Raw genomic sequence first — 57000 nt, 5'->3', positions numbered from 1 at the left:
GACCCGACCTGGCGTGGTACGGACCACACCCGCGAACATGTCCCGGTGATCGCAACCGGTCCGGGACATGAAGGCAGAAGCGTGGGCGGCCGCAAGACCTATGCCGATATCGGCGAAAGTGTTGCCGATCATCTGGGCATTGCGGTGGGGCCGAACGGCACGAGTTTTCTCTGACCGCACCCGCATTCCGGCAAACCGGTGAATCGGGCACAATAGCCGCCGGCCGCTCCTGCGACCTTTCTGCCGAAAGACGGAGGAGTGGCCTGCAACACACTCGAATGAGGACCCGCGGGACATGAGCGACGCCATCACGGTTCCGAAGGCGGAATTGCATTGTCATATCGAAGGCGCTGCGCCGCCAACCCTGGTCAAGCGCCTTGCCGAAAAGCGCGGCGAGGATGTTTCCAGCGTGCTCGACGGCAACGGTAAATATGTCTGGTCCGACTTCACCACCTTCCTGAAGGCCTATGACGTGGCCAGTTCGGTGTTCAGGACACCGGCGGACTACGCCCTCCTGGCGGAAACCTATTTCCGTATGCTGGCGGCGGAGGGAGCAATCTACGGCGAGGTCTTTATCTCGCCCGATCATGCCCAGGCCGCGGGCCTGTCCTACCGGTCCTATGTCGAGGGGCTGGCTGCCGGAATAGAGCGCGCCAAGACCGATACGGCCATCGAAGGCCGCATGATTGCAATCGGCGTGCGCCACTTCGGGTCGGCGTCCGTCGAACGGGTCGTCAAGGAGGTGATCGGCAATCCACATCCCCTGGTGACCGGCTTCGGCCTGGCGGGCGACGAACGCTCCGGCCACCCGGCCAATTTCGCGAAAGCTTTCCGCATGGCGGCAGACGCGGGTCTCGGAACGACAGCCCACGCAGGCGAGTTCGGCGGTCCGGACAGCGTGACCGCGGCCCTTGAGTTCCTGCGCGTGAAACGCCTGGGCCACGGTGTGCGGGCGATTGAAGACAAGGACCTGGTCAAGCGCCTGGTCGACGAGGAGATCGTCCTGGAAGTCTGCCCGGGATCGAATATTGCCCTGGGCGTCTACACCCATCTGCGTTTCCACCCGATCAACATGCTGCGCAAGGAAGGCGTGAAGATCACGCTCAACTCCGACGATCCGCCCTTTTTTGGCACCACGCTCGGCAAGGAGTATTCATCGGTCACCGAAACCTTCGGCTGGAGTTTCGATGATCAGATGGAAGTGACCCGCACGGCCATCGAAGCCGCCTTCTGCGACGAAGCCACGCGCAACAGGCTACTGGTGCGACTGGAGAGCGCAAAGCAGGTGCCGACGGCCTGAGGCTGGTTTCCCGCCCCCCTGCCGGACGCGCGCGCCAGACTTGTTTCAGGAGAGTTCGCTTCGCTCACGCTGATATCTGGTTTCCGGATCGGCGCACAGCTTTGCCGTGCTTGTCCGGAATGACGTCGAGACTAAGTGCAGATGCTTTGAATTGGCTTGATTCAGCAAGAACTTTAGTGCGCCTCCCGCCTCCCGCCCCCTCATCCCCAAAACCTCATCCTGAGGAGCGCGCTTGCGCGCGTCTCGAAGGATGGGCGGCATACTCCGGAACAAACGACCTCCGAAACAAGCAGCCCATCCTTCAAGACGCCGCTGAAGCGGCTCCTCAGGATGAGGGGGGGAAGAGAGACGAATACTGAAGGTAAGGGTGGCGTCGGCCCCCCTCAGATTTCCCCGCCGGTCTCGTCCACTTCCGTACGCGGATCGAGGCTGACCGTTTCCGGTGTCGTGATCTGTGCGGTCGAGACAGCCATGACGAAGTCGGATTTGTCTTCCTGCGGAAGCGAGGCGCGCTGGCGTATGCGCCAGAGGGCAAAGAGCATCATGGAAAGGTGCGCTGCTGCCGTCACCTGGAAGAGCGCCCCGGGATAGGTGAAGGTCATCAATCCGGACGCCAGCAGGGGGCCGACCATTGTGCCGGCGCCGAAGATCAGCAGCAGACCACCGCTGATCCGGAGAAAGTCGCCGGGTTCGGCATGGTCGCTCGCATGGGCGACGATCACCGGATACATGGAATAGACCACGCCGCCGAAGCAGGCGATCAGGATGACTGTGAGGGTCGGATCCGTGCCGCCGAAGAAGGAAAGGCTGGAGCCGAAACTCATGGCAGTCACGGCGAGACCGACCAGCACCATGCGCCGGTCGAGCCTGTCGGACAGCATGCCGACCGGGATCTGCAACACGGCGCCGGCCAGCAGAGCCAAACTCATCATGATGGCAATTTCCGGAACATCCAGCCCGATGCGAAGGCCATAAACAGCCCCCAGTGTGCCGAACGACCCGTTTGAAATGCCGACCATGAAAACAGCGACAACGGCAATCGGCGAATTGCGCCAGAGCTTTTTCGGATCCAGCCGCGCCTGGGTCAAAGGTTGTGGTGATGCTGCGGTGGAAAGCGCCGTCGGCAGCAGCGACAGCGAGTAGATGATCGAACCGAGCACGAAGAAGAAAAAGCCGGTCGGATCGCCAAGTGTCAGCAGCATCTGCCCGGCAGTGGTCGCGCCCAGATTGATCATCGTATAGATGCCGAAGATCCGCCCGCGCGTTTCGCTGGTCGAACGTTCGTTCAGCCAGCTTTCCACGATCATCGCCGCGCCGGAAAAGCAGAAGCCGGTGATTGCCCGCAGCACAATCCAGACGGCGGCATCCATGAACAGGAGGTTCAGGAGAACCGAGATGCCTGCCAGCGAGGCAAGCGCCCCGAAGGCCCGCACATGACCCACACGCTTCACGATGACAGGCACGGCCAGACAGCCGCTGACATATCCGACGGCCCAACCGGTGCCGAGCAGACCGAGCGAGGCATCGGAAAAGCCGTTGGCTAGACCGGCCAGCGGCAGCAGAAGGCCATGCAGGCCGCCGGCGAGCAAAAGCAGTCCGGATCCGACGAGAAGGGCGGCAATTGAGACAACGGCAGACATGAAACTTCCGGTGTGGGGCGGTTGAAAGGCTTGGGTTCAAATCACACAGATGATGACCAATGACGAACCGGTTTGACAAGGTTATGGTGTGCAGATAGGCGAGGGCAGCGTCTTTTCACACAATCCTTTCCAGATCCGGCGATCTCCATGACCGATACTAAATCAGCCTTGTCCCTGTTCCGGCCGCAGCATGTTCGGGAAAAGGCCTATGAGCTTTTGAAGCTCGCCACAGATGGCAAACTCGCACATGTCGAAGCGGTTCCGGACCAGCTCGAGACAGCCCTGGCCACGGTGCTTGAAACAACCCGGGAAAACTATCCGGACTTTCACATTCCACCCTACGGCATCTGGCGGGATTTCGAGGCCGGCGGTATCGACCGATGGGGTGCGCTGGCAAATGCGCGCGGGTTTGAAACCGCGGAAGATATGCTGGCCGCTGCCGCCGATCTTGCGCTTCTCGGCACCTACATGAAGACCCGTCATCCCGAGGGCTGGGTTTTCGAGGACAGGATGACTGAGACCGAGGCGACCGGCCAAGAGGCCTCGGCGCTTGCGGCCTTCCACATGTTTGCGGCCGGATCCTTTTCCGGCGAAATGACCGACCCTTATCGTGTTGACGCGCAACCCCTTGTGCAGATGGACCGGATGGAACTTGCCGAGGGCCTGCAATGGGACGGAAGGGAGGATGACGACCTGCTTGAGGCGATGCAGCGCCATCTGAAACGCTTCGGTGAAGCGCTTGCCCTGCGGCCGGATCTTTTCGGGGAAGGGGACGAGACCCGTCCCGGCCGTCTTGCAGTTCGGATGGCAAAGGAAAGCGATGGTGTGGTTTCGGCAAGGGATCTGCTCGACCGCGTGCTGGAATCCCTGTGTCCGCTCTGGGACGGCGGTGCCAGCGAAGGAAGCATGGTCTATGGCGACAGCTTCGAGCATTACCAGCGGGGTGCGGTTTCCGAGAGAACTGTTGTGCCGTTCCATCTGGCTGCCCAGGAGATGGTCTATTCACTGATCGAACCTCTTGCCTGGGCCGGGTTTGAAGTCTCCGGACTGGAGGCACTGACGCCGCCGGCCGATCCTGCCCACGCGGCGCTGTTCCTCGACGCCGGAGTCCTGAAAATTCTCGAACCGGACACGGCGCTGTCAGCAGAGGCCGAACGCGACCGGATGGTCGAAATTCGGGCGGTGGCGCTTGCGCTCACCGACAGGCTGGCTGAACTGCTGCGACACGAGCTCAAGGTTCATCAGGATCAGTTGCCGCTTACCTGCATCCTGGAAGGCGGAACCGGCCGGGCTGGTAGCCTTTATTTGCAAGGACACCCGCAGGAAGCGAAAAAACTCGGGCACTTCATGAACCCGGGGTCTGTTTTTTGGTTGCCGTTCGGGGCATAGGTCCCGAACATGGAAAATTATGAGACCGGGCCGGTGTTGGCCCCATTGAAAAGAGAGGCAGATATGTCCGGAGCCACTGTCATCAGCCACCCGCTGGTTCAGCACAAACTGAGCATCATGCGCGACAAGGGAACGTCCACCCAGGGGTTCCGGCGGCTCCTGCGCGAAATCTCGACGCTGCTCTGCTACGAGGTCACTCGCGACCTGCCGCTGGTCTACCAGACCATCGAGACCCCGCTTGCCGAAATGCAGGCGCCGACCCTGGCCGGCAAGAAGCTGGTGTTTGCGTCGGTTCTGCGTGCGGGCAACGGACTTCTGGAAGGCATGCTGGATCTGGTTCCTTCCGCACGCGTTGCCCACATCGGGCTCTACCGTGATCCGCAGACGCTGCAGCCGGTCGAATATTACTTCAAGGCTCCGGAAGATCTGAACGAGCGCCTGGTGATCGTGGTCGATCCGATGCTGGCCACTGCCAACTCGGCCATTGCCGCGGTTCAAAAGCTCAAGGAACGCGGCGCCACCAACATCCGCTTCCTCTGCCTGCTTGCGGCACCGGAAGGTGTCAAGAATTTCAACGAGAACCACCCGGACGTGCCGGTTTACACTGCATCCATCGACGAGAAGCTGAACGAAAAAGGCTACATTGTTCCGGGTCTAGGGGACGCGGGCGACCGTATGTACGGCACGAAGTGACTGGCTGAGAGAACGGACGACAGAAAGCGCGGAGGGAAACTTCCGCGCTTTTTTGTTGCGCTTGAGGCCGCGGTGTCTAACCTTTTGGAATAAAAGGGGAGGCGACATGATTACGGTCTTTGGTTCCATCAATCTGGATCTGGTCGTTGCCGTGCCTCGCCTGCCGACCGCCGGTGAAACGGTGAGCGGCCGCGATCATCAGACATTTCCGGGTGGGAAAGGGGCCAACCAGGCACTGGCAGCCCGGCGGGCAGGCGCCGAGGTGCGGTTCATCGGCGCGGTTGGCCAGGACAGTTTTGCGGAATTGGCGCTGCTGAACCTCCGCCAGGCCGGCGTCGACCTTTCCGGTGTTCGCACCATGGCCGGGTCGACGGGCCTCGCCCTGATCGGTATCGACCCTGCAGGGGAAAACCAGATCATCGTCGCCAGTGGCACCAACGCCCGTGTCGAGGCATCCTGGTTGGAAGGCCGTTTCGGGCCCGGCCAGACGTTGCTGGTTCAAGGCGAGGTGCCATTGGCTGAAGTGGTCGAAGCTGCGCGGCTTGCCCGGGAGGCGGGAGGCACGGTCATCTGGAACCCGGCGCCTGTCCCCGAGGGCGACCTGGGTGCCTGCCTTGACGTTGCCGGAACAGTGGTGGTCAACGTGAATGAAGCGGCAGAGATCGGGGATCGTCTCGGCATTGCCGGAGACCCGGAAACATTTGCTGCGAAATTGGCGTCAAGTGGCCGCTCCGTTGTCGTCACGCTTGGTTCAGATGGTGTATTGGCGCGCACGTCAACGGCGCGCTACCGCTTCGGCTCTCCTGTCGTCAAGGCGGTCGATTCCACCGGCGCTGGCGATGCCTTTTGCGGCGCCCTGGCCGCCGCGCTCGACCGCAAGGCGTCATTCGAGCGTGCCTTGAAGGAAGGTGCTGCCGCTGGTGCACTTGCCTGCACGGTGACCGGCGCCCAGTCCAGCGCGCCGCATCTGGACGACATCGCCCGGCTGGCGGATTCAATTGGCTGATCCTGTTTTACAGGCCGCTAAGGAAACAGTGATATCTGTTGGGTTCACGCAACATCGGGACCCGGAATGTCGCGCTTTGTCATCATCTTCCTTGCCTGCATGGCGATCGCGCCGTTGGCGGCCTATCTGCTTGAGAACAGGCTTGCGGTTCTGGTGAGCGGCGGCAATGTTGCCGGTGATCAGGCCGAGGAAGATGACGGGGACACGGGCGAGCGGAGCCACCGCATATCGGCCAACAGACAAGGGCATTTCGTGGCCGATGCCTATTTGAACGGACGCGCCGTCGACATGCTGGTCGACACCGGTGCAACCGTCACGGTTTTGCCTGAATCGCTTGCGGAAAATATAGGCATCTTTGTGAAATCGTCCGACTACAAATATTCGATCCGCACGGCAAATGGCACGGTACATGGGGCTAGGGCGGTCATCGACAATTTGCGTATTGGAAAGATCAGGTTACGCAATATCGACACACTTGTATTGAAAGATCAAAGCCTCGGGGAACCCCTGCTTGGCATGTCCGTTCTCAACCAGCTGAAGCGGTTTGACATCTCCGGTGGCACGCTTGTACTGGTGCAGTGAATTGTCATACCGTTCTTTGGTGTTTACCCAGTTCCGTTCATCTCCATTGCTCTGAGAGGCATTGATGTTTCCGAAACCGCGTCCGACTTTGACTCCCAACACTTTTGAATATGAATCTTTTCCCATGGTGAAGCCCACGGGCTTCCGCGAATATGATGCTCGCTGGCTTTTCGAGAAAGAAATCAACCTGATGGGCATGCAGGCGCTCGGCATGGGCATCGGCACGCTCATTCACGAACGCGGCGTGCGTCCGGACATCGTGGTCGGCCATGATTTCCGGGGCTATTCCTCTTCCATCAAGATGGCGGTGATCAACGGTCTGCTGGCAGCCGGCATCAACGTGCACGACATTGGCCTGGCCCTGTCGCCGATGGCCTATTTCGCACAGTTCGCCCTCGACGTTCCGGCGGTCGCCATGATCACGGCGTCGCACAACGACAACGGCTGGACCGGGGTCAAGATGGGCATCGACCGCCCGCTGACCTTCGGTCCCGATGAAATGGGCCGGCTGAAGGAGATCGTTCTGGAAGCAGCCTTCAATCTGAAGGGTGGCGGCAGCTATCGCTTTGTCGACGGGTTCCCGGATGTTTATTTCAAGGATCTCACCGACCGGGCCAAGCTGAAACGTCCGATCAAGGTTGTCGCGGCATGCGGCAACGGCACGGCCGGTGCCTTCGCGCCGAAGATCCTGGAAGCGATCGGTGCCGAAGTCATCCCGCTCGACGCAGAGCTGGACCACACTTTCCCGCGCTACAATCCGAACCCGGAAGACATGAAGATGCTGCACGCGCTTCGTGACAAGGTTCTGGAAGTGGGAGCGGAAGTCGGCCTCGGGTTCGATGGCGACGGTGACCGCTGCGGTGTCGTCGACAACGAAGGCGAGGAGATCTTCGCCGACAAGGTCGGCGTGATGCTCGCACGCGATATCTCCGCGCTTCATCCCGGTGCCCAGTTTGTGGTCGATGTGAAATCCACCGGGCTCTTCCACACCGATCCGGTGCTGAAGGCCAACGGTGCAAAGACCGACTATTTCAAGACCGGTCACTCCTACATCAAGCGCCGTGTCACCGAGTTGAATGCCATGGTCGGGTTCGAAAAATCCGGCCACTATTTCTTCAACAAGCCCATCGGCCGCGGTTATGACGACGGGCTCGTTTCGGCCATCGCAATCCTCGATATGCTTGACCGTAACCCGGACAAGACCATGGCCGACCTGCGCCGGGATCTTCCCAAGACCTGGGGATCGCCGACCATGGCGCCGAAATGCGACGACGAAATCAAATACGACGTCGTCGACCGGGTTGTCGCCAGGTTCCAGGACATGAAAGCCAAGGGTGAAACGGTTGCCGGACAGTCGATCATCGATCTGATCACCGTCAACGGCGTTCGCGTTGTCAGCGAAGACGGAACCTGGGGGTTGGTGCGTGCCTCCTCCAACAAGCCGGAACTGGTGGTCGTGGTGGAAAGCCCTGTTTCCGAAGACCGCCTCCACGCCATGTTCAAGGCGGTTGACGGCGTCCTGCGCGAAAATTCGGAAGTGGGCGACTACAACCAGACGCTCTGAACCACTTGACCGACAGACGGAAGGCGGCGGATAGTTCCGCCGCCTTTTGTGCATCCTGCCGCCTTCTCGCCGGAGACATTCATGATCAAGGAATTTGGGGCTCTGCCCGACGGGACAGTCGTCCAGGAAATCACGCTGGCAAAAGGTCCCCTGGCGGCCTCGATCCTCACTCTCGGCGCCATCATCCGCGACCTCAAGGTCGACGGTGAGTCAGTTGTGCTCGGCTTTGAGGATTTGCAGAGTTATCTCGATCATTCGCCCTATTTCGGCGTGATTGCCGGACGCTGCGCCAACCGGATCGGCGGCGGTAGTCTGACGATTGACGGTGTCGACTATCAGCTCGACCAAAACGAAGCAGGAAAGAACCACCTTCACGGCGGCTCAGTCGGCTTCTCCCGCCGCGTCTGGCAGGTGGAGCAGCACGACAAGGCAAGCGTTCTGCTGAAACTTGTCTCCGAAGACGGCGACATGGGGTATCCGGGCCGTGTGGAAGTGCTCGCCCGCTACACATTGACCGGCACCGGTTCGCTTCGCCTGAAAATTACCGCGACCACCAACAAGACCACACCGGTCAATCTGACCCAGCATGCCTATTTCAATCTGGATGGCAGCAGCACGATACTCGATCACACCCTCGAAATTGCGGCAGAGACCTATTTGCCCGTGGATGAGGCCCTGATCCCGACCGGCGAGATCCGTAACGTGGCCTGGACACCCTACGATTTCCGGGATGGACGCAAGTTGAGGCGAAAGGCCGGTGAGGAAAACGTGCTCTATGATCACAATTTCTGCCTGGCAGATGCCCCGCGTGAGAACGTCGAATTCGCTGCCGCCCTGGAAGACAGTTCCGGTGACCGGCGCATGGAGGTCTGGACGACCGAACCGGGGCTGCAACTCTACGATGCTCAGAACATGGTAGTGCCGGTTCCAGGTTTGGGCGGCAGGTCCTATGGGTCTCATGCCGGTCTGTGCCTGGAGGCGCAACGCTGGCCGGACAGCGTCAATCATGACGGGTTCACGCCCGTTTTGTTACAGCCCTCAGAGACTTATACTCATGTTACGGAATTCCGTTTTTCCTGAAATGAGTTACATTGACCCAGCGGTGTGAGACAACAGGGGACTTGAGGGCAACTCGTGAAGACGGTTTTTTCAAACACCCAGCTCGCTCATGCACCGGCACAGGAAATTTCCGACGGTGAACTGAAGCCCGCAGTCGAGATCCCGAGCCGGGCGGAGATCGTGCTCAAGACTGTGCGGGAGCGCAATGTGGGCGAAATCGTTGCGCCGGAGGAATTTCCCGTCCGTCCGCTGCACCGGGTTCATGCACCCGAATACGTCTCCTTTCTGGAAAGCTTCTGGGACAGATGGACAGCCGCGGGGCGGTCACGGGAAGCCTTTCCTTTCGTCTGGCCCATCCGCAGCCTGCGTCAGGATGTTGAGGTCGATCACATCGACGGCCTGCTCGGGCGCTATTCCATGGATGCCGGGACGCCGCTTGGCGAACACACCTACAAGGCCGCGCGCGCCTCTGCGGATACCGCGCTGACAGCGGCCCGTCTGCTGCTCGACGGCGAGAAATCTGCCTTCGCCCTGTGCCGGCCTCCGGGACACCACGCCGGTTACGACTTCTTCGGCGGCTATTGTTTCTTCAACAATGCCGGCGTTGCCGCCCAGTATCTGCGGGATTACGGCCTGCATCGCATAGCGATCCTGGATGTCGACTATCATCATGGCAACGGCACTCAGGCTTTGTTCTACGACCGGCCGGACATCTTGTTCCTGTCGATCCACGCCGACCCGAAGCACGAGTATCCCTATTTCCTCGGCTTTGCCGATGAGACCGGCGAACACGCCGGCACCGGGTTCACTCGCAACTGGCCATTGCCGCTTGGCACCGACTGGGACAGCTACACGCCGGCCCTTGAGGAAGCGTGCAGGTGGCTGCTGGTATATAAACCGGAAGCGTTGATCGTCTCGCTTGGCATGGATTGCTACGAGAAGGATCCGATCTCCGGCTTCAAGTTCAAGAGCGAAGACTATATCCGGCTTGGCCAGAGGCTCGCCAAGGTAGGCATTCCCACCATCTTTCTGATGGAAGGCGGCTACGCCGTCGAGGCTCTGGGCACCAATTGCGTCAACGTGCTGGAAGGCTTCGAGGGATAGACCTCTTCGCCGGAGCCGCAAGATCCGCCTGAGAGATCGATCACTTGCTTCAAACGATTACTCGTTCAGCAACCCGAGTTGCGTCAGTTCCGCACGCAGACCGTCAGCCCCCTGGAAGTGATGCGCCGCCATTCCGATCTTGCGGGCAGCTTCGACGTTGCGCTCGCTGTCGTCGATGAAAAGGCATTGCGAGGCGGTCAGTCCATTGCGTTTCAGCAGAATTTCGTAGATGCGCAGACCGGGCTTGATTTCCTTTTCAGCGCCGGAGACGACGATGTCGCGAAAGCTGGTCTTCAGAAACGGAAACCGTTCCTGAGCTTCGGCGAACTTGTCTTCCGAAAAATTGGTGATCGCATATAAGGGCGTTCCCTGTGCCTTCAGCGTTGAAAGCAGGCCGGGCGTTCCGGGAATCTCGCCCGGAACCATGTCGTGCCAACGCTCGCTGTAGGCGGCAATGAGCTCCGCCTTGTCCGGGTGCCGGCGCGACAGAAGATTAACGGCCTCAGTCCAGGGGCGGCCGAGATCCTGCTGCAGGTTCCAGTCCATTGTGCAAACCGTCGTCAGGAAATCTTCGCGTTCGGCCTCATCCGGAATGAGTTCGCGATAGAGATATTCGGGATTCCATTCAATCAGGACATTCCCTATATCGAAGACGACGGTCGTGATAGGGTCGTTCATATGGCCGGTCCGGTTTTCTGGCGAAAGTTGTTTGAGAGGCGAGATAAAATTTTGCAAGTTTCATCAGAAGGTTATGTCGGCAATGTGGCGCTTGTGAAATTCCTGTTCCGGTGGCTCGCACCGGTTCTCGCCGCAGTCTTTCTCACCGTTGTCGGCGCGCACGCCCAGGATGCGCAATCCATGCCCGACCGGTTGCGCCTCGGCGTGGTGGTAGCCACCGATGACGGCGCGCGCGACCGGGTGGAACCGTTTCGTCTTGCGCTTGAAGACATTGCCGATCTGCCGGTGGACCTGTTCCTGATGGACACCATGGCCGACGCGGTCGAGGCACTTGCTGCCGGAAAGATCGATTACGCCCGCCTGTCGCCATCCGCATATGCCGCCGTGTATCAGCTCTGCAGTTGTGTGGAGCCGCTGGTGACTGCGGCTCCGGACGATTTCCCGGCCCGCTTCTACGCCATTCTCATCGCCAAACGCAGCGCCGAGCAGGTGACCCTGGCCGACCTCAAGGGAACGCGCCTCGCCGTTGGTGGCACGCGTGCCGTGACCGGCTATCGCGTTCCTCTTGCCAATCTGGCTGCGGACGGTGTCGATGCACGTGCGCATTTCAGCGCCCTTGTCGAGGTAAAGGACCCGGTCGAAGGCATTCGCGCCGTCCTGGATGGCAGGGTCGAGGCGGCCCTTGGGTGGTCAACTTTGGCGGGCGAGGCAAAGAACGGTTACACCGGTGGCACACTCAACGATTTCTACGTCTCGGGAGAACGCGGTTTCAAGGATCTGGAAATCGTCTGGCGCTCGCCGCCAATCCCCTATTCGGCCCACAGCATGCGCAAGGATCTGCCCGACGCATTGAAACGGCGCCTGAGGGCCGGTTTGATGGACATGCGCCGGGAAGCGCCCGATGCCTACCTTGCCATCGAACCTGACCTGCCGGGAGGGTTCGAACCCGTGGTGCATGCAGATTACCGGCCGGTCCTGCGCACCTATGAGGATAATTACGCCGCACTTCTGGATCCTGCCGGACGCTGAACTTCCAAAAGATGATCAGGCGTCAGCGGTCTCGGGGGTTAGCAGCGTTTCAGTGTGGCGCCGGATCATTGCTTCTTCGTCGGTCGGGATGACCAGAGCATTGATGCGGGACGCATCTGACGAAATTCGCTCTGCGCCGGCTTCATTTCTGGCCGGATCGATTTCCAGACCGAGCCACTCCTGGCCTGCACAGATTTTTTCCCGGATCAGGGCCGAATTCTCGCCGATGCCGCCGGTGAAGACCACAGTGTCGACGCCGCTCAGCACGGCTGCCATGGCGCCCACTTCACGCCGAATGCGAAAGACGAAATAGTCGATGGCTTCAGCGGCTTTCGGATCGGGGCTTTGCGTCAGGGTGCGCATGTCCTGACTGATGCCTGAGAGCCCCTTGAGACCCGATTGCTTGTAAAGCAGATCCGAAACCTCGGCGGGACTCATGCCCTTCGTGGTCAGCAGATACAGCACCACACCCGGGTCAAGCTGGCCGCAGCGCGTGCCCATCGGCAAACCGTCAAGCGCGGTGAAGCCCATGGTTGAGCCAATGCTCTGGCCTTTTCGAATGGCGCACATGGAAGCACCGTTGCCCAGGTGGGCAACGATCACGTTGCCGGCATGGATCTCGGGATGAGCCTGTTTCAGATAGCGGCAGATATACTCATAGGAGAGCCCGTGAAAACCGTAACGGCGCACGCCTTCATCATACAGCGGGCGGGGCAGGGCGAATGTGTCGTTTACCCAGGGATGGCTGCGGTGGAAGGCCGTATCGAAACAGGCAACCTGCATGGCCTCCGGAAAGGCTTCCCGGGCCGCGGCGATACCGGCCAGATTGTGCGGTTGATGCAGCGGCGCCAGCGGTTCAAGCGCCTTGAGGTCGGCCAGGATTTCAGGTGTCAGTCGAACCGGTGCGGTGTAGGTGATGCCCCCATGAACTACCCGGTGGCCGACGGCATCGACGTTGCGTCCGCCGAGTTCCTGTTCCAGAACCGGCAGAAGCGCAGCAAGCGAAGCGCCGTGGCTCTTGCCCTCGTCGGCGGTCAGCCGCCGGTCTATCCTTGTATCGGAAACCTTTGAGGCAAGGGCGACATGCGGCTCGGCGCCCAGTCCGGAAATCTGCCCCTTCAACTGCACGGCTTCCCCGGAATAGAGGGTGAACTTGATTGAGGAGGAGCCCGAATTCAGAACGAGGATGACCGGGGCCATGGTCAGTCGCCTTCCCGGTCGAGAATACCTGCCGGATTGCCGGTCGCCTGCCAGTGCATGTAGAGCAGGGCGAGCGCGCAGGAGGCGAGGCGGGCGCGGCTGTCGTCTGCCCGGCTGGTCAGCATGATGGGAACCTTGGCACCGATCACCAGCCCTGCTGCTTCCGCGTGGGCGATGAAGGTCAACTCCTTTGCCAGCATGTTGCCCGATTCCAGGTTCGGTACGATCAGAACTTCCGCATGTCCGGCAACCAGTGAGGTGATACCCTTTGTCCGGGCGGCCTGAACATCGATTGCATTGTCCATCGCCAGCGGGCCATCGACAATTGCCCCCGTAATCTGACCGCGTTCGGCCATCTTGGACAGGATCGCCGCATCAAGGCTGGACGGGATGGCCGGGTTCACGGTTTCAATTGCAGACAGAACACCCACACGCGGCATCTCCAGGCCAAGAGACAGTGCGGCATCAATGGCATTCTGGGTGATGTCGACCTTGGCATTGAGGTCCGGCGTGATGTTGATTGCGGCATCCGAAATCAGGACAGGCGTTTTGCGGCCTGGAATATCCATCACGAAGACATGGCTGATGCGCCGTTTGGTTCTGAGGCCGCCATCGCGTTTGACCACATGATGCAGAAGATGGTCTGTGTGAAGATGGCCTTTCATCACGGCCTTGACCCGGCCTTCATGCACCAGCGCGACGGCCCGTCCGGCCGCTTCCATCTCGTCTTCGATATCGATCAGCTCATAAGGACCGAGGTCTTCGTCAAGTTCCCTGGCGGCGGCTTCAATCCGGCTCTTCGCACCGATCAGGATCGGCATGATCAGGCCCTCGCGGGCAGCCATCAGGGCACCCTCCAGCGAGTTGGGGTCGTCAGGCGCGGCCACGGCGGTCGGCAGCGCAGGCAGGGTCTTCGCCAGTTCGATCATCCGGTTGAAGTGCCGGTGACGCTGAACCAGCAGGGCCGGGATGTTGCTGGAGTCGAATTCGATCAGCTCCGTCGGTGCTGCTACCTCGGCAACGCCTTCAACCAGCCGGGTTCCGTCTTCGCGCGTCACTGACATGTCGAACAGCACGATGTTGTCCGGCCGTTTTTCGGTAGCTGTGACCCTGACGTGCAGCTTGTCGCCGACAGCGGCCCCTCCAATAAAACGGAACGACTGGGCTTTGTAGATCGTGCCCGGTCCCGGAAGAATATTGCCGAGCACCGCGGAAGCCAGTCCGCCGACCCACATGGCCGGCGCAACCGGTTTGTCGACATGGCCGTCGCCGGTCCAGTCCGTGTCAGGCAGGTGAATCGGGTTGTGATTGCCGGAGGCGTGCGCGAAAACCAGCAGGTCGTTGGAAGAGCATTCGCGGACGATTTCCGCGGTATCGCCGACCTTGATCTGATCGTAAGTCTTGTTTGTCGCCATCGGTTCGAAAATCCCATACTGAAAAGTGCATATTGCGGCGCAACATTCCAGCGCAGATTAACCGGAATGTGCGACGTTACAAATACGGGAGTTAGCGTAGATACGCGGCTGGTCACCGGAAACGGGTACAGCCGGAACGAACCGGTCTTGTTTCAGAGGTTCAAACTGTTCCTGCTCGAAACCCGGTTCGCGTCTTCAGCAAGCCGGGCATTCAACGGTATCCGTCAGCCGCGGCCGCAAGTAATACGTGTCACTCAGGTCGATCGAAGATGCCCTGGAAAAATACTCAGTGAAGAGGCCGGAAAACGTCGGCACATACTTGAGATTGGTCTGGGCTACGACGATGGATGAGTTTGGGGCAGCCACTGCCTCCGGCAAATCCATCGGGGGCTTGGAACCCTCCGCCCAGGGGCTCCCTCCCTTGGAGGAGTAGCTCCAGTCGACAGCTGGAGTACCCTCATCGTCAAAGGTCACACTGGCGACGATTGTTTCAAGGTTGGTGTCGGGATAGGGATCCAGGATCTTGCCTCCAAGATCCATCATTGCGGTCAGGTCTGCGGGGGTAATGGTCTGAGCCTGGGCGACAAGGTCGGCGACCGAGTTGGCGATACGGCTGACCTTGCGGTCATGGTTCAAGGTGCCGGAGACTTCCTCCATGCCGATCAAGAGGACCAGCAGGAATGGCAGGATCATGGCAAATTCGATCGTAGAGACGGCACGCTTGTCAGCGCCAAAGGTCCTGAATCTGGCCAGCCAGTGCCGGTGATGTCTGAAATGAAGACGCATCTTAGTTCCAGGGTTCATTTCGAAACACCAAGGTAGAGGTGAGATAGCGCTCGTTGCCGTGATCCGCCAGGTTCAGTGACAAAAGCGAGGTGATCATTGGCCACCTGTAGATGACGTTCACAACAACGATCTCACCGGCTCCGGCGTCTTCGTAATTGGACTCTTCCTTCAGGTTACCTTCTTCATCGTAAAGGCTTTCACCTGCGGATTTGGCCAAGGCAAAGCTTTCGACCTTGTCGACATCGACGACCAACCGGTCCAGCGAACAGAGAAAGTCAGGCAGATTACTGCAAATCTGCGTCTTGAACGTATTCGCGTCATAGCCGCCTTCGTGGGCCTGACCCGTACGAATTTCGCGGGCTGCCGTAATCACCGCATTGTCAACCATTCGGTTTGCGAAATGGGACAGGCCGACTTCGATAATCCCGAACATCACCGTAAAGAAAGGAAGTGCAATCATTGCGAATTCGACGGCTGTCACCCCGCTGATGTCCTTGCCGAAGGAGGCACATCCTCTTTTCCGTCTCGAGACGAGGAGCCGTTTCAACAAGCGCATTCGGTGATTACTCCGTTGGGGAACCCGTTACTACAGCCCACCAGCTGCCTTGGTTGCCAGTTCATTGCGTGCGCTTGCCTGATCCGCGGTCTCCTTGAAGGATTCGATCGAATCTCCAAGGCGCAGCATCGGTTCGCATGCCGGATTGCAGGACAGTGATTCCCGTGACGCCTTCCTGTAGACGGAGACCACATCGTCATCCGACGCCTTGACTGTGATCACTTCATCCACGATCGGCTTGTTGTCGCCATCCAGGATCACGAGATTCGTGGTTCCGTAGCTCTTGCCGGTAATGACCACGGTGTTCTGGTCGAACATCGCGACATCCGCAATAAAGGGGTTGCCCACGATAACCGCTGCGGCACCGTCCTCGATCCGAAAGACCTTGGCGCGATCGACCGTGACGAGCACCGGGCCATCCTGTGCGACCGCGACGGTCGCGCTCAGGGTCATGGCAAACAGGCCAGTCCATCTGATTAGCTGCGCAAACATGCCTATGGATACTCCAATTGTGCATTTTCTTAGAAGATCATGCGTCAAACGTGGTGAACGATCTGCTAACGACTGAAGGAAAGAAGTGTAAATTGGTCTTATTTCGCTTTTTAGGGCGTATTATTCGTTCGCTTTGTCTTGAATCGCGGGGGTGAGGACTTTCTTCTGCGCCCTCACGTTTTGTTCGTCGCATAGAAGAATATATCTGAAGGATTGTAGCGTATAAGAAGGAGTGGGTGCGAAATAAAAACTAAGAAACGAATTGAATAATTTCAAAAATAAGTAGATAATATTTGCAAGACGTGAATTATATTAAAGTTTTTGGATTGTATTAATAAAATTTTATCTATACGTCTTGTTAACTATAGTCATAATTGCCAGCATTCTTTTTGTTGGGGATGGTAAATTTAACTGGTTGGAAAGCTCTCTGTCCTAGGGTGAGCCCATGTCCAATCGGACACAAAAGATCCGACGGACTTGAAGCTGTCAATTCAGTGGTACTTGGAGCAAAACACATGAAATCTCTTCTCAACCGTTTCGTAAAAGACGAATCCGGCGCAACTGCAATCGAATACGGCCTGATCGCTGGCCTGCTGTCCATCGTCATCATTGGCGCTCTGCAGTTGACCGGTACCTCGTTGAACGCCGTGTTCACCAACATCCAGACGCGCCTGACTTCTGCTGCAGGTAGCTAATCAGACGCGCCTACGCGATTTTCTGGGTCGATGACCCAGGTAAGAAAACGGGCAGTTTACTGCCCGTTTTTTTGCATTTACTGCCAAGTTGCTGCGAAGTGTTAACTCTCTACCGGTACTGTGAAGCTCAGTGTTTAGGTTAGATTGAGGGTCCAATGATCGAGGCCGCAATTCTCGTCATTTTTCCGATGTTGGTCGCTTTCGGCGGTGCGTCCGATCTGCTGACAATGACCATCCAGAACCGGGTGGCACTTCTGTTGATTGCAGGATTTGCCATTCTTGCCGTCGCAACTGGCTTGCCGTTACAGGCCTGGGGCATGCATGCCCTCGGATTTGCCGTCATTTTCGCACCCTGTTTCCTGTTCTTCGCGTTCGGCTGGATGGGCGGAGGCGACGTCAAGTTCATCAGCGCCATCGCGCTTTGGATAGGTTTTTCCCAGGAACTGCTGGTGTTCGTGCTGTTTGTAACCATCTACGGCATGTTGTTGACGCTTGGTCTACTTGCCATGCGCCAGAACGCGGTCGTGCCCAATGTCCTTTATCGCCAGGAGTGGTTCGCACGGCTTCATGACAGCAAAAGCGGCATCCCCTATGGCATTGCGATCGCAATTGCCGGGCTTCAGGTGTATTCATCCACCTATTGGTTCGACCTTATCCGCTGATCTCCCGTGTTGAAGCGTTGCGTCAGGCAGACTTGCTCTCCGACTGCGCAACACGTCTCAAGGCCTCATAGTGCTGTTGAAAGCTCTGGTTCGGTGCAATTGCCGGACATGTTCATCACGTTGAAGTGAAACACGGCCTGGATTCGGCAACGAATAGCCGATTTTCGTGATACTTACCCCCGTGATCGACCTTCAAGCCAATGCTTTTATCACACTGACAAAGCTTCCAGTGAAGCTACGCAACGGTCTTTTAGGTCAGTATTCGCTGCAGAATGCGGTAATTTAAGAAAGCGTTCAGTAAAGTTAATGGATATTAACTGAAAACATCCATATCTGATTAACCATGTTTTGACCAATTACCCCTCATCCTAGGCGGCAACAGCGCATGTGCGCATAGGAATATTGGGTTTTGGTCATGAAAATCGCTCGAATTTTCGTCCTGGCAATTGCCGTAGCGGCCGGCTTTATCGCTTTCCGTTTGGTCATGATGTCGGGCAACAAGCCTGCCGAGCCGCAAATCGTACAGGCTCCTGTCGCTGAGCAGACCAAAACGCAGGTTTTGGTGGCTCAACGGGACATTCCGCTCGGCGCAAAGCTGTCGGCAGATGACATGTCCTGGGCGAATTGGCCCGAAGATGCGGTCCCGTTCGGGGCCGTGACGAAGGAAGCCGCGCCGCTGGCCAATGAGGAATATGAAGGCCGAATCGCCCGGGCACCGATTTTCGCCGGCGAACCGGTGCGCCCTGAACGTCTTATCAATACCGACAAGGGCTTCATGGCGGCGATCCTGCCAAAGGGCAAACGCGCGATTGCGGTCAGCGTTGAAGCGGAAACCTCGGCTGGCGGGTTCATCTTGCCCGGCGACAAGGTCGACGTGATCCTGACGCGCAAGTCCGATACCGGGGCCCTCAGCGAAACGATCCTGGAAAACATCCGTATTCTGGCAATCGACAGCACCACGGCCGGTGAACAGGATCAGAAGAACCTGTCTCCGAAGCGAACGGCGACGCTGGAACTGACCCTGCCGCAATCCGAAGTCATCGCCCAGTCTCAACAGGTGGGAACGATCGCACTCGCACTGCGCAGTGCCCAGGACTCAGCTGACGACGCAGATGAAGACGGGGGGCGCCGCCGGGGTGTCAGTTACGTGAAATATGGCGTGACGAGCCAGGCAGGTGCCCAATGACCTCAGTTGAAAACAGAACGTCCGGCAAGAGGGGCGCGATGAAAAACTATCTTCACAAGTTGGCAGCCACCGTCTTTTTACTAGGGGGGCTAATGGGACTGGCCACTGCAGCAGCGCAGGCAGAAGGCAATTTCCCGAGCCAGGTCCATATCGCCGCGGGGGAACGGGCGACAGGCCGTATTCTTAATGTCGGTGTCGGCCGATCCGTTGTGGTCAATCTCGCGGAAGACGCAGCCGACGTTCTGGTGTCCAACCCGGAAATCGCTGATGCCGTCCTTAGAACACCACGCCGTATTTTCGTTATCGGCAACACCGTGGGCCAGTCGCGCCTCGTTCTGTTCAGCCGCAGCGGCAGGGAGTTGGCAAGCTTCGACGTGCGTGTGGAAAAGGACACGTCCGATATCACCCGGATTATCCGAAAGCTGATCCCGGGCTCGAATATTTCCGCCGAATCGGTCAACGGCAGTGTCGTGCTGAGCGGCACCACCAAAAGCACCCTTGAAGCCCAGCAGGCGGCAGACATTGCCGCCAAGTTTCAGGGGGCCAACGCTGCAAGCGAAGTCATCAACCTGATATCCGTAGCAGGCAAGGACCAGGTTCATCTCAAGGTCACGGTCGCGGAGGTCGAGCGGTCGATCATCAAGCAGCTCGGTGTCCAGTTTCAGGGCACGATCGGCGTCGGCAACTTCACGCCTTTCATGTCCAGTTTGCCGAACTTTTCTGTGAACCCGTCCATTGTGAACCAGGCTGTCGGCGGAACCCAACTGACCGCTGGCGCGACGAGCATCACCGCCCAGGTCGAAGCCCTGCAGCGTGAAGGTGTGATCCGAACCCTGGCCGAGCCGACCCTGACCGCAATTTCCGGTGAAAACGCAAGTTTCCTCGCCGGTGGTGAATTTCCGATCCCGATTTCCCAGAGAGACGGGGAATTGAGCGTCGAGTTCAAGAAGTTCGGTGTCGGTCTGGACTTTACGCCAGTGGTTCTGTCCGAAGGCCGGATCAGCCTGCGGGTAAAGACCGAGGTCAGCGAACTGAGCAACGACGGTGCAGTTTCTGCCGGTGGTATCACCATTTCCGCCCTCAAGGTCCGTCGCGCCGAATCGACCATGGAACTGCCCTCCGGCGGTACCCTGGTGATGGCGGGGCTCCTGCAGGAATCCTATCAGCAGGCCATTGAAGGCATACCGGGTCTGATGCAGATCCCGATCCTGGGTGCGCTGTTCAAGAGCCGGGATTTCCTGCGCGAACAGACGGAACTGGCCGTGTTTGTGACGCCCTATGTGGTTCAACCCGTTGCTGCCAGCAAACTGCAGCGCCCGGACAAGAACCTGATGGCGGCATCGGATGCCGAGACAATTTTCCTGAACCGGCTGAACAAGATCTACAACCCTACCGGAGCCGCTGCCGAAGGCACGTATCACGGTCAGGTTGGCTTTATCTACAAGTGAGGACGGACGGATGAATATGTCACAAACGGTCCGCAGAACGACGCTCTCGCAAACCGCACTTGTGGTCTTCGGATGCCTGATCGCCGCCGGTTGCCAGAACCAGTCGCAGACGCCGAGCCAGTTGCTGGCGTCCCATGATTACAGGCTGATGCACCCGATCGTGATCACAGAGGAGCCGGAGACGCTGGACCTTCCGGTTGGGCGGAACACACGTAATCTTCACGGGCCGGTTGAAAACACTATTGCTGCCTTCGGTCAGCAGTCCCGGCAGAAGGGGGACGGGTCGGTCGAGATCCTTGTGCCATCCGGCGGAGCCAACGAAGCAGCGGTTCATTCCGTTACGCCCAAGATCCGTCAGGCCCTGCAGCGTGGCGGTGTTTCCAGGAACAGGATCAGCACCCGTACCTACGCGGTGGGCGATCCGGGTGCCGATGCACCGATCCGCCTGTCCTATTCGCGGATGCAGGCCACCGCGGGAGAATGCGGTGCCTGGCCGAAGAACCTTGGTGGCGGTTTCGGTGCCAATATCAACTATGAGAATTTCGGGTGTGCAAGCCAGGCGAACCTGGCGGCTATGGTCGACAATCCGTCGGATCTGATCACGCCGAGAGCATCCGCTCCTTCCGATCAGGGCCGGCGTGCGGTGGTCATAGAAAACTACAGGAAGGGCGAGGTAACTGCGGGTGACTTCACCGAAGGTGTAGGCGCCGAAGTTGCTGAGAACTAGGGGATAGCTATGAGTGCCAACCCAGACTTGAAAGACATGTCCGGCTACATGGACCCTATTTCCGAACCTGCGGATCACAACTTTGCAGGAAGCGACGACGGTCTCCATATCGGTTCCATCCCGCGCATCACGGTGCACGGCTTCTGTCTGACCGACGCCACCATGCGGGTGGCGGAGGCCGCCATGGAAGACCGGCGCATGTCGAAGGCGCACCTGAAGCTGGACATGGGAGGTATCCCGGCTGCGATCGAAACCTTCGAGCAGGCGCCGACACCGAACCTGATTGTGGTGGAAACGTCCGGCAGGCGGGAAGATCTTCTGTCGAGCCTCGATCATATGGCCGAATTTTGTGATCCAGGGACCAAGGTGATCGTCATTGGCGACGTCAACGATGTCACACTGTATCGCGACCTGATTTCGCGCGGTGTCAGCGAGTATCTGATCACGCCTGTCAGTGTGTTCCAGCTTATTGGCGCCATCGGTAATCTCTATGCCGATCCGGATGCCGAACCGCTTGGCCGCACCATCGCGTTTTTCGGCGTGAAGGGGGGCTGTGGCGCTTCGACAATTGCCCATAACGGAGCGTGGGCGCTTGGCCGCATTTTCCAGAGTGAGGTCGTGGTGGCAGACCTGGATCTGCCTTTCGGCACCGCGGGACTGGATTACAATCAGGACCCTCTCCAGGGCGTCTTTGAAGCGGTGTCTTCACCCGAACGCCTGGATGAAACCTATCTCGACCGCATCCTGTCCAAATGCAACGAGCACCTGAGCCTGCTGGCGGCGCCGGCAACGCTCGAGCGGACTTATGACTACAGCGAAAAGTCTTTCGACCAACTGGTGGAGACCATGCGCGCCGGTGTGCCAAGTGTCGTCCTCGACGTGCCGCATGCCTGGAATGCCTGGGTCAAGAACACGCTCCTCAATGTTGACGAGATCGTTCTCGTTGCGGAGCCGGATCTGGCCAATTTGCGCAATGCCAAGAACGTGGTCGACATGTTGAAGCAGCTGCGGCCGAACGATCGTCCGCCGCATCTTGTCATGAACAAGATCAACGTTCCCAAGCGCCCCGAGATCAAACCGGATGAATTTGCCGGCGCGCTCGGATTGTCGGTTCATGCGGCCATTCCGTTTGAACCACAACTGTTCGGAACGGCGGCCAACAACGGACAGATGATCGGTGAGATAGACGCCAAACATGCGATTTCGCGCGTGTTCGACGATCTGGCACACACCGTCTCCGGCAAGGCGCAGCCCGTCAGGGCATCGCGGTCGAGCCTGGGCGGGTTGCTTTCAAAATTCAAGCGGAAGGCCGGTTAGACCGGCCTGAGAGCGGAGCAGATAGTTCGTTATGTTTGGTAGACGTGGCAGCTCATCGTCTGGACCCCAGACCCTTCGGCCCGGTGGCATACCCGGCCTGCAGGATACGCCTGCGCCGGTGGAACAGGCACACCAGCCGGAACAGTCGGCTCAACCGGCTCCGCAGAAGATCCAGACCGAACCTTCCCAGCCGGCGACTGCTCCAACACCGCCGCCGCCGCCCGAGCCTCAGCCGGCCGCTCCCGCAGCGCGGAAGAAGAACAGCGAGTATTACGAGACCAAGGCCCAGATCTTCAACGCACTGGTCGAGGCGATCGACCTGTCGCAGCTCGCCCGTCTCGATGCGGAGGATGCCCGGGACGAGATCCGTGATGTCGTGAATGACATCATCGCGTTGAAAAACGTGGTCATGTCCATTTCGGAGCAGGAAGACCTGCTGGAAGACATCTGCAACGACGTGCTCGGTTACGGTCCGCTGGAGCCACTGCTGGCACGTGACGACATCGCCGACATCATGGTCAACGGCGCCCACACGGTCTACATCGAAACCTCGGGCAAGGTAGAACAGACCGGGGTGACCTTCCGCGACAACGCACAGCTGATGAACATCTGCCAGCGTATTGTCAGCCAGGTCGGTCGCCGTGTCGACGATTCAAGTCCGATCTGCGACGCCCGTCTTCCCGACGGGTCCCGCGTGAACGTGATCGCACCACCGCTCGCCATCGACGGCCCGGCTCTCACCATTCGTAAGTTCAAACGCGACAAGCTGACGCTCGACCAGTTGACCAAGTTCGGCTCGATCACGCCGGAAGGGGCGACGATCCTGCAGATCATTGGCCGTTCGCGCTGTAACGTGCTGATTTCCGGTGGTACCGGTTCCGGTAAGACGACGCTGCTCAACTGTCTGACCGCCTATATCGAGAGCACTGAACGCATCATCACCTGCGAAGACTCGGCCGAATTGCAGCTACAGCAGCCACATGTGGTGCGTCTGGAAACACGTCCGCCCAACCTGGAAGGGGAAGGCGAAATCACCATGCGCGACCTGGTGAAGAACTGTCTGCGTATGCGTCCCGAGCGGATTATCGTGGGCGAAGTGCGTGGTCCGGAGGCCTTCGACCTTCTGCAGGCCATGAACACCGGTCACGACGGCTCGATGGGAACGCTGCACGCCAACTCCCCGCGCGAGGCCCTGTCCCGTCTGGAATCCATGATCACCATGGGCGGTTTTTCGCTGCCCTCCAGAACTCTGCGCGAAATGATCGTCTCGTCCATCGACGTGGTGGTTCAGGCGGCCCGCCTTCGCGACGGTTCGCGCCGCATCACCCATGTGACGGAAGTGATGGGCATGGAAGGCGACATCATCACGACCCAGGATGTCTTCCTCTACGACATTGTCGGCGAAGACCCGAACGGCAAGATCATCGGACGCCATCGCTCCACCGGTATTGGCCGACCGAAATTCTGGGAGCGCGCACGTTACTTCGGCGAAGAAGCCCGTCTGGCACAGGCACTGGATGCTGCCGAGATGCCTGAATATGTAGCTGATTGAGGACCCCATGTCCGGACTTGAAGAGTTTCTCACACCAGAAATCACCGGTTTAGCCGTTGCGGTCCTGGTGATGCTTGCCATTGGTGGCGTTATTTACAGCCTGTTTCAGCCCGCTCTGTCCGGTTCCAAGCGGCGCGATCAACGCGTGAACGCGGTTGCCGCCAGGCCTCAGAATGAAAAGCAGCGCAAGGCGCTCCGCGATGTCGATCGCCGCAAACGCTCGATCCAGGATCAGCTGAAGGATTTTGAGGAACGGCAGAAAGCCAAGCAGGACAAGCAGAAGAAGGTGTCGCTGAAGGTAAAGATCGAGCAGGCCGGTCTGACCTGGGAGACCCACCATTTCGTGATCTTCAGTGTCATAGCAGGCATGATATTCCTTGTGCTGGGTCTGATCTTCAGCGGAAATCTGATCATTGCGGCTGCATTTGGTTTTGCCGGTTCACTTGGTTTCCCTCGCTGGTATGTTTCCAGCAAACGCAAGCGCCGCTTCAACGCCTTTCTTGACGAACTTCCAAACGGTGTTGACATCATCGTGCGCGGTGTCAAGGCTGGCCTGCCCCTTGGCGACTGTATCAAGGTGGTTGCCCGCGAGGCCCGCGAACCGGTTGCAACCGAGTTTCGCAAGATCACCGAAACCCAGATCATGGGGATTTCGCTTGCAGATGCCGTCGGCAAGCTGCCCGAACGAGTGCCGCTGGCAGAAGCGAACTTCTTCGCGATCGTGGTTGCCATTCAGCAAAAGGCAGGTGGTGGTCTGGCTGAAGCCCTGAACAACCTGTCCAAGGTTCTGCGTGGGCGCAAGGCGATGAAACGCAAGATCCGGGCGCTCAGCGCCGAGGCTAAGTCATCGGCAGCCATCATTGGCTCCCTGCCGTTCTTCGTCGGCGGGATCATGTATTTCATTGCCCCGAACTATATCTTGACCTTGTTCGAGACCACGACGGGCAACATCATCATTGCCGGCTGTCTGTTCTGGATGTTCATCGGTGTCATGGTCATGCGGGCCATGATCAATTTCGACTTCTAGGAGACGACATGGATCTTGAAACCATTGCATCCAGTCAGTTTCTGGCAGCCGTTCTTGCCATGATTGCGGTTACGGGAACCATCTTCTCCCTGGTAATGCCGCTCCTGTCGCGGAACACCTTGAAGACACGGATGAAATCTGTCGCGATCGAGCGTGACAAGCTGCGCGCCAAGGAAAGGGCCCGGCTCCAGGCAAATCAGGCCGATGCCAAGGCCTCCTTGCGCAATCAGCCCAAGGCACAAATGAAAAGCCTGGTTGATCGGCTCAATCTGAAGGAAGCACTTTCGGACGAGAGTACTGTTGAAAATCTCAGGATGGCTGGCTACCGCGGGTCGGCACCGCTTTATTACTTCCTGACCGCAAGGATAGTGATCCCCGCGGTTATTTTCGTCTTTTCAACGTCGTACGCCTTTGTAATTTTGCCCGATACGCTTCCCGCCTTGTCCAAGCTTTGCTTCTGTATCGCTTTCGCGGGTCTCGGAGCGTTTATGCCGAACCTGTACTTGAAGAACAGGATCGACAAGCGCAAGCTGATCATACAGCGGGCCTGGCCGGATTCGCTCGACCTGATGCTGATCTGCGTGGAATCTGGCATGTCGATCGAAGAAGGCTTCAAGCGGGTTGCGGAGGAAGTCGGGGTCCAATCGGTCGAATTGGCCGAAGAACTGACGCTCACCACAGCAGAGCTGTCTTATCTCAGTGATCGACGTATCGCTTATGAAAACCTTGCCAAGCGAACCGGTGTCGACGGTGTCAAGAACGTGATGATGGCGCTGATCCAGGCGGAGCGCTACGGCACGCCGGTAGGGACAGCGCTGCGCAATATGGCGGACGATACTCGCGAACAGCGCATGCAGATGGCTGAACAGAAAGCTGCATCTCTGCCGCCGAAGCTGACGGTGCCGATGATCCTGTTTTTCCTGCCGGTACTGTTCTTTATTATCATGGGACCGGCTGTCATTCAGGTCATGGCGCAGTTTTAAGTTCAAGAAAGACCTGAGAAGTCACTTTTGCAGGTTCTCTTGGAGACCTATTCACCAAAACCGCAGACCCGAAAAGCGGTGTTCGGACGTGGTCCGGACACCGCTTTTCGTTTGATTGGTTGGATAGGGGCTGGGTCGCGCCGCCTAAGCCGGTTTGGAACCCCGCCTCAGCCCTGCTGGCGCTTCTGCATCATGGTGCGCAGATAGGCGATGTTGGCCTGGGCCTGCTGCGGGTCGATCTCGGCCTGTGCCACCTGAATGGCTTCGTCGAACTTGCCCTGGATGCCGAGAACCAGCGCCAGGTTCTGGCGCACGCGGCTGTCTGCGCCGGGCAGGGTGGCTGCCTTGCGCAGCGTGTATTCGGCATCGGGCAGGTCGTTGGACAACAGATAGGACAGACCCAGATTGTTCAGAAGGCTCGGATCGTTCGGAGCAATCATCAAAGCCTGCTTGTAAAGGCTGCGCGCCTTGTCGTGGTTGCCGGTCTGATCGTAGATCGCGGCCTCGGCGGACATCAGCTTCCAGTCCGGTGTGTCCGGCCTCTGGGCGCCGCGAATGACGTTGAGCGCTTCGTCGAACCGGCCGTTCATCGCAAGGACCTTGCCATAGGCAGAAGCGATTTCCCGGTCCTTGGGATGGGCGATCACGCCGGACCGCAACACGGCCATGGCCTGGGGTATCTGTCCGTTCTGGCTGAGAGCGTTCGAATATCCGAGGACCGCATTGCGGTCCTTGCGGTCGCGCTCATAGGCCTTGGACCATTTGGACACTTGTGCCAGCGCCTGCGAAGAACCCGGCGACGTGTAGCCGGAGGCAGGAGAGTGCGTGCCCGTGTTGGCTCGGTTGGACGCGCAGCCAGTGACAACGACAAGCGCCGACATGGCCATCAACGTCGTAGCGATACGGGTGCGACGGCGAAGGGAACCGGTTCTGGGCGATTGCATTTCCAACATCCTTGTTGTCGGCGGCTTTCAGGCTTCCTTATGAGAAATAGATAATTAACCCTAATGCTTGGTTAAGCGCCGTTGCGAAATGCGAGAAGCGGTGCGGATCTGCGTACACCTTATTGCGTCCGAACGCCGGGCATCCTAGGTCTTGAAGATCGAATCCAATCTCCAACGGAGGTCCTCCCGTGCGCGATAGCCTAGTCCGCAAAAGCGATGTTTCCAGTTCCACACCCATCCACGCTGTCACCGAGGCAAGCCTTCCTCAGGTTCTGGACAGTCTTGGGGCGGCGGCGTCGAACTGGTGCAAGGTCAACGATTTTGCAGGCAAGCCCGCAACCTTCCTGCTCGTTCCGGGAGAAGACGGCGCAGTGGTACTGTTCGGCGTTGAGGACGACGGCCTGTCGCATCCGCTGGCACTCGGCGGTCTGGTGGCAGGACTGCCGGAAGGAGACTACCATCTTGCAGACGGGTTTCCGGATCCGGAGCAGGCAGCGCTCGGCTTTGCGCTCTCCACCTATTCCTTTATGCGCTACCTGAAAAGCGAGGGCAAAACGCGCCGTCTTGCCGTCGATGACACAGTCGATCTGGACCGGCTTGGAACGATTCTCGACGGCGTCAAACTGGCCCGTGATCTCATCAACACTCCTGCGAATGACCTCGGGCCGGGCGAGTTGTCCCAGGCCGTGGTTTCTCTCTTCAAACAGCATGGCGGAACCGGACGTATTGTTATCGGGGAGGACCTTCTGGAAGAAAACTTCCCGATGGTGCATGCGGTCGGCAAGGCCAGCAGCCGGGCGCCGCGCCTTGCAGATTTTACCTGGGGCGACGAAGCTGCTCCCAAAGTCACGCTGGTGGGCAAGGGCGTCATCTTCGACACCGGCGGTCTTAATCTGAAGCCGGGATCTTCCATGGCTCTGATGAAGAAGGACATGGGCGGGGCCGCTAATGTGCTTGGCCTTGCCTCCATGATCATGGCCGCAAAGCTTCCGGTGCGCCTGCGCGTCATCGTCCCATGCGTCGAAAACGCGGTGGCAGGCAATGCCTTCCGTCCGGGCGATATCCTGCCGAGCCGCAAGGGACTGACCGTCGAAATCGGCAATACCGATGCGGAGGGCCGGTTGATCCTGGCCGATGCGCTGGCGCTTGCCGACGAGGAAAGCCCTGACATCCTGATCGATATGGCAACGCTCACTGGCGCTGCCCGCGTTGCGCTGGGGCCGGATCTGCCACCTTACTACACCGACGACGACGAACTGGCCGAAGACATCGCGGTGATGGCGGAAGCCACGGCCGACCCGTTGTGGCGCATGCCGCTCTGGCAGCCCTATCTGAAATATCTCGACAGCAAGGTTGCCGACATCAATCACATCAACACTTCCGGGGCAGGTTTCGCCGGCTCCGTCACGGCTGCCCTGTTCCTGTCCCGATTCGTTGAGAACACCGGAAGTTGGGTTCATTTCGATATTTTCGGCTGGACCCCGATGGAAAAGCCCGGAAAACCCATGGGCGGCGAAGCCCAGGGCATCCGCGGCCTGTTCGATGTGATCTCCGAGCGTTTTGCAGGCGCAAAATAACGGCTCCGAAACGTTTTCGTGCTTCGATGGTCATGGAGATGGATGGGGGAAAAGGATGGGACCCTGTAGCTCATGGCCGTCGAATTGCGCGCCTCACAGGCGCTGAAACTGATGCACGAGGTCAATCTGGCGCTTGTTCGCGATAGCGAACAGGATCTGTCCGCGCGCCAATTGACGATCCTGATGACGGTCTATCTGGAGCCGCCGCCTCATACCGTGCGCGGATTGGCAGCCAAGTTGAACGTCACCAAACCTGCTATCACCCGGGCGCTTGACACTCTGGGGGGGATGCGGCTTCTGTCGCGCAAGCGCGATGAAGCCGACAAACGCAATGTGATCATCACCCGCACGGTGGAAGGTGCGCTTTATCTGGAGCAGCTCGGCGATCTTGTGGTTGAAAAGGCCAGGGAACTGCCGCGCTGACAGGCCACCACATTTCGGGATCGACAATGACCGAGACTTTCGACCGCCGCCGCCACCCGGTTCGTGCTGACCTTGCCGCCACCGATTATGAGGGCAGGGTAAAGGCCACCCGCTTCGTTGACGGCGAGGTGTTTCAGATCATTGCCGACCAGTTGCCGATCCGGCCCGAACCGCGCCCGGATCGGCCGGTCGATACCGAAGCGCTCAGCGGCGAGTGGGTGACGGTCTATGAGCAGACGCCGGAAGGCTGGGCCTGGGGACAGCTCGACACGGACGGTTATGTGGGCTGGTTCTCGTCCAATGGTCTCGGGCCGGTCAAGCCGGCAACTCACCGGGTGCGCGCGCTCCGGACCTACCGCTACCCGGCCGCCGATCTCAAGTTTCCGCCGCTCGGGCTCCTGTCCATCGGCTCGCTGGTCACGGTAACCGGTGAAACCGAAACGCGCGGGCTCACCTATTCGCTTCTCAGTGATGGTTCGGCCGTCGTCGCCAAACATCTTGTGCCACTGGAAGCAATTGAAGATGACTGGGTTGCTGTCGCCGAAGAGTTGATCGGCACGCCCTACCGATGGGGGGGACGGTCAAGTCTCGGCCTCGACTGTTCAGCGCTGGTGCAGCTTGCCGCCCAGGCAGGCGGGTATGACCTGCCGCGCGACAGCGACATGCAGGAAGCCGAAGCCGGCGAGGCAATTCCCCATGACGACCCGTCCTCTTTGAAACGCGGTGATCTGCTGTTCTGGAAAGGCCACGTCGGCATCATCACTGGCGACAACTGCCTACTGCACGCCAACGGTTATACGATGACCGTCGCCTACGAGCCGCTGGACAAGGCCATTGACCGTATTGCGGCGACGGAATGGGGTGCGATCACCAGGGCACGGCGTTTGCCCGCACTTTAGGGTTTGGCCCGAATTTTGACAGGCTGCACGCTGTTTGGAGAGACTTCAGATGCGCAGCATCAGTCATGACCGGACATGGGTGTTTCCTCCCGCTCACTTGAAACAGGGTCAGAAGAGTTTGAGTCTCTGAAATTGGCAAATGACCGAATTGCGAGACATGCAGCCGGCTAAGTGTCAAAATGATCATGTTGCCAATCTGGGAGGGAAATCTATGCCGCTGATCGACATCCACGTCTTGGAAGGTGTCTTCTCAGAGGACGAAAAAGCACAACTCATCAGCGAGACGGCTAAAGCGTTCGGAACAGTTGCAGGCAAATCGATGCAAGACAACACTTCTGTACGGGTCCACGAGGTAAGAAGCGGGCATTGGGGTGGAGCAGACGGCGTTTGGACAACCGAAAAAGCGTTGGAACTAAAGGCCAAAGGCTAGTGAGGACCGCTTTGGGTACTCGAACCGGACATCGCATGCAGCGAATGAATGGAGCATGATCCCGGACGACTGAACGAGGCGCTGCTCCGGACGCGGCAAACGCCTGCCCGGAGCCATTTCCAGCAGGGGACGTATGTTCCTCGGCTTCATGGGCTGTTCTGTCAGCCCGGGAAGGTCTGCACGCCAATCGATTCAAGCGCGCCGGAGTTCGGGTTTTTCACCAGGCAAAGCTGGCTTTCGGTGCCTTGGATGAAACAGACCATGGGACGCTCTTCCTGGCGTGCGCGCTCATAGATTTCCCGGGTGACACCTTCTTCGACGTAGAACGGAAATTCGCCTGCTTCCGGACCTTCGGCGCCTTCAGGCCAAACCGGAAGCTTTGCGGACGTGGCAACATCGGCATAGCCGCTGATCCAGTCCAGCAAGGCTGCCTGCATCTCGGTCAGGGTTTCGATGCCGTAGAAGCCGAACAAGTCGTTCTGGTCAAAGGTGGCCTGAAATTCCACGCCGCCGGACTGATTGAAGACCGCTACCGAAACTTCTGCAGACCCGCATTCACCCTGTGCATCGGCTTCGACCGAATAGGTGTCCAGCCAGACGGCTTCGATAGACTGGGTGCAGTCCTCAGCCGCTGCAGTCTGGCTGAGGGGAAGTGCGAGAAGCCCAAGTGCCAAGACGGTGCTTGCGATGCTAAGTGTTTTCGAAAAAAGGAAATTCCGGAACGACATACCTGCCTCCAAATCGACTCGGATCGAGCCGGCGGGACTGTAGCTCCGGGCTTGAATAGCGGCAACAGATTTGCTGCGTCAGCCGTCGGGCGTCAGTGCCAGCTTGGGTTCAGCGCTGGAAGCTCCCTCTGCCACGTTCTCGAGTTCGCCCAGTTCAAGGTCCTCGATCCGCCGGCTGCGTTTGGAAATCTTGTCGGAGGAAATCAGGATCTGGTCGATATCCTTGTTGGCCTGCGCGAAATGCGCCTGAAGCTTGCCGACCCGGTCGTTCAACCGGCTGACATCGGCAATCAGATGGCCGACCTCGGCCTGGATCAGATGGGCCTGCTCGCGCATCTTGGCATCGCGCAACACCGACTGGATCACCTGGATCGACAGCATCAGCAGCGATGGCGAGACGATCACCACCCGCGCCCGGTGCGCCTTCTGGATGAGATCCTCGAAGCTCTCGTTGAGTTCGGCAAAGACGCTTTCAGACGGCACGAACAGGAAAGCGGTGTCCTGGGTTTCGCCAGGCAGCAGATATTTTTCGCTGACGTCCTGAATGTGTTTCGTGAAGTCGCGGCGAAACTGCGCCTGCGCATATTTAAGCTGATCGTCCGTTTCCGATTCGCGCAACAGGTTGAAGGCTTCCAGCGGGAACTTGGCGTCGATCGCAAGGGAAGGGGCACCGTTCGGCATGTGGATCAGGCAATCCGGACGGCTGTTGTTGGACAGCGTTGCCTGGAAGGAATAGGTGCTGGGTGCCATCTGGTCCTGGACGATTGCCTCCATCCGGCCCTGACCGAACGCGCCACGGGTCTGCTTGTTCGACAGGATCGCCTGCAACTGGCCCACCTGACCGGAAAGATCGGTGATCGTGCGCTGTGCCCGGTCGATCACCGCCAGCCGCTCGTGCAGGTGCCTGAGGCCGTCCTGGGTGCGTTTGCTGGTGTCGGCCATCGAGGTGTTCAGCTTGTGGCCCATGCCGTCCAGCCGCTCGTTGACGGCGCGCATCATGTCCGATTGCCGCGATCCGAACACTTCCGCCATCGTCTGCATACGGCCGGTCATTTCCCCCTGTGACTTCAGAAGCTGGGAGAGATGGCTTTCCAGCTCGTGAATGCGTTCGCCCGCCACCGTGTCCGATTCGGCACGCAGGCGGATCTCCCGCATGATCTTCAGAACCAGCCAGACAATCAGGGCCAGAAGAAACAGGCCGCCAGCAATGGCAGCTTCCAGAACCGTCACCGGACGGCCACTCAACTCAAACAGGATCTCGTTCATGAAACAAACATAGAACGATTCGGGACGAAGGCCCATCCGCGCGGCTGGACAGGCCTGTGGTCTTTTGATTGGTTGCCGGTCAGGTCGAGCGCGTGGAAAACGGGAGGGGACTGCGCTATTTCCGCGTTGACCGGCGCGCCACGATTTCTTATGTCAGGCGAATGACAATACGCCCGATCATCACCATTCCCGACCCGGTCCTGCGCGAGGTCTGTGCACCTATCGCGACCGTCGACGACGACGTCCGTAAGCTGGCCGACGATATGCTGGAAACCATGTACGATGCTCCGGGCATCGGTCTTGCCGCAAGCCAGGTCGGGCTATTGCAACGCATCTTCGTGCTCGACGTCGCAAAGGAAGACGCGCCGAAGGAGCCGATGGTGTTCATCAATCCGAAGATCGTGTGGTCGAGCGAAGACTTGTCGGTCTATCAGGAAGGCTGCCTGTCGATCCCCGAGTACTTTGAGGAGGTCGAGCGGCCTGCAGAAGTGACGGTCCAGTTTCTCAACCGCGAGGGCGCCGAACAGGAACTCAAGGCCGACGGACTGCTGGCAACCTGCATTCAACACGAGCTTGACCATCTCAACGGGAAGCTGTTCATTGACTACCTGTCGAAGTTGAAGCGCGACCGAGTTGTCAAGAAATTCACCAAGCAGGCGAAGCTGGCCGGAAAACTCTAATCCGGTGCCGCCTGCCTTAAACATGGGGCGGCATTCATGGATCAGGTCCTTTTCCTGAAACTCTTCGCTGCGCTGTTCGCAATCATGAACCCGATCGCGAACCTTCCGGTGTTTCTGTCGCTCACCGCGGACAAGGGTCCGGGTTTTGAGCGCAAGGTCGCCCTGACAGTTCTGATCGGCCTCGCCATCGGCTCGGCATTCATCGGCTTTACGGGCGATACCATTCTCAAGGTTTTCGGCATCAGCCTCGATGCTTTCCGTCTTGCCGGCGGCTTTCTCATTCTCCTGATCGCGCTCAACCTCATCTCCGGTGAAAAGAGCAAGGCTCATCACGGAACGGATGAGGAGCAGGAACATCATTCCGAACAGGAGAATCCGGCAATCTATCCGCTGACCGTGCCGATCCTGCTCGGTCCTGGCACGATTTCGACCATGATCATCTACCGCGGTCAGGTCACCGATCTTTCCCACGAGATTGCCTATGTCGCGGCCATTGCCGCCGCTATCGCCGTTCTGGTCGGCACATTCTTCGCTGCCCCGGTCCTGTCGAAATTCCTCGGCCAGACGGCAACCAGCGTCATGAGCCGCCTGATGGGCATGATCCTGGCGGCGATCGCAATGGAAATGATGGTCGGAAGCCTCAAGGCCCTTCTGCCCGGTCTGGCTTAGAGCGGGCTGACGTCGCGCGCCAGGTTCGATTGATCTCTCCCCGTCGGGATGAGTGGCCACCGACTGGAACAGCCGCAAACAACCCACTTCGCCCTCTTGCAACACCCGTCCTGAGACGCAATAAGGGCGCAGACCTTTCAAACCCTTCAGGAGCCTCATGTCCCTACGCGTCATCTTCATGGGCACCCCGGATTTCTCGGTGCCGACTCTCATGGAAATCGTCGGCCAGGGCCACGACGTGGTCGCCTGCTATTCCCAGCCGCCGCGCCCGGCGGGCCGTGGCATGGATCTGAAGAAATCGCCGGTCCATGAAGCCGCGGAGTCCTTCGGTATTCCGGTGTTTACACCGCAGAGCCTGAAAGGGGCGGAGGAACAGGAGGCCTTTGCGGCGTTGGATGCAGATGTCGCGGTGGTGGTCGCCTACGGACTTCTCCTGCCGAAACCGATCCTGGACGCGCCGCAATTTGGCTGCCTCAACCTTCATGCCTCCATGCTGCCGCGCTGGCGTGGCGCTGCACCGATCAACCGGGCGATCATGGCCGGTGATGCGGAAACCGCTGTTCAGGTGATGCGCATGGAAGAGGGGCTCGACACCGGCCCTGTGTGCATGTCGGAAACCGTGGCCATCGGCGAAAACATGACCGCCGGAGACCTGCACGACAAGCTGTCCTCGCTCGGCGGCGACCTGATGGTTCGAGCCCTGGCGGCACTCTCGCGCGGGGCTCTTGGCGATCAGGCGCAGTCTGAAGAGGGCGTCAGCTACGCAGCCAAACTCTCCAAGCAGGAAACCCGGATAGACTGGTCGAAACCGGCCAGGGACGTTCACAACCACATTCGCGGCCTGTCTCCCTTTCCCGGAGCCTGGTGCGAGATGCCGCTGGGTGGCAAGGCGGAACGGGTCAAGGTGCTGCGCAGCACGCTTGGCGAAGGGGCCGGAGCACCGGGATCAATCCAGACCGGCGGTGACGTGCCGGTTGTGTGTTGCGGTTCGGGTGCGGTTCGCCTCGAACAGGTTCAGCGAGCCGGCAAGAAGCCGATGAGCGGTGCGGAGTTCCTGCGCGGCGCATCGCTTTCTGACGGCACGGTTCTGGACTAAGCTGGCGTCTGAGGAGACCGACATGACCCAAGCCGCCGATGCTGCCGGCCTTACCATCAGAAATGTGACACCTGACGACGAAGCTGCCGTCAGGGAGCTGGTCCTGTCCGCCTTTCCATCCGACATGGAAGCCCGGCTGGTGCACACGCTGCGCCATTGCGGCGCTCTGGTGCTGGAACAGGTCGCGGTCGATGCCGACGGCCGGATCGTCGGACATATCGCCTATAGCCGTGTCACCCCGGCTGCCATCGGTTCGGGGCAGGGCATGCAGGTTGTCTGCCTTGCGCCTGTTTCCGTCTGGCCGGACCTGCAGAAGACGGGCATCGGTTCGGCGCTGATCAAGGCCTCTCTGGAAAGCCTGAAGGATCTGGGCGAGGACCTTGTTCTGGTGCTCGGTCCGCCGTCCTATTATCCGCGCTTCGGCTTCGATCCCGTATTGGCGCGCAAGGTGCAAGGGCCTTATGCGGGCGATGCCTTCATGGCGCTGGCGCTGACGGAAGCCGGATCGCGGGACCTGCCAATTGAGGTGGCCTTCGCCACACCCTTTGAAGAATTCGAGTAATGCCTCGTTACAAACTGACGGTGGAATATGACGGCAGGCCGTTCAGCGGCTGGCAGCGCCAGGCGAACGCGCCGTCCGTCCAGGCGGTGATCGAACGTGCCGTCAAGGCATTCTCCGGTGAGGAGGTGACCATCGGCGGCGCCGGTCGCACAGACACCGGCGTCCACGCCACCGGGCAGGTCTGCCATGTGGATCTTTCGAAGGCCTGGGACGCAAGAACGGTCATGGGGGCGCTGAATTTCCATTGCCAGCCCCATCCGGTGGTGATCCTGGATGCTGCGGAAATGCACGAAGGCTTCGACGCGCGCTTTTCCGCGATCCGCCGCTCCTATCGCTACCGCATTCACAATCGGCTGCCGCCGCTCACCCACCAGCTTGGGCTTGCCTGGCATGTGAAGGTGCATCTCGATGCGGACGCCATGCACGCGGCCGCGCAGGAATTCGTCGGTCATCACGACTTCACCACCTTCCGCCATACGCGCTGCCAGGCCAAAAGCCCTGAAAAGACGCTGGAGGAATTCCGGGTCTACCGCGAGGGTGAGTTCGTCATTGCCGAATGCTCCTCACGGTCTTTCCTGCACAATCAGGTGCGCTCGATGGTTGGCTCCCTGCGTCTGGTCGGTGAAGGCAAATGGGGCCCGGGTGATGTCACCAGGGCCCTGCAAGCCCGCGACCGGAACGCCTGCGGCCCGGTGGCGCCGGCAGACGGGCTTTACCTGACCCGTGTCGACTACCGTTCCGCGGAAACGGACATCGAACTCAAGAAGGATTGGCAGGCCCGCAAGGCGGCAATGGAAGCCCAGGAGGACGGCGAAGCTTAGTCAGCTTCGCTCTCAGTCCATCAGACGGTGTCCTCAGGTATCTCCACGCACTTCTTGTAGAGATGCCAGGTCGTATGACCGAGGATCGGCAGGGATACGATCAGACCCAGGAACGCCGGTGCCATCGACACGATCAGCACGGCGGTCACGACAAAGGCCCAGCCGATCATCGGGACGGGCGATGTGAATACGGCCCGCACGCTGGTGATCATGGCTGTGATGAAGTCCCGGTCCTCTTCCATCAGCAACGGGAAAGATACCACGGTCAGCGAAAACAGGATCAGTGACAGGATCGCCCCGACAACATGGCCGACGGCAAGGAACATCAGGCCTTCCGGCGTGGAGATGACCTGGGTCAGGAACTCGTCGAAGGAAGCAAACGACCGGAAGCCGAGGAAAAGCGCGAGGAGCAGGCGCACCTGATACATCCACATGATCTGGATGAACAAGACCACGAAGGCCATCCAGGACAGTTCCCGGCTTTTCTGAGCCCACATGGTGCCGAAGACTCTGGACCAGGACAGCTCTTCACCGTTCTGAAGTCGCCGGCTGACCTCATAAAGACCAACGGCCGCAAACGGCCCGATCAGCACGAAACCTGCCGCGGCCGGATAGGACAGGTAACTCATGTTGAGAGCGGCCGCGCTCAAGACGACGAAGAGACCGCCAAGGGCGAAAAAAGCCCCGATGGCGAGCCCGTAGACCGGAGCCCTGCGGAAGTCGGCAAGCCCCGCCGCAAATGCGTCTATCACATCGTTGACGGTAATCTTGTTGACCCTTGGCATGGGCCGGAGCCCATTGGCGGCAGGTGCCCCGGTGCCGTGCGGGGTCGACGTGTTGTCACTCATCAGGCGGCTTCCTCCCAAAAGCGTTTTGCCTGCCCGCCTCCCGCGGACAGGCGATCTTAGGCACGGAACGGCGTCCGGCTCAATCGGGAGAAGGGCGTATGCGCCGGTAAAATCCGACTTGGTGCAACGGCTGTCCTGCGTGTCGGGTTATCCGGTCGTGAAAATGGGGAGCAGGAGCTTTGGGCCCATCCTTCGAGACGGCCTGGCGGCATCCTCAGGATGAGGCTGCGGTTTGCCGAAGCCTTTCTTGCCCGTATCGCCTCATCCTGAGGAGCCGCGATAGCGGCGTCTCGAAGGATGGGCCACAAACGCTGGGCCCACCGCTCACACAGAAGTAGCGGCAGGCCGATTTGTGAAACAGGGTCTCACTCCGCAGCCGGCTTCTTGTCCATGTCGGCAGCCGCTGCAGCCGCAGCTGCGGTGACGGCTTCCTTCTGCTTGTCGTCCAGCTTCGCTGTGTCGGGAATGTTGACCCGCACTTCCTTGCGCGCGAACTGGATGCCGTTTTCTTCGAAAGCCTGCTGGACGCGCTTGTAGATTTCCTTGCGGATACCGAACTGCTTGCCGGGCTTCGTCGTGTACTTGCCGCGCACCACGATACCGACGTCGTCGACATCGGCGACGCCCTGTCCCTTGAACGGGGCCAGGATGTCGTCCTTGAACTCTTCCATTTCCATGATGTCCTGACCGATCCGCTTGAAGAGCTTGCGCACTTTCTCGACATCCGTATCGAAAGGCACGGTGAACTTCAGCTTCATGATCACCCAGTCGCGCGAGAGGTTGGTGAGCTTCGGGATTTCGCCATAAGGGACGATATGAACGGCACCGCGAGTGCCGCGCAGCTGCAGGGAGCGGATCGAGATTTTTTCGATGGTGCCCTGGGTGCCGCCTGCATCGATGAATTCGCCCAGACGGAAGGCATCGTCCATCAGGAAGAAGACGCCTGAAACGACATCGCGGACGAGTGTCTGCGCCCCGAAGCCGACAGCAAGACCGACGACACCGGCACCGGCCAGGAGCGGTGTGATGTTGATGCCAAGCTGACTGAGCGCGAGTAGCACGGTCAGGACAAGGATCGTGATCTGCACCACGACCCGGATCAACGGCAGGATCGTCGCCAGGCGCGACTTGCCGGCTCCACCCATTTCCGCGTCGTCATCTTCGTTCGAAGGAGGTGGAGAATCCTTGGCAAGTTGGTGTGCAACCCACAGATTGGTGATTTCCCAGGCTAGATAACCGGTAGCCAGAATAAGCAGAAAAATGACCGTATGCCGGGCGACCGCAGATCCGTCCTCGGCACCGAGCGCGAGCAGATTGAGGCCGTAAATCCTGCCGACCATCAGAATCAGGAATGCAAGCAGGGCAACCCTGGCGATGCGGACATAGCTGTGCCGGGTCTGCATGTGCGCGGCTTCCGCCACCGGGCCTTCTCCGCGCATGGGTGGGACAATGTGCGAGACGATGCCACGCACCATCGTGTCGAGGAAAGGTGCAAACACCACAAGTGCGATCACGGAGAGGGACCGCGCTGCCGTCAACGCATCAATGCCCATGCTGGTGGTCACCTGAACAAGCAACCAGTTGAAAACGATGAAGGCAATCGAGAAACAGGGCCAGAACCGGGCCATGCGTTCCAGGCCGCTGGTTGGTTCGTGCTCATCGCCCAGAATGATGCTTGTCAGGCCATGCCGGGCGTTCCAGATGACCGCCACGATCCATAGATTGATGCCGAAGCCGATGAAGAAGCGGAAGGTTTCGGCAGTCTCTCCTTCACCGGCTTCTATCATCACGTTGCGCAGGAAAAATATGCTGCCGACGAAGGCGAAGAGGCTAGTGAAGCTGCGGTAGAGCGAATTGGCGGTCGCATCGTTCGCGGTGACGAGGCGCAATTCGCGACGATGCGGTGCCAGCGCAAATCGGAGCAAGGCTGCCACAAGGCGCGGCAGGAATACGATCCAGTAGACTGCCTGGAAGGCAAATGTCCTTGCGACGGGATCGAGTATGGCAATCCTTCCGACGGCAAAAGCCACGATGGCGAAGACGATCAGACCGCCAAGATCGAGCGCGGCGCGAGTGGAAACCAGTTTGACCGTCTCGAAGAGACTGTTGGGATCACGGCTCTGGATTTTGTCACGGCGGGAGGCGAACAGCCGGTTGACCAGGAACTCGGCGGCAAAACCGGCTGCGAGGATCAACGCGATGGCACCGATGAGAATATGCGCCGGCCCGGCAACCGAGCCAGCAAGAAGCGCACCGATACTGCTGAACAGACTGGTGAAAAGCTCCGGAACATTTCTGAAGTTGGTGGCAATCATTGACCCGAATTGATCGGCTGCCATCTGAAGCTTGTCGATCAACTCTTCTTCCTCGGACAGCGGCGCGGCCTGCTGGTCCTTGGCTGCGGCACCTTGCTGCAGCAGCGTCATAAGGTCGGTAAGTGCCTTGACCTGCTCCGGATCGAGATCGGAAACGAGTTTTTCCATGGCTTGGGGTTGCAGCTGCGGGGGAAGGCTTTTTCCGGTGTCCTGTGCACTCGCCGGCAGCGTCAAAATAGACAGGAATGCCAGAATAAGCGTGAATGCACAGGCCGTTAGATTTGTCTTCCAGGCACCAGTCATCAGCGAGACCCCCATCTGCAGCGAACCTTTGGCGTTAGGATAGACACGCCGAACGTGCAAAATCCATAAAAATACCCAAGGGAAAGGGATCGCAATCTATACGATTGGCACAATTCGCGGGATCACGGCCTGGTCAAGATCGATGCAGCTGTGTAACAGAGCTTGATCCGGCCCGCGTATGCGTCTACCTCCTTGCCAGATCAATCGAACCTGAGCTGGATGGAATGACAACGCCCCCACAGAGCGCGAATACAGCCCCGGGGCCGATCTGGGCCCTTCTGAGCCCCATCGGTCGCATGGGCCGCGAACCTTATTGGTTGTGCTTCCTCGTCAGCTGGATCGTGTTCGGCATCGCGCTTCGGATCTGGTGGCTTTCGGCCGCCGAAACGCCGACGGCGGAATCCATGATATCCGGCGACTATATCGGCACAAATCCGCTGTTTCCGGTCCTGTTTTTCGTCCTCCAGTGGGTCGAGCTGGCGCTGGTCGTCAAACGTCTGCAGGATATCGGCCAGAGCGGTTTTCTTGCGCTCCTGATCTTCGTTCCGATCCTGAACGTGATCATGCTGATCTTTCTCGGCGTTGTTCCCAGCCAGGGGCAGCCGAACCGCCATGGGCCGATGCCCAACAGCTACTGGCGCAAACGCTGAGCGCGTGTGAGCCCCGCTACGATTAATCAAAGAGACTGAATTCATGCCCACTTCCGCCGTCGCAATCGCACAGGATCTCATCCGTTGCCCGTCCGTGACCCCTGCAGAAGGCGGAGCGCTGGCAGCGCTGGAAGCATTGCTCGGCAAGGCCGGGTTTATCGTCTCGCGCGTAACGTTTCAGGATGAAGACACGCCTGACGTGGAAAACCTGTTTGCCTCCATCGGCAGCGGTGCACCGCATTTTGTCTTTGCCGGTCACACGGATGTGGTTCCGGCCGGTGCGGAGAGTGACTGGCGCCACGGGCCGTTTGAAGGGACAATCGACAACGGCATTCTGTTCGGCCGCGGTGCGGTCGACATGAAAGGCGGCATCGCAGCTTTCGCGGCGGCGGCGCTCGACTATGTTGCGGAAAAGGGACCGGATTTCGGCGGGACGATTTCCTTTCTCATCACCGGTGACGAGGAAGGTCCGGCGGTCAACGGCACCGTCAAACTGCTGCAATGGGCCAAAGCGCAGGGACACGGTTTCGATGCCTGCATTGTCGGCGAGCCGACCAATCCGGATATGCTTGGCGATGCCATCAAGGTTGGCCGGCGTGGATCTCTCTCCGGTACGATCACCGTCCGCGGTGTGCAGGGGCATGCCGCCTATCCGCATCTGGCCGACAATCCGATCCCGGGACTGGTCCGTCTTCTGGCCGCGCTTGACGCGCTGGAGTTGGACAAGGGCAACGAACGCTTTCAGCCTTCCAATCTGGAAATAGTCTCGGCCGATGTCGGCAATCCGGCCTTCAATGTCATCCCGGCACGGGCCGAAGCCCGTTTCAACATCCGCTACAACGACGAATGGACGCTGGAGAGCCTGAAGGCCCATATCACCGGAACACTTGAGGCAGTGGACCTGGGCAGTCTCGCACTTACTCTGGAATTCAAGCGCGATGCCAGCGAATCCTTCCTGACCCGGGACGAAGTCCTGATCAAGGCCCTGAGCAAGGCTGTGGAAGCGGAAACCGGCCGGGTGCCGGAGCTTTCCACGGGCGGGGGAACGTCAGATGCCCGCTTCATCAAGAACTACTGCCCGGTGGTGGAATTCGGCCTCGTCGGCCAGACAATGCACAAGGTTGATGAATGTGTCGCGGTCGATGACCTTGACCGGCTGGCGGCAATCTACAAAAAATTCCTCATAAGTTATTTTTCTGGAGCGGACGGGAATTGATCAGCAAGGTCGAAATTCGCGCGGCGTTGGACGGATCCTGGCTGCTTTTGCGTAACCGTCCGGAAGGAATGGCGTTTTTCGACCAGTCCATTCAAGGCTTCTGGCGCTCGTTTTCCGTCATCTTTCTGCTGGTTCCGGTCTATGTGGTGAGCTGCCTTGCGGAAAAACAGCTCTTCTTCGCCGAGAACCTCTATCATCCGGACGCCTTTCCCAATGGCAGTTACTGGTTTGCCCAGTTCCTGGGAATGGGCATCGACTGGCTGGCGTTGCCGCTGCTGCTGGCACTGCTGGCCGCGCCGATAGGCATTTCACAGCGTTATGTCCCGTTCATCGTCGTACGTAACTGGACCAGCCTGCTCGCTTCGGTGCCTTATCTTGTCACCTATGTTCTGTTTCTTCTGAACATCATCTCGCCCGGCATCGTCGTGCTCTTGTCGCTGACCTGCCTCGTCGCTGTGGTCTGGTATCGCTACCAGGTCGCCCGCATCGCGCTTCAGACGACCGTCAGCCTGACCATCGGCGTCGTCGTGCTGGACGTGTTGCTGACGCTCGTGATTTCCCAGGTCGTCGGGCTTTTGTGGGGCGCATGAAAAACCCCGCCGGGTGAGGGCGGGGCTTTCCGGTTTTCAGATGCCGGAGCGTTCGTGGCGCTCGGTAGCCTACGTCAGTCGCGCAGAAGTTCGTTGATGCCGGTCTTGGACCGGGTCTTCTCGTCGACCGTCTTGACGATAACGGCACAGTAAAGGTTCGGTGCAGCTTCGCCGTTGCCCATCACCTTGTTACCCGGCATGGAGCCGGCAACCACCACGGAGTAAGGCGGCACTTCGCCATAGGTGATCTCGCCGGTCGCACGATTGACGATCTTGGTCGACTGACCGATGAAGACGCCCATGCCGAGCACGGATCCTTCGCGCACGATGCAGCCTTCGACCACTTCGGAGCGAGCACCGATGAAGCAATTGTCTTCGATGATCACCGGGCCGGCCTGGAGCGGTTCCAGAACGCCACCGATGCCGACACCACCGGACAGGTGCACATTCTTGCCGATTTGTGCGCAGGAGCCGACGGTTGCCCATGTATCGACCATCGTGCCCTCGTCAACAAAGGCGCCGAGGTTGACGAAGGACGGCATCAGGACGACGCCCTTGCCGATGAAGGCCGAGCGGCGGACGATGCAGTTCGGCACGGCGCGGAAACCGGCATTTTCGAAATCCATGCCGCGCCAGCCGTCGAATTTGGACGGCACCTTGTCCCACCAGGCCGCTTCGCCGGGGCCACCCTTGATGATGTCCATCGGGTTCAGGCGGAACGACAGCAGCACGGCTTTCTTGGCCCACTGGTTGACGGTCCAGTCGCCGTCCTTCTTTTCCGCAACACGCAACTGGCCCCGGTCGAGCAGGTTCAGCGTTTCCTCGACCGCGTCCCGAATCTCGCCGGTGGTCGTGGTGTCGATGGCGGCACGGTCTTCGAAGGCGGCGTCGATGGTCTTGGACAGGGAAGCGAGATCGTGGGTCATCAGGCAGATGGTCTCCGGGCGTTAACAATTCTGGCGCGGACCTAAGCCGCCCGGCTGGGTGCTGTCAAGCGCGTGAGGGTCTGCAGATGTCCTGTAGCCGTCAAACAACGGGGCGAACGCCGGCCTGTGTCGACGGAAAAACGCCGGTTATTCATGATGGTATGTTGAGAAAAGATAAAATGTTGATTGCGATCTTGGCAGTTTAAAGCGGCGATCAAATCGCTAGTTTGAAGTCAATTCAATAAAATCATGAAGAGTGCTTCCCGTGGAATTATGGATCCCGATCACCATTGCAGCAGCGTTCTGCCAGAACCTGCGCACGGCCCTCCAGAAACACTTGAAGGGTCAGCTTGGGACGACCGGGGCAACCTTCGTTCGGTTCGGCTACGGTGTGCCTTTCGCGATTGGCTATGCCGTCGTGCTGCACACCGTGTTCAAGTTTCCTCTGCCTGCGCCGACATCGACACTGTTCATCGCTGGTGCCCTGGGTGGTCTGGCGCAGATCCTGGGTACATTTCTGCTGATCCACCTGTTCTCCTTCCGCAACTTTGCTGTCGGCACGGCCTATTCCAAGACCGAACCGATCCAGGCAGCCCTGTTCGGCTTTGTGGTTCTGGGCGAACATATTTCCCTGGCGGCCGGGCTGTGCATTCTGGTCGGCGTCATCGGCGTGGTGGTGATCTCGCTCGCCCGGGTTCCCTTGACGCTGGCCGCCATCCGCACCTCCCTGATCGGACGTCCGGCGCTGATCGGCCTTGCCTCGGCAGCCTTCTTTGGCGCGTCCGCGGTTGCCTACCGCACGGCCTCGCTGTCGCTGGAAGGAACCGGTGTTCCGATGCAGGCCGCCTACGCGCTGGTTTATGCGACGGCCTTCCAGACAATTGTCATGGCGGTCTGGATGGTGCTGCGCGAACCCGACCAATTGCGCGCAAGCATTCGGGCCTGGCGAGCCGCTGTTTGGGTCGGGGCAACAGGTGTCGCCGGATCCGTCGGCTGGTTCACCGCCATGACGCTGCAGAACGTTGCCTATGTGCGCGCGCTTGCCCAGGTGGAGCTGGTCTTCACCTTCCTGGTTTCCTGGCTGGTGTTCAAGGAAGCGATTGCCCGGTCGGAGATCTTCGGTTGCGTGCTGATCGTCGCGGCAGTGGTGGGGGTCATCCTGCTGCGCTAGCGTGACATCGGCCGGAAAACGGACGCTCTCGATTCCTTCAATCAAACTGTAAAGTGACCTTTAGGCATTTGTTTCGGTTTTAAGGATATTCTGAGGTAAGCTCCAAGACTGCGATGTACTGATCGTTGACGGATGGAGATTTCTCGACCTGACGAGATGAGATGTTGAAGTCGTTTTTTTCCCGAATTGGAGCCAGTCACATTCTGACCCGGCCCAGCCTGGCCAGTATTGCGGCGATCGGTATTGCTCTTGCCGTTACCCTTGCTGCGGGAATTTTCGCGGAAGTCCAGAACCGGTCCGTTCACTTGCAAAGCGCGCGCGCGGATGTCGCCGAGCAGCTGGGCCTTGTGCGCGCCCGGCTGGAAGGCAACATCAACAGCAACTTGCAGCTGGTACGTGGCCTCGTTGCGCTGATCGCAACCCAGCCGGACATCGATCAGGACCAGTTCGGCCGTATTTCCAGCAGTCTCATCGGCAAGCACTCGCAGCTTCGCAACGTTGCCGGCGCGCCGGATCTGATCGTCAGCCTGATGTATCCCATGGCAGGAAACGAAAAGGCCATCGGGCTCGATTACCGGAAAAACGAACAGCAACGGAAAGCTGCCCTTCGGGCGGTCAATTCGGGCGAGATGGTGCTGGCCGGACCGGTCGACCTGTTGCAGGGCGGCAAGGGGTTTATCGGGAGGTTTCCCGTCTTCACGGAAAATGAAGACGGCACCAGACGCCTGTGGGGTCTGGTTGCCGCGGTTGTCGACGCCGAGCGCCTGTATGCGGACAGCGGCCTGCTGGATCCCGCACTCCCGGTGGAGATCGCCATCCTGGGACGCGATGCCACCATTACCGACAAGACGGTCTTCTTCGGCGATCAAAACGTGCTGGCGCAGAAGCCCGTGCTTTCGGACGTGGTCCTGCCGACCGGACGCTGGCAGGTTGCAGCGATCCCGCGTGGCGGCTGGTCTGCGATGCCGGACAACGCCTGGACGGTCCGGCTGCTGATGCTTGCCGGAGGGCTGCTCGTCCTGCTGCCAATCTTCATTGCAGGTCAGCTCTACGATCAGCGCCGCGGGCATATTCGCGAACTCAGGCGGCGCCAGGTCCAGATGGAAGGCCTGTCCCAACGTTTGAAACTGGCGCTGGACACGTCAAAGATCGGGATCTGGGAGCTCAATCTCGACACCGGCGTGCTGACGTGGGACGGACGCATGCGGGAACTTTACGATATCCCGGAATGGCGCGACACGTCACACTATGACGTCTGGTCCGAACGCCTGCACCCGGACGATCTGAAACGGGCCGAGACGGAATACTGGGACGCAATCGATTCCGGGGGAACCTATCATTCGGACTTCAGGGTCATTCTTCAGGATGGGTCCACGCGCTGGATCCGCGCCATCGGCGCCGTTCATACCAACACCCGCGGCCAGCGCTATATCCTGGGCGTCAACTGGGACGTTTCCCGGGATTTCCAGCTGAAGACCCGGTTGCTCAACGCCAAGCAGAATGCCGAGGACAGGAACCGCGAACTGGAAGACGCCCGTGCGCTGATGGAGCACCATTCGCTGCACGACAGTCTTACGGGGCTCCCGAACCGGCGGTTCCTGGACCGGAAGCTGCTGGACGAACAGGCCCCGGACAAGCCGAGGGCGCTCCTGCATATCGACCTGGACCGTTTCAAGCACATCAACGATACGCTTGGCCATGCGGCCGGCGACTCGATGCTGACACACGCCGCATCGGTGCTGATGGAAAACGCCAGCTCCAGCGACTTCGTCGCGCGCATCGGCGGTGATGAATTCGTGATTGCCGTCACCGAACCGACGGACGAGGCAAGCCTTGCAGCGCTCGCGGACAGGATCATCGAACAGATGCGCCAACCGGTGCCGTTCGAGAACCACCAGTGCCGCTTCGGTGTGTCCATCGGCATCGCCATGGCGGACACGACGGTGAGCGATTACGGCCGGCATTTGCTGGTTGATGCCGACATTGCCCTCTATCGGGCCAAGAGAAACGGCCGCAACCGGTTCGAATTCTTCTCCGACACGCTGAAATCGGAAATCGTCCGCAACAAGCAGGTTGCCGATGACATCCTGTGTGCGCTGGAGCGCCAGGAATTCCTGGCGTATTTTCAGCCGCAGTTCGATGCCAGGACGCTGGCGATCACCGGTGTCGAGGCGCTTGCGCGATGGAACCACCCGACGGAAGGCATCCTGACGCCGGATGTGTTCCTGAAAACGGCCGACGAACTCAATGTCGTTCCTTTGATCGACCGGATTATTCTGGAGCAGACGCTGTGGCAGTCCGCGCGCTGGAAAGCCGCCGGGATCCACATTCCGAAAATGTCGGTCAATGTGTCCGCAGGCAGGCTCAACGACGCAAACCTGATGGAAAGCCTCGAGGGGCTCGCCCTTGAACCCGGCTCGCTGTCGTTCGAATTGCTGGAATCCATTTTCCTGGACGAAAAGAACGACCTTATCGCAACCAATTTCGAGCATCTGCGGGAAAAGGGGATCGACATTGAGATCGACGACTTTGGGACCGGTTATGCGTCCATCGTCAGCCTCATTCATCTGCGTCCGAAACGGCTGAAGATTGACCGCCAACTGGTCATCCCGATCACCCATTCGGAAGGCCAGCGCCGTCTGGTCGCGTCGATCATCGAAATCGGTCAGTCACTCGGCATCAAGGTTGTCGCCGAGGGCGTGGAAACCATGGAGCATGCCAAGATCCTCCGTGATCTGGGCTGCGACGCGCTGCAAGGCTATGCCTTTGCACCGGCAATGCCCTCGGACAGGCTCATCGCCTTCGTTCGCGAAGAGCGGTGGCGCGAGGCGTCCTGAAGAGATCACCACTCGGCAAGGCTTCCGTCCTCGTGGCGCCAAACCGGATTACGCCAGCGGTGGCCTTCCCTTGCACGCGCAATGACATAATCCTCGTTCACCTCGATGCCGAGTCCGGGCCCCTGGGGTATGGCGGCAAAACCATCCGCATAGGCGAAGACTTCGGGGTTGGAGATATAGTCCAGGAGGTCATTCGACTCATTGTAGTGGATGCCGAGGCTCTGCTCCTGAATGAAAGCGTTGTAGGACACCGCATCGACCTGAAGACATGCTGCAAGGGCAATGGGGCCAAGCGGGCAGTGGGGCGCCAGTGCAACGTCATAGGCCTCGGCCATGGCCGCGATCTTCCGGCATTCCGTGATCCCGCCGGCGTGGGAAAGGTCGGGCTGGATCACGTCCACATAACCGTCCGAGAGCACGGTCTTGAAGTCCCACCGGGAATAGAGCCGCTCGCCCAGGGCAATCGGTGTCGATGTGTGACTGACGATGTCCCGCAGGGCTTCACGGTTTTCTGAAAGCACCGGTTCTTCAATGAACATCAGCTTGTAGGGATCCAGCTCCCGCGCCAGGATCTTGGCCATGGGCTTGTGCACTCGGCCGTGGAAATCCACCGCGATGCCGATGTCAGGCCCAACAGCCTCGCGCACGCTTGCGATGGCCTCCACCGCCGCGTTCAGCCGCGCGTTGCTATCAACGAACTGCAGTTCGGCACAGCCGTTCATTTTCAGTGCCTTGAAGCCGCGTTCGACAACTTGCCTGGCATTGTCCGCAAGCTCCGAAGGCCTGTCGCCCCCTATCCAGGAATAGACCTTGATCCTGTCGCGCAGCTGACCGCCGAGCAGCGAGTGAACCGGCTGGCCCAGGGCCTTGCCCTTGATGTCCCACAGGGCCTGGTCGATACCGGCAAGGGCACTCATGTGAATGGCTCCGCCCCGGTAGAAACCGCCGCGATACAGCACCGTCCAATGATCTTCGATGAGGAAGGGATCCTTGCCGATGAGATAGTCGGCAAGCTCATGCACTGCCGCTTCCGTTGTCAGGGCACGGCCTTCGACCACAGGCTCGCCCCAACCGGTGACGCCTTCATCGGTCTCGATCTTCAGGAAAAGCCAGCGCGGCGGCACGATATAGGTCGTGAATTTGGTGATCTTCATGTTGATAAGCTTCCGGCAATGGGCGCGGTCATCGGGGCAGAAGGCGGGACAGAGGTCAGACCTGAACGCGGCCGGCAGCTTCTTGGGCGGCGGTCAGGTCGTGTTCGGCCAGGTCGAGCATCCGGTTTGATGCCTCCCGGGCCCGTGGCGCGTCGCGCAGGCGCAGGGCGTCCACCAGTTCGCCATGCAACTGGATGGCCAGGTCCCGGCTTTCCACGGCGGTGTTGGAGGCATGCAGCGTATAGTGCAGGGCTGTATGAATGGCGCTGGACAGGCGCCTGAAGACCTGGTTGTGGCTGGCGGCCATCAGCACACTGTGGAAGTCCACATCCGCCTCGGTGAAGGCTTCAGGGTCGGTGCTTGCATCGCGCATCCGCATCCAGGCGGATTCCAGTGCGGCGATTTCCTGCATGGTGGCGCGTTTCGCGGCAAATTCCGCCGCCGCCGGCTCGATCGTCCGCCGGGCTTCCAGGATGCATCCGAGCAGATCGAACTCGTGGATGAAGGGGCCGATCCAGTCGAGCACTTCCCCATCCAGAATGTTCCAGTCCTCCCGGTCCGTGACAACTGTCCCGACACGAGGCTTGACCCGTAGCATGCCTTTGGACTCCAGAACCTTGATGGATTCGCGGATAACCGTGCGGCTGACGCCATAGATCTCGCAAAGATCGTTCTCCCGGGGCAGTTGAGCGCCGACGGGATATTTTTCCGAGCAGATGTCTTCCGCGAGAGCTGCCGTCACATTCTTTCGCACGCGAGGGCGCTTGCCACTGCTCTGATCAGTGGTCGCTGTATGCTCCCTCAACGTTTCCAATGGCCTGCTCCCTGTTCTTGCCGGACTGGCATCCCGCATTTTTAGCGGATTTTTTTGCTCTGCGCGAACTGCGCGTTTCGCTGTCCGTCGTCGAATGTCGGGCGACTTTAACTGATACATCATACAAAGGCAATTGACTGGTATGATGATTCACAGTAGGTCTGTTGAAGCGCCCCGGGAGGCAGGGCGCCCCGAACGAGATTGGGAGGATCTGCAATGCGTGTTCTGAAAAAAGCCGTTCTGACCGGAGTGATGGCCCTTGCCATCGCCGGTTCTGCCCATGCCGCTGACGTGAAAATCGGTTTCGTCGTCAAGCAGCCGGAAGAGCCCTGGTTCCAGGACGAATGGAAGTTTGCCCAGAAAGCTGCCGAGGAAAAGGGTTTCACCCTGGTCGAAATCGGCGCGCCGGACGGTGAGAAGGTTCAGGCAGCGATCGACAACCTTGGCGCCCAGGGTGCGCAGGGGTTCATCATCTGTGTGCCGGACGTGAAGCTCGGGCCGGGGATCGTGGCCAAGGCGGCGGCCAACGAGCTGAAGCTCATGACCGTGGATGATCGCCTCGTCGGCGCCGATGGAGAGCCGATCGAAAGCGTGCCGCACATGGGTATTTCCGCAGTGAAGATCGGAGAGACAGTGGGTCAGTCCATTGCTGCCGAGATCAAGGCCCGTGGCTGGGACATGTCGGAAGTGGGCGCGATCCGTGTTTCCTATGACCAGCTCCCGACCGCCGTTGACCGGGTGGAAGGCGCCATTGCGGCCCTGACGGCTGCCGGTTTTCCTGCCGAGAACATCTATGATGCACCCCAGGCCAAGACCGATACGGAAGCGGCCCTGAACGCGGCGACCACCGTGCTTAACCAGCATGCGGACGTGAAGAACTGGATTGCTTTCGGCCTCAACGACGAAGCCGTTCTCGGCGCGGTCCGGGCGACGGAATCGGTCGGCATTCCGGCGGAAAACGTTATCGGTGTCGGCATCGGTGGTGCTGAATCTGCCATCAACGAATTCAAGAAGCCGAACCCGACCGGTTTCTACGGCACGGTGATCATTTCGCCGAAACGCCACGGCTATGAAACCGCTCTCAACATGTACGAGTGGATCGCCAATAACAAGGAACCGGAGCCGCTCATCCTGACGTCCGGCTCCCTGGCCCTGCGCGACACCTACGTGGACGTGCGCAAGGACCTTGGCATCGAGTGATCCTTTCCGACTGACACCTGTTCCGGCGGCCGGTTCCACGGCCGCCGGGGAACTGTTGCGCGAGCGTCATGTCTTATCTGTCAGTACAAAACATCTCCAAGAGCTATCCGGGGGTTCAGGCCCTGTCGGACATCTCCTTCTCGGTGGAGAAGGGGGCCGTACACGGGCTCATGGGGGAAAACGGTGCCGGCAAGTCCACCCTTATCCGGGTGCTGTCCGGCGACCAGTCCGCGGACAGCGGATCCATCTCGATCGAGGGGATCGAACAGAGCTACGGATCTGTGCGCGACGCCTTCGATGCCGGAGTGATCGTGATCCATCAGGAACTTCAGCTCGTACCGGAGCTGACTGTGGCGGAAAATCTCTGGCTGGGCCGGTTTCCGGGCCGCGGCGGCGTTCTCGATGGCCGGCGGCTGGTGGAGACTGTGCGCAGCCGGCTTGAGGAGATCGGCGTCGACGTCGATCCCAATGCCAAGGTAGCCTCGCTGTCCATCGGTGCGCGCCAGATGGTGGAAATCGCCAAGGCCGTGATGATGGAAGCCCGGGTCATTGCACTGGACGAGCCGACGTCCTCCCTGTCGTCCCGGGAGAGCGAGATCCTGTTCGAGCTGATCGCCCGGCTGAAGGCCAAGGGCACGGTCATCCTCTATGTCTCCCACCGGCTTGAGGAAATCTTCCATCTTTGCGACAGTCTGACCGTTCTGCGCGACGGCCGTCTCGCAGCCCATCACCCCGACATTGCCAACGTCACCCGGGACCAGATCATCGCCGAGATGGTCGGGCGCGAAATTGGCAACATCTGGGGCTGGCGTGGCCGGTCCTTCGGGCCGGTACGGCTGGAAGTGTCCGGCATCTCAGGCGAAAAGCTTCCCGGCCCGGTCGAATTCTCGGTTCGGCAGGGTGAAATTCTGGGTTTCTTCGGCCTGATCGGCGCCGGGCGCAGCGAGTTGATGCGCCTCGTCTACGGCGCCGACTCGCGGCGTGTCGGCACGGTCTCCATTGATGGCAAGGAAGTGCCGGCGGACAATCCGCGCGGTGCCATAAATGCAGGGCTGGTGCTGTGTCCGGAAGACCGGAAACACGACGGCATCATCCAGGGCCGGTCCATTGAGGAAAACATCGCCATTTCCTCGCGCCGGCACATGTCACCCTTCGGCATTCTCCAGCCCGGCAAGGAAGCAGCTCTTGCGGATCGCTTCATCGCCCGGCTGAAGGTACGCACGCCTTCGCGGAAGCAGGACATCGTCAATCTCTCCGGCGGCAACCAGCAAAAGGTCATCCTCGGACGCTGGCTGTCCGAGCAGGGCGTGAAGGTGCTGATCGTCGACGAGCCGACACGCGGCATCGATGTCGGCGCCAAGTCGGAAATCTACGACATCCTCTACGAGCTTGCGGAAGGCGGTATGGCCATTGTGGTCGTTTCCAGCGAGCTGCCCGAAGTGATGGGAATTTCCGACCGCATCATCGTCATGTGCGAAGGCCGTATGGTCGGCGAATTCGCACGGGAAACCTTTGAAGAGCGCAGCATTCTGACCCTGGCCTTGCCGGACAGAAATGCTGCCCACACGGTGTGAACGGAACCGTTTCAGATGAATTCTCTCAAGAAAATTTTGCTCGGAGACCAGGGGCTGGTGGTCATCTTTGCGGTGGCCTTCGCAATCGTTTCCCTGACCGTTCCCAACTTCCTCACCGAGCGCAACATTCTCGGTCTGCTGCAATCCGTCGTCACGATAGGCATCGTTGCCTGCACGATGATGTTCTGCTTGGCGTCCCGGGACTTTGACCTTTCGGTCGGATCGACGGTGGCCTTTACCGGCATGATCGCCGTCATAGCCTCCAATATGACCGGCTCCATCGTGCTGGGGCTCCTCGTTGCCCTGCTGAGTGGGGCGCTGGTCGGGGCGGTCAACGGCTTCGTCATCGCCTGTTTCCGCATCAATGCGCTGATCACCACGCTGGCGACCATGCAGATCGTCAGGGGACTGGCGCTGATCGTGTCAGACGGCCGCGCGGTGGGTATCAACGACCCCGGTTTCTACCAGCTCGCCCTGTCCCGCTTCCTCGGCATCCCGACGCCGATCTGGGTCATGGGTGCGCTTTTCATCGCCTTCGGCTTTCTTTTGAACCGCACGGTCTTCGGCAAGAACACACTGGCAATCGGCGGCAATCCGGAAGCGGCCCGCCTTGCCGGGGTGAATGTGGTGTCCATGCGGATCTGGATCTTTGCCCTGCAGGGCCTGATCTGCGCCGTAGCAGGCATCATGCTTGCCTCGCGCATCACGTCCGGCCAACCGAATGCGGCCACCGGCCTTGAACTCTCGGTAATTTCCGCCTGTGTCCTCGGCGGAGTTTCCCTGGCCGGTGGCCGCGCTGCGATGACTGGCGTCATCGTCGGGGTGATGATCATGGGGATTGCCGAAAACGTCATGAACCTTCTGAACATTCAGGCCTTTTACCAATATGTGGTGCGTGGTCTGATCCTGCTGATCGCGGTTCTTCTCGACAATCTGCGCTCTTCTGCAAGCCGCTGATGTCCGTGGATGCCGCGCAACAATGGACGCTTTCGCAAGGCGGGCTGACGGTCACCGTCAGCCCGCAGGGCGGTTCGATTGTGCAAGCTGCATGGCGGGGAACGCCGATCCTGGTGGCGGCCGGCGGACTAAAAGGGACGGCCGCTTGTTTTCCTCTGGTGCCCTTCGGAAACCGGATCGCAAACAATCGCTTCACCTTCCGGGGGCAGAGCTTCACGCTCCAACCCAATACGCACGAGCCTCTTGTTCTGCACGGCGACGGCTGGCTGGGGACCTGGGATCTGACAGATAGAACCGGCAATTTTCTCGAACTGGAGCTGTGCAGGCAGCAATCGGTCCAAAGCCCCTATGCCTTTGAGGCGCACCAGAAGGTTCATCTGGAAGAGAACCGCCTATCCTTGAACCTTCGCGTGACGAACCGTGGCGATACTGCCCTGCCGTTCGGCATTGGGTTTCATCCGTTTTTCCGGCGAGCGCCTGATACGACCTTGCAGACCAAAGTGCGAGACATGTGGCGTGAAGGGGAGGGGCATCTGCCGGACGGCCGGCAGGACATTCCCGCAGATCTCGATTTTTCCAGACCGCGCGCCGTGCCGTCCCGCTGGATCAACAACGCTTTCGGCGGCTTTGCCGGAAAGGCGAGACTGCACTGGCCAGACATCGATCTCGCGCTTGAACTCGAGTGCGATCCGGTGTTCGACGTGATGATGATCTACGCTCCGCAGGCAGGGGCCGACTTTGTCTGCCTAGAACCCATGAGCCACCTGCCGAACGGTCACAACCTGCCGGATTTCGGCGGCTTGAGTGTTCTGGAGCCGGGGGCAGAGCTGTCTGGAACGATAACCATGACGTTTGTTTAGGGATCGAATGACGGGGAGAAGAACGATGGGTAATCGGCTTTCGGGCAAGCGTATCCTGGTGACCGGGGCAGCACAGGGGATCGGTCTGGCTATCGTTGAGGCCTGTCTCGACGAAGGCGCAGCAGTGGTCTGCATGGACCGGGACGCGGCGCTGCTGGCCCGCAACGTTGCGGATCTGGGTGGGGAGGGTGACTGCCTGGCCGCCCTTGCCGGTGACATCACCAACGCGGAGGAAATTGCCGCCGTGATTGCTCACGCGCAACAGACCATCGGCCCGTTGAACGCGCTCATCAACAATGCGGGGGTGAATGTTTTCAACGAGCCCCTGTCCCTGAGCGACGAGGACTGGAACCGCTGCTTCGACGTCAACCTGAAGGGGGCTTGGAACTGCGCCCGCGCCGTGTTGCCGGGTCTGCTTGAGCAGGGTGGCGGCGTCATTCTCAATATTGCCTCGACGCATGCCTTCACCATCATTCCGCACACTTTCCCCTATCCGTTGGCAAAACACGCCCTGCTGGGGCTCACCAAGTCCCTCGCACTGGAATATGCCGCGCAGAATGTCCGGGTGAATGCACTGGCGCCGGGCTATGTCCAGACCCAGAAGGTGGTCGATTACTGGAACAGCTTTCCTGACCCCGAGGCTGCCCGGCAGGAGACCTTGCGGCTGCATCCGGGTGGGCGCATCGCCACGCCGGATGAAATCGCCCGGGCGGCTGTCTTCATGATTTCCGACGAATGCCCCTTCATGAACGCCGCCTGCCTGACCATCGACGGCGGCCTCAGTGTCCAGCAGCACCCGGCCTGACACAGGCACTTTCTCAAAAAATCAGGCTTGACCCTGACACTAACGTCAACCGGCTAACACCGGCTCGGCGCATATGCGCAGATGTTAAATCAGGAAAGCAAGCCAAGATGAGTGAACGAACAAACTGGCAGGGCAAGGTCGCGATTGTAACGGGTGGAAGCTCCGGCATTGGAGAGGCCACTGCACTGGCGTTGGTCGACCAGGGGGCGAATGTCGTCATCACGGGACGTGATGCGGCCAGGCTCGCCGGCGTTGCCGGCAAGAGTGATGCAATCGAGGCCGTCCAAGCCGACAGCGCCGACCCGGCGGGCAGCAGTCGTGCTGTCGAGGCGGCAATAGGCCGATGGGGTAAACTGGATCTCGTCGTCAACAATGCAGGCGCGGGCAAGCCGATGCCCATCGACGCCTATGATGCCGAGACGCTTTCGCAAATCTGCGCGGTGAATATCGTTGCGCCGTCCCTTCTGTTGAAGGAAGCCCGATCGGCCTTGCGCGACAGCAAGGGGGCGGTCGTCAATATCGGAACGGCAGTCTCCCAAAATGCAGCGCCGGGGCTGGCGCACTATGCAGCAACGAAGGCGGCGCTTGAGCATTTGACGCGATCCTGGGCCATCGAACTTGCCGCTGACGGTATACGAGTGAACGCCGTATCGCCCGGTCCCGTCAAGAGTGGAGCTCTGACAGGCATGATGGGTCTGCCTGCGGAAGTTGCGCAAACGATTGAGGCGACCGAGGCCGCTCAGATTCCCCTGGGTCGGCGCGGGCTGACTTCCGACCTCGTTCCGTGGATCTTGAGCCTCGGCAGTTCCGCCAACGAGTGGCTCACCGCGCAGGTGATCACGATTGACGGGGGCTGGTCGTCGCGAAGCTAGCCATCTGAGGTTCTTCGGGCAACCAGCAATCTCCAGGCGCTTTCCTCTTGATGAGGAGGGCGCCCCTTGCCACCTGTAGATCTCGAGAGAGCGTTTCTTGAAATCCGGGGATTGACCGTGACACTAGTGTCAAGGTGCTAGACCGGCTTTGAAAGGGGTCGAAATGCAGATCAAGGAAGCAGCCGAACGGCTTGGCATTACGGAGCGGATGCTGCGCCACTACGAGAAATCGGGCCTCATGGAAACCCGCCGCTCGGAAAATGGCTATCGCAGCTACAGCGACGCCGATCTGCGCCGTGCTGGCCGGATCCGTGATTTCATTGCGACGGGTTTTTCCACGCGCGAGGTTCGCGCGATGGCCGCCTGCCTTTCCGACGAGGGGGCCGGACCTTGCGAGGGGGGTATTCCTCAACTCTTGAAGAAGCTCGAGCATATCGACCGGCTCAGCGCCGATCTCGAAGCGAAGCGGGAAGCCATTCTCGAGCGCCTCGCCGTGCTCGAGGAAGCACTTTCGGCCCGGGCGGGCGAAAAAGACCACTCTGGCGCTGCGGTTGAGACGCCGCCTCCGGGCCAGGCAGCTGGTGCGGCCCGTCGGCACCGTGTCGACCTTGAACCTCTCGCGAACGGGCGCTGACCGCCGGTCACACTAATTGACGAATTTCTCCATTGACAAGACGTGAGTTCTATCACAAATTTCTGTCATGACAGAAATTACCGACAAAACCGATCCGTCGGCAAAGGAAAAGTTCATCCTCTATTGGGGGGACATGGGGAGCCAGTGGAGCGTCAACCGCTCGGTGGCACAGATCCATGCCTTGCTGTTCCTCAGCCCGGCCCCCATGAACGCGGAGCAGATTTCCGAGGAGTTGGGCATCGCAAGGTCGAATGTCTCCAACTCCCTGAAGGAACTGGTCGGATGGCGGTTGATCCAGCGGGTGCCGGTGGCCGGTGACCGCCGGGAGCATTTCGTGGCCGAGACCGACGTCTGGGAAATGGCCCTGCTGATAGCGAAGGGCCGCAAGGAGCGGGAAATCGATCCGGCGATCCGTGCCATTGATATCTGCGTGCGCCAGGCGGAAAAGGAGAAGGCGCTGGACCCTGTTGCGCTGGAGCGGATGCAGGAAATGCATCAGTTTCTGACGACGGCCGACCGCTGGTCGGAGCAGATGCTGAGCGTACCGAAGTCCAAACTCTCCAGCTTGATGAAGATGGGCGACAAGGTTCTCTCGCTGCTCAAGATCGGCGGCAAGAAGGGTTGACTATCTGGTCTTGATGTCTTCTGCGCGTCCAGCCTCCGCCTCGCCTCCGGAGGTCACGCAGGCGCACCGCGCAGCGATAGACAGATCGGGTGGGAGATCCGCAGGTCAGCCACCCGGGGCTCACGTTCAAAATTTTTTGCGAACTTATTTCTCTTTATACAGAAATAACCGACATGACAGGAGGAATTGGAAATGCGAAACGCAAGCGCCACTCTGGAACGACCCGCAGCTGGCGACCGCCGTTTTCGCGATCTTCTGGGAGAAGCCGCCTGGCACCGCCTGCCTGCCGCGGTTCGCCACCGGTTCGGCAAACGTCTGAGCGGTGGGGCCAGTGTTGTCTATCAGGGCCTGGTCGTTTCCATGCGGATGAACCTTGCCGGCAGCATTCTGGCGCAACTTGCGCGGCTTATCGGTGGTCCGCTTCCCCACGACAGGTCATCGCTCAATCAGCCGGCTGTTGTTTC

Annotated in this window: 57 protein-coding genes (2 of these 57 cut by a window edge); 42 read left to right on the top strand and 15 right to left on the bottom strand. The window is 59.5% G+C overall.

Going from position 1 to position 57000, the window contains the following annotated elements; all coding sequences use genetic code 11:
- Together ACYQ54_RS16275 and ACYQ54_RS16270 are read left to right on the top strand one after the other, a co-directional pair.
- Positions 1-174, top strand: partial view of a phosphopentomutase gene (locus ACYQ54_RS16275; RefSeq protein ID WP_460084049.1) — the 3' portion only. It extends 1047 nt beyond the left edge of the window; only the last 174 of its 1221 coding nucleotides appear in the window; its start codon lies off the left edge, out of view; the stop codon is at positions 172-174.
- 121 nt (positions 175-295) lie between these two features.
- The gene (locus tag ACYQ54_RS16270; RefSeq protein ID WP_460084047.1) at positions 296-1300 is read left to right on the top strand and encodes an adenosine deaminase; all 1005 of its coding nucleotides are present in this window, start codon (positions 296-298) and stop codon (positions 1298-1300) included.
- Between the two features lie 383 nt (positions 1301-1683).
- On the opposite strand, the gene ACYQ54_RS16265 is transcribed toward ACYQ54_RS16270, so the two are convergent.
- Positions 1684-2940, bottom strand: coding sequence for an MFS transporter (locus tag ACYQ54_RS16265; RefSeq protein WP_460084045.1), 1257 nt, complete (start codon positions 2938-2940; stop codon positions 1684-1686).
- A 147-nt stretch (positions 2941-3087) separates the two neighbouring features.
- On the opposite strand from ACYQ54_RS16265, the gene ACYQ54_RS16260 reads away from it, so the two are divergent.
- From ACYQ54_RS16260 to ACYQ54_RS16230, 7 genes are all read left to right on the top strand, one after another.
- Positions 3088-4329, top strand: a complete 1242-nt coding sequence (locus ACYQ54_RS16260; RefSeq protein WP_460084043.1) for a DUF1688 family protein — start codon at positions 3088-3090, stop codon at positions 4327-4329.
- A 63-nt stretch (positions 4330-4392) separates the two neighbouring features.
- Positions 4393-5022, top strand: a complete 630-nt coding sequence (upp, locus tag ACYQ54_RS16255) for a uracil phosphoribosyltransferase (protein WP_460084041.1) — start codon at positions 4393-4395, stop codon at positions 5020-5022.
- Between the two features lie 106 nt (positions 5023-5128).
- A complete protein-coding gene (locus ACYQ54_RS16250; RefSeq protein ID WP_460084039.1) occupies positions 5129-6028 on the top strand; it encodes a ribokinase in 900 nt (299 codons plus the stop codon).
- Positions 6029-6094: 66 nt separating this feature from the next.
- Positions 6095-6610: a retropepsin-like aspartic protease family protein gene (locus ACYQ54_RS16245; protein WP_460084037.1), complete on the top strand. Its 516-nt coding sequence runs from the start codon at positions 6095-6097 to the stop codon at positions 6608-6610.
- A gap of 64 nt (positions 6611-6674) precedes the next feature.
- The gene (locus ACYQ54_RS16240) at positions 6675-8174 is read left to right on the top strand and encodes a phosphomannomutase/phosphoglucomutase (protein WP_460084035.1); all 1500 of its coding nucleotides are present in this window, start codon (positions 6675-6677) and stop codon (positions 8172-8174) included.
- A gap of 81 nt (positions 8175-8255) precedes the next feature.
- Positions 8256-9254, top strand: a complete 999-nt coding sequence (locus ACYQ54_RS16235) for an aldose epimerase family protein (RefSeq protein ID WP_460084033.1) — start codon at positions 8256-8258, stop codon at positions 9252-9254.
- A gap of 54 nt (positions 9255-9308) precedes the next feature.
- Positions 9309-10337, top strand: a complete 1029-nt coding sequence (locus tag ACYQ54_RS16230; RefSeq protein ID WP_460084031.1) for a histone deacetylase family protein — start codon at positions 9309-9311, stop codon at positions 10335-10337.
- Positions 10338-10394: 57 nt separating this feature from the next.
- Here ACYQ54_RS16230 and ACYQ54_RS16225 read toward each other — a convergent pair whose 3' ends face one another.
- Complete coding sequence (locus tag ACYQ54_RS16225) at positions 10395-11015, bottom strand: HAD family hydrolase (protein ID WP_460084030.1); 621 nt, start codon at positions 11013-11015, stop codon at positions 10395-10397.
- Between the two features lie 51 nt (positions 11016-11066).
- Between ACYQ54_RS16225 and ACYQ54_RS16220 the strand changes: the two genes are divergently transcribed.
- The gene (locus tag ACYQ54_RS16220) at positions 11067-12044 is read left to right on the top strand and encodes a PhnD/SsuA/transferrin family substrate-binding protein (protein ID WP_460084028.1); all 978 of its coding nucleotides are present in this window, start codon (positions 11067-11069) and stop codon (positions 12042-12044) included.
- A gap of 15 nt (positions 12045-12059) precedes the next feature.
- Here the strand turns inward: ACYQ54_RS16220 and ACYQ54_RS16215 are convergent, their stop codons facing one another.
- The 5 genes from ACYQ54_RS16215 to ACYQ54_RS16195 form a co-directional block, all read right to left on the bottom strand.
- Positions 12060-13244, bottom strand: coding sequence for an acetate/propionate family kinase (locus ACYQ54_RS16215; protein WP_460084026.1), 1185 nt, complete (start codon positions 13242-13244; stop codon positions 12060-12062).
- Positions 13245-13246: 2 nt separating this feature from the next.
- Positions 13247-14659, bottom strand: a complete 1413-nt coding sequence (locus tag ACYQ54_RS16210) for a bifunctional enoyl-CoA hydratase/phosphate acetyltransferase (protein ID WP_460084024.1) — start codon at positions 14657-14659, stop codon at positions 13247-13249.
- Between the two features lie 195 nt (positions 14660-14854).
- On the bottom strand, positions 14855-15445 hold the full coding sequence (locus ACYQ54_RS16205; RefSeq protein ID WP_460084022.1) for a TadE/TadG family type IV pilus assembly protein: 591 nt from the start codon (positions 15443-15445) through the stop codon (positions 14855-14857).
- A 1-nt stretch (position 15446) separates the two neighbouring features.
- Entirely contained in the window at positions 15447-16001 is a 555-nt protein-coding gene (locus tag ACYQ54_RS16200) for a TadE/TadG family type IV pilus assembly protein (protein ID WP_460084021.1), read from the bottom strand.
- A gap of 30 nt (positions 16002-16031) precedes the next feature.
- Positions 16032-16493, bottom strand: a complete 462-nt coding sequence (locus ACYQ54_RS16195) for a pilus assembly protein N-terminal domain-containing protein (RefSeq protein WP_460084019.1) — start codon at positions 16491-16493, stop codon at positions 16032-16034.
- A gap of 515 nt (positions 16494-17008) precedes the next feature.
- Between ACYQ54_RS16195 and ACYQ54_RS16190 the strand changes: the two genes are divergently transcribed.
- From ACYQ54_RS16190 to ACYQ54_RS16150, 9 genes are all read left to right on the top strand, one after another.
- Positions 17009-17188: a Flp family type IVb pilin gene (locus ACYQ54_RS16190; RefSeq protein WP_460084017.1), complete on the top strand. Its 180-nt coding sequence runs from the start codon at positions 17009-17011 to the stop codon at positions 17186-17188.
- Between the two features lie 155 nt (positions 17189-17343).
- On the top strand, positions 17344-17850 hold the full coding sequence (locus ACYQ54_RS16185) for an A24 family peptidase (protein WP_460084015.1): 507 nt from the start codon (positions 17344-17346) through the stop codon (positions 17848-17850).
- Between the two features lie 415 nt (positions 17851-18265).
- Entirely contained in the window at positions 18266-19036 is a 771-nt protein-coding gene (gene cpaB / locus ACYQ54_RS16180) for a Flp pilus assembly protein CpaB (protein WP_460084013.1), read from the top strand.
- Positions 19037-19128: 92 nt separating this feature from the next.
- A complete protein-coding gene (locus ACYQ54_RS16175) occupies positions 19129-20484 on the top strand; it encodes a type II and III secretion system protein family protein (RefSeq protein WP_460084011.1) in 1356 nt (451 codons plus the stop codon).
- Positions 20485-20494: 10 nt separating this feature from the next.
- A complete protein-coding gene (locus ACYQ54_RS16170; protein WP_460084009.1) occupies positions 20495-21211 on the top strand; it encodes a CpaD family pilus assembly protein in 717 nt (238 codons plus the stop codon).
- Between the two features lie 9 nt (positions 21212-21220).
- On the top strand, positions 21221-22528 hold the full coding sequence (locus ACYQ54_RS16165) for an AAA family ATPase (protein ID WP_460084007.1): 1308 nt from the start codon (positions 21221-21223) through the stop codon (positions 22526-22528).
- A 31-nt stretch (positions 22529-22559) separates the two neighbouring features.
- Positions 22560-24080 carry a CpaF family protein gene (locus tag ACYQ54_RS16160; protein ID WP_460084005.1) on the top strand — a complete coding sequence of 507 codons (1521 nt, stop codon included), beginning with the start codon at positions 22560-22562 and terminating at the stop codon, positions 24078-24080.
- A gap of 7 nt (positions 24081-24087) precedes the next feature.
- Positions 24088-25107: a type II secretion system F family protein gene (locus ACYQ54_RS16155; protein WP_460084003.1), complete on the top strand. Its 1020-nt coding sequence runs from the start codon at positions 24088-24090 to the stop codon at positions 25105-25107.
- An 8-nt stretch (positions 25108-25115) separates the two neighbouring features.
- Positions 25116-26090: a type II secretion system F family protein gene (locus tag ACYQ54_RS16150; RefSeq protein WP_460084001.1), complete on the top strand. Its 975-nt coding sequence runs from the start codon at positions 25116-25118 to the stop codon at positions 26088-26090.
- A 167-nt stretch (positions 26091-26257) separates the two neighbouring features.
- On the opposite strand, the gene ACYQ54_RS16145 is transcribed toward ACYQ54_RS16150, so the two are convergent.
- Positions 26258-27034, bottom strand: a complete 777-nt coding sequence (locus ACYQ54_RS16145; protein WP_460083999.1) for a tetratricopeptide repeat protein — start codon at positions 27032-27034, stop codon at positions 26258-26260.
- Positions 27035-27222: 188 nt separating this feature from the next.
- Between ACYQ54_RS16145 and ACYQ54_RS16140 the strand changes: the two genes are divergently transcribed.
- From ACYQ54_RS16140 to ACYQ54_RS16125, 4 genes are all read left to right on the top strand, one after another.
- Positions 27223-28611 carry a leucyl aminopeptidase family protein gene (locus tag ACYQ54_RS16140; protein ID WP_460083997.1) on the top strand — a complete coding sequence of 463 codons (1389 nt, stop codon included), beginning with the start codon at positions 27223-27225 and terminating at the stop codon, positions 28609-28611.
- Between the two features lie 72 nt (positions 28612-28683).
- On the top strand, positions 28684-29034 hold the full coding sequence (locus ACYQ54_RS16135; protein WP_006934185.1) for a MarR family transcriptional regulator: 351 nt from the start codon (positions 28684-28686) through the stop codon (positions 29032-29034).
- 26 nt (positions 29035-29060) lie between these two features.
- Positions 29061-29933 (top strand): C40 family peptidase, encoded by an 873-nt coding sequence (locus ACYQ54_RS16130; protein ID WP_460083995.1) that lies wholly within the window; start codon positions 29061-29063, stop codon positions 29931-29933.
- Between the two features lie 211 nt (positions 29934-30144).
- Positions 30145-30363, top strand: coding sequence for a tautomerase family protein (locus ACYQ54_RS16125; protein WP_460083993.1), 219 nt, complete (start codon positions 30145-30147; stop codon positions 30361-30363).
- Between the two features lie 161 nt (positions 30364-30524).
- On the opposite strand, the gene ACYQ54_RS16120 is transcribed toward ACYQ54_RS16125, so the two are convergent.
- Both ACYQ54_RS16120 and ACYQ54_RS16115 read right to left on the bottom strand, forming a co-directional pair.
- Positions 30525-31091, bottom strand: a complete 567-nt coding sequence (locus ACYQ54_RS16120; protein ID WP_460083991.1) for a hypothetical protein — start codon at positions 31089-31091, stop codon at positions 30525-30527.
- Positions 31092-31169: 78 nt separating this feature from the next.
- A complete protein-coding gene (locus ACYQ54_RS16115) occupies positions 31170-32357 on the bottom strand; it encodes a DNA recombination protein RmuC (protein WP_460083989.1) in 1188 nt (395 codons plus the stop codon).
- Positions 32358-32518: 161 nt separating this feature from the next.
- Between ACYQ54_RS16115 and def the strand changes: the two genes are divergently transcribed.
- The 5 genes from def (at position 32519) to truA (ending at position 36185) form a co-directional block, all read left to right on the top strand.
- Positions 32519-33037, top strand: coding sequence for a peptide deformylase (gene def, locus ACYQ54_RS16110; protein ID WP_460083987.1), 519 nt, complete (start codon positions 32519-32521; stop codon positions 33035-33037).
- Between the two features lie 36 nt (positions 33038-33073).
- Entirely contained in the window at positions 33074-33706 is a 633-nt protein-coding gene (locus ACYQ54_RS16105; RefSeq protein ID WP_460083985.1) for a MarC family protein, read from the top strand.
- 157 nt (positions 33707-33863) lie between these two features.
- Positions 33864-34802, top strand: coding sequence for a methionyl-tRNA formyltransferase (gene fmt, locus ACYQ54_RS16100; RefSeq protein ID WP_460083983.1), 939 nt, complete (start codon positions 33864-33866; stop codon positions 34800-34802).
- A 22-nt stretch (positions 34803-34824) separates the two neighbouring features.
- Complete coding sequence (locus tag ACYQ54_RS16095) at positions 34825-35364, top strand: GNAT family N-acetyltransferase (RefSeq protein ID WP_460083981.1); 540 nt, start codon at positions 34825-34827, stop codon at positions 35362-35364.
- On the top strand, positions 35364-36185 hold the full coding sequence (gene truA, locus ACYQ54_RS16090) for a tRNA pseudouridine(38-40) synthase TruA (RefSeq protein WP_460083979.1): 822 nt from the start codon (positions 35364-35366) through the stop codon (positions 36183-36185). Before ACYQ54_RS16095 ends, truA begins: the two co-directional genes overlap by 1 nt.
- A 20-nt stretch (positions 36186-36205) precedes the next feature.
- On the opposite strand, the gene ACYQ54_RS16085 is transcribed toward truA, so the two are convergent.
- Together ACYQ54_RS16085 and ACYQ54_RS16080 are read right to left on the bottom strand one after the other, a co-directional pair.
- The gene (locus tag ACYQ54_RS16085) at positions 36206-37033 is read right to left on the bottom strand and encodes a DUF2189 domain-containing protein (RefSeq protein ID WP_460083978.1); all 828 of its coding nucleotides are present in this window, start codon (positions 37031-37033) and stop codon (positions 36206-36208) included.
- 365 nt (positions 37034-37398) lie between these two features.
- On the bottom strand, positions 37399-39651 hold the full coding sequence (locus tag ACYQ54_RS16080) for a mechanosensitive ion channel domain-containing protein (protein ID WP_460083976.1): 2253 nt from the start codon (positions 39649-39651) through the stop codon (positions 37399-37401).
- 224 nt (positions 39652-39875) lie between these two features.
- Between ACYQ54_RS16080 and ACYQ54_RS16075 the strand changes: the two genes are divergently transcribed.
- The 3 genes from ACYQ54_RS16075 to ACYQ54_RS16065 are packed head-to-tail and all read left to right on the top strand — an operon-like array spanning position 39876 to position 42107.
- On the top strand, positions 39876-40301 hold the full coding sequence (locus ACYQ54_RS16075; RefSeq protein ID WP_460083975.1) for a DUF805 domain-containing protein: 426 nt from the start codon (positions 39876-39878) through the stop codon (positions 40299-40301).
- Positions 40302-40344: 43 nt separating this feature from the next.
- Entirely contained in the window at positions 40345-41517 is a 1173-nt protein-coding gene (dapE, locus tag ACYQ54_RS16070) for a succinyl-diaminopimelate desuccinylase (RefSeq protein ID WP_460083973.1), read from the top strand.
- Positions 41514-42107 (top strand): hypothetical protein, encoded by a 594-nt coding sequence (locus ACYQ54_RS16065; protein ID WP_460083971.1) that lies wholly within the window; start codon positions 41514-41516, stop codon positions 42105-42107. Before dapE ends, ACYQ54_RS16065 begins: the two co-directional genes overlap by 4 nt.
- 74 nt (positions 42108-42181) lie before the next feature.
- Here ACYQ54_RS16065 and dapD read toward each other — a convergent pair whose 3' ends face one another.
- Positions 42182-43036, bottom strand: coding sequence for a 2,3,4,5-tetrahydropyridine-2,6-dicarboxylate N-succinyltransferase (gene dapD / locus ACYQ54_RS16060; RefSeq protein ID WP_460084844.1), 855 nt, complete (start codon positions 43034-43036; stop codon positions 42182-42184).
- Positions 43037-43298: 262 nt separating this feature from the next.
- Here dapD and ACYQ54_RS16055 point away from each other — a divergent pair, with 262 nt between their 5' ends.
- A complete protein-coding gene (locus ACYQ54_RS16055) occupies positions 43299-44204 on the top strand; it encodes an EamA family transporter (RefSeq protein WP_460083969.1) in 906 nt (301 codons plus the stop codon).
- 161 nt (positions 44205-44365) lie between these two features.
- Entirely contained in the window at positions 44366-47041 is a 2676-nt protein-coding gene (locus ACYQ54_RS16050) for a bifunctional diguanylate cyclase/phosphodiesterase (RefSeq protein WP_460083967.1), read from the top strand.
- Between the two features lie 5 nt (positions 47042-47046).
- On the opposite strand, the gene dgoD is transcribed toward ACYQ54_RS16050, so the two are convergent.
- Both dgoD and ACYQ54_RS16040 read right to left on the bottom strand, forming a co-directional pair.
- Positions 47047-48195 carry a galactonate dehydratase gene (gene dgoD / locus ACYQ54_RS16045; protein WP_460083966.1) on the bottom strand — a complete coding sequence of 383 codons (1149 nt, stop codon included), beginning with the start codon at positions 48193-48195 and terminating at the stop codon, positions 47047-47049.
- 55 nt (positions 48196-48250) lie between these two features.
- Positions 48251-49000: a FadR/GntR family transcriptional regulator gene (locus ACYQ54_RS16040; RefSeq protein ID WP_460084842.1), complete on the bottom strand. Its 750-nt coding sequence runs from the start codon at positions 48998-49000 to the stop codon at positions 48251-48253.
- Between the two features lie 225 nt (positions 49001-49225).
- On the opposite strand from ACYQ54_RS16040, the gene ACYQ54_RS16035 reads away from it, so the two are divergent.
- The 9 genes from ACYQ54_RS16035 to ACYQ54_RS15995 all read left to right on the top strand — a co-directional run.
- On the top strand, positions 49226-50209 hold the full coding sequence (locus ACYQ54_RS16035; RefSeq protein WP_460083964.1) for an arabinose ABC transporter substrate-binding protein: 984 nt from the start codon (positions 49226-49228) through the stop codon (positions 50207-50209).
- Between the two features lie 68 nt (positions 50210-50277).
- On the top strand, positions 50278-51783 hold the full coding sequence (gene araG / locus ACYQ54_RS16030) for an L-arabinose ABC transporter ATP-binding protein AraG (RefSeq protein ID WP_460083962.1): 1506 nt from the start codon (positions 50278-50280) through the stop codon (positions 51781-51783).
- 15 nt (positions 51784-51798) lie between these two features.
- Entirely contained in the window at positions 51799-52740 is a 942-nt protein-coding gene (gene araH, locus ACYQ54_RS16025) for an L-arabinose ABC transporter permease AraH (RefSeq protein ID WP_460083960.1), read from the top strand.
- Positions 52740-53600: an aldose 1-epimerase gene (locus ACYQ54_RS16020; protein WP_460083958.1), complete on the top strand. Its 861-nt coding sequence runs from the start codon at positions 52740-52742 to the stop codon at positions 53598-53600. Before araH ends, ACYQ54_RS16020 begins: the two co-directional genes overlap by 1 nt.
- A gap of 25 nt (positions 53601-53625) precedes the next feature.
- Positions 53626-54405, top strand: a complete 780-nt coding sequence (locus ACYQ54_RS16015) for an SDR family oxidoreductase (protein ID WP_460083956.1) — start codon at positions 53626-53628, stop codon at positions 54403-54405.
- Positions 54406-54512: 107 nt separating this feature from the next.
- Positions 54513-55277: an SDR family NAD(P)-dependent oxidoreductase gene (locus tag ACYQ54_RS16010; protein WP_460083954.1), complete on the top strand. Its 765-nt coding sequence runs from the start codon at positions 54513-54515 to the stop codon at positions 55275-55277.
- A 163-nt stretch (positions 55278-55440) separates the two neighbouring features.
- Positions 55441-55911 carry a MerR family transcriptional regulator gene (locus ACYQ54_RS16005; protein WP_460083952.1) on the top strand — a complete coding sequence of 157 codons (471 nt, stop codon included), beginning with the start codon at positions 55441-55443 and terminating at the stop codon, positions 55909-55911.
- 67 nt (positions 55912-55978) lie between these two features.
- Complete coding sequence (locus tag ACYQ54_RS16000) at positions 55979-56536, top strand: GbsR/MarR family transcriptional regulator (RefSeq protein ID WP_460083950.1); 558 nt, start codon at positions 55979-55981, stop codon at positions 56534-56536.
- A 192-nt stretch (positions 56537-56728) separates the two neighbouring features.
- Positions 56729-57000 carry the 5' portion of a DUF4166 domain-containing protein gene (locus tag ACYQ54_RS15995; protein WP_460083948.1) on the top strand. Its footprint extends 376 nt past the window's final position, so the window shows 272 of its 648 coding nt (coding positions 1-272); its start codon is at positions 56729-56731; its stop codon lies beyond the right edge, outside the window.

Source organism: Roseibium sp. LAB1, assembly GCF_054658235.1.
Note: the sequence above shows the minus strand (reverse complement) of the source record. Positions and strands in the feature narration are given on the sequence as shown.

Coding starts and splice junctions, on each gene's coding strand:
- ACYQ54_RS16270 (WP_460084047.1), top strand. CDS start 296: ATGAGCGACGCCATCACGGTTCCGAAGGCGGAATTGCATTGTCATATC.
- ACYQ54_RS16265 (WP_460084045.1), bottom strand. CDS start 2,940: ATGTCTGCCGTTGTCTCAATTGCCGCCCTTCTCGTCGGATCCGGACTG.
- ACYQ54_RS16260 (WP_460084043.1), top strand. CDS start 3,088: ATGACCGATACTAAATCAGCCTTGTCCCTGTTCCGGCCGCAGCATGTT.
- upp (WP_460084041.1), top strand. CDS start 4,393: ATGTCCGGAGCCACTGTCATCAGCCACCCGCTGGTTCAGCACAAACTG.
- ACYQ54_RS16250 (WP_460084039.1), top strand. CDS start 5,129: ATGATTACGGTCTTTGGTTCCATCAATCTGGATCTGGTCGTTGCCGTG.
- ACYQ54_RS16245 (WP_460084037.1), top strand. CDS start 6,095: ATGTCGCGCTTTGTCATCATCTTCCTTGCCTGCATGGCGATCGCGCCG.
- ACYQ54_RS16240 (WP_460084035.1), top strand. CDS start 6,675: ATGTTTCCGAAACCGCGTCCGACTTTGACTCCCAACACTTTTGAATAT.
- ACYQ54_RS16235 (WP_460084033.1), top strand. CDS start 8,256: ATGATCAAGGAATTTGGGGCTCTGCCCGACGGGACAGTCGTCCAGGAA.
- ACYQ54_RS16225 (WP_460084030.1), bottom strand. CDS start 11,015: ATGAACGACCCTATCACGACCGTCGTCTTCGATATAGGGAATGTCCTG.
- ACYQ54_RS16215 (WP_460084026.1), bottom strand. CDS start 13,244: ATGGCCCCGGTCATCCTCGTTCTGAATTCGGGCTCCTCCTCAATCAAG.
- ACYQ54_RS16210 (WP_460084024.1), bottom strand. CDS start 14,659: ATGGCGACAAACAAGACTTACGATCAGATCAAGGTCGGCGATACCGCG.
- ACYQ54_RS16205 (WP_460084022.1), bottom strand. CDS start 15,445: ATGCGTCTTCATTTCAGACATCACCGGCACTGGCTGGCCAGATTCAGG.
- ACYQ54_RS16200 (WP_460084021.1), bottom strand. CDS start 16,001: ATGCGCTTGTTGAAACGGCTCCTCGTCTCGAGACGGAAAAGAGGATGT.
- ACYQ54_RS16195 (WP_460084019.1), bottom strand. CDS start 16,493: ATGTTTGCGCAGCTAATCAGATGGACTGGCCTGTTTGCCATGACCCTG.
- ACYQ54_RS16190 (WP_460084017.1), top strand. CDS start 17,009: ATGAAATCTCTTCTCAACCGTTTCGTAAAAGACGAATCCGGCGCAACT.
- ACYQ54_RS16185 (WP_460084015.1), top strand. CDS start 17,344: ATGATCGAGGCCGCAATTCTCGTCATTTTTCCGATGTTGGTCGCTTTC.
- cpaB (WP_460084013.1), top strand. CDS start 18,266: ATGAAAATCGCTCGAATTTTCGTCCTGGCAATTGCCGTAGCGGCCGGC.
- ACYQ54_RS16175 (WP_460084011.1), top strand. CDS start 19,129: ATGGGACTGGCCACTGCAGCAGCGCAGGCAGAAGGCAATTTCCCGAGC.
- ACYQ54_RS16170 (WP_460084009.1), top strand. CDS start 20,495: ATGAATATGTCACAAACGGTCCGCAGAACGACGCTCTCGCAAACCGCA.
- ACYQ54_RS16165 (WP_460084007.1), top strand. CDS start 21,221: ATGAGTGCCAACCCAGACTTGAAAGACATGTCCGGCTACATGGACCCT.
- ACYQ54_RS16160 (WP_460084005.1), top strand. CDS start 22,560: ATGTTTGGTAGACGTGGCAGCTCATCGTCTGGACCCCAGACCCTTCGG.
- ACYQ54_RS16155 (WP_460084003.1), top strand. CDS start 24,088: ATGTCCGGACTTGAAGAGTTTCTCACACCAGAAATCACCGGTTTAGCC.
- ACYQ54_RS16150 (WP_460084001.1), top strand. CDS start 25,116: ATGGATCTTGAAACCATTGCATCCAGTCAGTTTCTGGCAGCCGTTCTT.
- ACYQ54_RS16145 (WP_460083999.1), bottom strand. CDS start 27,034: ATGCAATCGCCCAGAACCGGTTCCCTTCGCCGTCGCACCCGTATCGCT.
- ACYQ54_RS16135 (WP_006934185.1), top strand. CDS start 28,684: ATGGCCGTCGAATTGCGCGCCTCACAGGCGCTGAAACTGATGCACGAG.
- ACYQ54_RS16130 (WP_460083995.1), top strand. CDS start 29,061: ATGACCGAGACTTTCGACCGCCGCCGCCACCCGGTTCGTGCTGACCTT.
- ACYQ54_RS16125 (WP_460083993.1), top strand. CDS start 30,145: ATGCCGCTGATCGACATCCACGTCTTGGAAGGTGTCTTCTCAGAGGAC.
- ACYQ54_RS16120 (WP_460083991.1), bottom strand. CDS start 31,091: ATGTCGTTCCGGAATTTCCTTTTTTCGAAAACACTTAGCATCGCAAGC.
- ACYQ54_RS16115 (WP_460083989.1), bottom strand. CDS start 32,357: ATGAACGAGATCCTGTTTGAGTTGAGTGGCCGTCCGGTGACGGTTCTG.
- def (WP_460083987.1), top strand. CDS start 32,519: ATGACAATACGCCCGATCATCACCATTCCCGACCCGGTCCTGCGCGAG.
- ACYQ54_RS16105 (WP_460083985.1), top strand. CDS start 33,074: ATGGATCAGGTCCTTTTCCTGAAACTCTTCGCTGCGCTGTTCGCAATC.
- fmt (WP_460083983.1), top strand. CDS start 33,864: ATGTCCCTACGCGTCATCTTCATGGGCACCCCGGATTTCTCGGTGCCG.
- ACYQ54_RS16095 (WP_460083981.1), top strand. CDS start 34,825: ATGACCCAAGCCGCCGATGCTGCCGGCCTTACCATCAGAAATGTGACA.
- truA (WP_460083979.1), top strand. CDS start 35,364: ATGCCTCGTTACAAACTGACGGTGGAATATGACGGCAGGCCGTTCAGC.
- ACYQ54_RS16085 (WP_460083978.1), bottom strand. CDS start 37,033: ATGAGTGACAACACGTCGACCCCGCACGGCACCGGGGCACCTGCCGCC.
- ACYQ54_RS16080 (WP_460083976.1), bottom strand. CDS start 39,651: ATGACTGGTGCCTGGAAGACAAATCTAACGGCCTGTGCATTCACGCTT.
- ACYQ54_RS16075 (WP_460083975.1), top strand. CDS start 39,876: ATGACAACGCCCCCACAGAGCGCGAATACAGCCCCGGGGCCGATCTGG.
- dapE (WP_460083973.1), top strand. CDS start 40,345: ATGCCCACTTCCGCCGTCGCAATCGCACAGGATCTCATCCGTTGCCCG.
- ACYQ54_RS16050 (WP_460083967.1), top strand. CDS start 44,366: ATGTTGAAGTCGTTTTTTTCCCGAATTGGAGCCAGTCACATTCTGACC.
- dgoD (WP_460083966.1), bottom strand. CDS start 48,195: ATGAAGATCACCAAATTCACGACCTATATCGTGCCGCCGCGCTGGCTT.
- ACYQ54_RS16035 (WP_460083964.1), top strand. CDS start 49,226: ATGCGTGTTCTGAAAAAAGCCGTTCTGACCGGAGTGATGGCCCTTGCC.
- araG (WP_460083962.1), top strand. CDS start 50,278: ATGTCTTATCTGTCAGTACAAAACATCTCCAAGAGCTATCCGGGGGTT.
- araH (WP_460083960.1), top strand. CDS start 51,799: ATGAATTCTCTCAAGAAAATTTTGCTCGGAGACCAGGGGCTGGTGGTC.
- ACYQ54_RS16020 (WP_460083958.1), top strand. CDS start 52,740: ATGTCCGTGGATGCCGCGCAACAATGGACGCTTTCGCAAGGCGGGCTG.
- ACYQ54_RS16015 (WP_460083956.1), top strand. CDS start 53,626: ATGGGTAATCGGCTTTCGGGCAAGCGTATCCTGGTGACCGGGGCAGCA.
- ACYQ54_RS16010 (WP_460083954.1), top strand. CDS start 54,513: ATGAGTGAACGAACAAACTGGCAGGGCAAGGTCGCGATTGTAACGGGT.
- ACYQ54_RS16005 (WP_460083952.1), top strand. CDS start 55,441: ATGCAGATCAAGGAAGCAGCCGAACGGCTTGGCATTACGGAGCGGATG.
- ACYQ54_RS16000 (WP_460083950.1), top strand. CDS start 55,979: ATGACAGAAATTACCGACAAAACCGATCCGTCGGCAAAGGAAAAGTTC.